General features: G+C 72.1%; 25 protein-coding genes. 15 read left to right on the plus strand and 10 right to left on the minus strand.

Features of this window, described 5'->3' with window-relative positions:
• On the minus strand, window positions 1-4,536 hold a 4,536-nt coding region (locus ACFCZ1_RS15350; RefSeq protein ID WP_376678770.1), incomplete at its 3' end, for an amino acid adenylation domain-containing protein.
• Window positions 4,537-4,711: 175 nt separating this feature from the next.
• A complete protein-coding gene (locus ACFCZ1_RS15355) occupies window positions 4,712-6,106 on the minus strand; it encodes a serine hydrolase domain-containing protein (RefSeq protein ID WP_376678771.1) in 1,395 nt (464 codons plus the stop codon).
• Window positions 6,107-6,339: 233 nt separating this feature from the next.
• Between ACFCZ1_RS15355 and ACFCZ1_RS15360 the strand changes: the two genes are divergently transcribed.
• Together ACFCZ1_RS15360 and ACFCZ1_RS15365 are read left to right on the plus strand one after the other, a co-directional pair.
• On the plus strand, window positions 6,340-7,119 hold the full coding sequence (locus tag ACFCZ1_RS15360) for an ABC transporter ATP-binding protein (protein WP_376678772.1): 780 nt from the start codon (window positions 6,340-6,342) through the stop codon (window positions 7,117-7,119).
• Between the two features lie 11 nt (window positions 7,120-7,130).
• Window positions 7,131-9,689 (plus strand): FtsX-like permease family protein, encoded by a 2,559-nt coding sequence (locus ACFCZ1_RS15365; RefSeq protein ID WP_376678773.1) that lies wholly within the window; start codon window positions 7,131-7,133, stop codon window positions 9,687-9,689.
• 139 nt (window positions 9,690-9,828) lie between these two features.
• On the opposite strand, the gene ACFCZ1_RS15370 is transcribed toward ACFCZ1_RS15365, so the two are convergent.
• Entirely contained in the window at window positions 9,829-10,056 is a 228-nt protein-coding gene (locus ACFCZ1_RS15370; RefSeq protein WP_376678774.1) for an MbtH family protein, read from the minus strand.
• A gap of 153 nt (window positions 10,057-10,209) precedes the next feature.
• Here ACFCZ1_RS15370 and ACFCZ1_RS15375 point away from each other — a divergent pair, with 153 nt between their 5' ends.
• The 6 genes from ACFCZ1_RS15375 (at window position 10,210) to ACFCZ1_RS15400 (ending at window position 16,288) form a co-directional block, all read left to right on the plus strand.
• The gene (locus ACFCZ1_RS15375; protein ID WP_376678775.1) at window positions 10,210-11,016 is read left to right on the plus strand and encodes an alpha/beta fold hydrolase; all 807 of its coding nucleotides are present in this window, start codon (window positions 10,210-10,212) and stop codon (window positions 11,014-11,016) included.
• A gap of 13 nt (window positions 11,017-11,029) precedes the next feature.
• A complete protein-coding gene (locus ACFCZ1_RS15380) occupies window positions 11,030-11,701 on the plus strand; it encodes a hypothetical protein (RefSeq protein ID WP_376678776.1) in 672 nt (223 codons plus the stop codon).
• A 127-nt stretch (window positions 11,702-11,828) separates the two neighbouring features.
• On the plus strand, window positions 11,829-12,023 hold the full coding sequence (locus tag ACFCZ1_RS15385; RefSeq protein WP_328928124.1) for a hypothetical protein: 195 nt from the start codon (window positions 11,829-11,831) through the stop codon (window positions 12,021-12,023).
• A 27-nt stretch (window positions 12,024-12,050) separates the two neighbouring features.
• On the plus strand, window positions 12,051-14,342 hold the full coding sequence (locus ACFCZ1_RS15390; protein WP_376678777.1) for a TOMM precursor leader peptide-binding protein: 2,292 nt from the start codon (window positions 12,051-12,053) through the stop codon (window positions 14,340-14,342).
• A 70-nt stretch (window positions 14,343-14,412) separates the two neighbouring features.
• On the plus strand, window positions 14,413-15,657 hold the full coding sequence (locus tag ACFCZ1_RS15395) for a sensor histidine kinase (RefSeq protein WP_376678778.1): 1,245 nt from the start codon (window positions 14,413-14,415) through the stop codon (window positions 15,655-15,657).
• 19 nt (window positions 15,658-15,676) lie between these two features.
• Complete coding sequence (locus ACFCZ1_RS15400; protein WP_376678779.1) at window positions 15,677-16,288, plus strand: DNA-binding response regulator; 612 nt, start codon at window positions 15,677-15,679, stop codon at window positions 16,286-16,288.
• Between the two features lie 80 nt (window positions 16,289-16,368).
• On the opposite strand, the gene ACFCZ1_RS15405 is transcribed toward ACFCZ1_RS15400, so the two are convergent.
• On the minus strand, window positions 16,369-17,022 hold the full coding sequence (locus ACFCZ1_RS15405) for a response regulator (protein WP_376678780.1): 654 nt from the start codon (window positions 17,020-17,022) through the stop codon (window positions 16,369-16,371).
• Window positions 17,010-18,176, minus strand: coding sequence for a sensor histidine kinase (locus tag ACFCZ1_RS15410; protein WP_376678781.1), 1,167 nt, complete (start codon window positions 18,174-18,176; stop codon window positions 17,010-17,012). Before ACFCZ1_RS15410 ends, ACFCZ1_RS15405 begins: the two co-directional genes overlap by 13 nt.
• A 178-nt stretch (window positions 18,177-18,354) precedes the next feature.
• Between ACFCZ1_RS15410 and ACFCZ1_RS15415 the strand changes: the two genes are divergently transcribed.
• Window positions 18,355-18,528 (plus strand): hypothetical protein, encoded by a 174-nt coding sequence (locus ACFCZ1_RS15415; protein ID WP_376678782.1) that lies wholly within the window; start codon window positions 18,355-18,357, stop codon window positions 18,526-18,528.
• 90 nt (window positions 18,529-18,618) lie between these two features.
• Here ACFCZ1_RS15415 and ACFCZ1_RS15420 read toward each other — a convergent pair whose 3' ends face one another.
• Together ACFCZ1_RS15420 and ACFCZ1_RS15425 are read right to left on the minus strand one after the other, a co-directional pair.
• Window positions 18,619-18,807, minus strand: a complete 189-nt coding sequence (locus ACFCZ1_RS15420) for a DUF397 domain-containing protein (RefSeq protein WP_376678783.1) — start codon at window positions 18,805-18,807, stop codon at window positions 18,619-18,621.
• The gene (locus ACFCZ1_RS15425; protein WP_376678784.1) at window positions 18,804-19,211 is read right to left on the minus strand and encodes a Scr1 family TA system antitoxin-like transcriptional regulator; all 408 of its coding nucleotides are present in this window, start codon (window positions 19,209-19,211) and stop codon (window positions 18,804-18,806) included. Before ACFCZ1_RS15425 ends, ACFCZ1_RS15420 begins: the two co-directional genes overlap by 4 nt.
• Between ACFCZ1_RS15425 and ACFCZ1_RS15430 the strand changes: the two genes are divergently transcribed.
• The gene (locus ACFCZ1_RS15430; protein ID WP_376678785.1) at window positions 19,135-19,422 is read left to right on the plus strand and encodes an ATP-binding protein; all 288 of its coding nucleotides are present in this window, start codon (window positions 19,135-19,137) and stop codon (window positions 19,420-19,422) included. The two genes, ACFCZ1_RS15425 and ACFCZ1_RS15430, sit on opposite strands and share 77 nt — an antisense overlap.
• Before the next feature lie 196 nt (window positions 19,423-19,618).
• Here the strand turns inward: ACFCZ1_RS15430 and ACFCZ1_RS15435 are convergent, their stop codons facing one another.
• A complete protein-coding gene (locus tag ACFCZ1_RS15435) occupies window positions 19,619-20,104 on the minus strand; it encodes an ATP-binding protein (RefSeq protein WP_376678786.1) in 486 nt (161 codons plus the stop codon).
• Between the two features lie 162 nt (window positions 20,105-20,266).
• Here ACFCZ1_RS15435 and ACFCZ1_RS15440 point away from each other — a divergent pair, with 162 nt between their 5' ends.
• The gene (locus tag ACFCZ1_RS15440) at window positions 20,267-22,951 is read left to right on the plus strand and encodes a LuxR C-terminal-related transcriptional regulator (protein WP_376678787.1); all 2,685 of its coding nucleotides are present in this window, start codon (window positions 20,267-20,269) and stop codon (window positions 22,949-22,951) included.
• 752 nt (window positions 22,952-23,703) lie between these two features.
• Here the strand turns inward: ACFCZ1_RS15440 and ACFCZ1_RS15445 are convergent.
• Entirely contained in the window at window positions 23,704-25,500 is a 1,797-nt protein-coding gene (locus ACFCZ1_RS15445) for a S8 family serine peptidase (RefSeq protein ID WP_376678788.1), read from the minus strand.
• A 583-nt stretch (window positions 25,501-26,083) separates the two neighbouring features.
• On the opposite strand from ACFCZ1_RS15445, the gene ACFCZ1_RS15450 reads away from it, so the two are divergent.
• Window positions 26,084-26,452, plus strand: coding sequence for a hypothetical protein (locus ACFCZ1_RS15450; protein WP_376678789.1), 369 nt, complete (start codon window positions 26,084-26,086; stop codon window positions 26,450-26,452).
• On the opposite strand, the gene ACFCZ1_RS15455 is transcribed toward ACFCZ1_RS15450, so the two are convergent.
• Window positions 26,439-28,574, minus strand: a complete 2,136-nt coding sequence (locus ACFCZ1_RS15455) for a CHAT domain-containing protein (protein ID WP_376678790.1) — start codon at window positions 28,572-28,574, stop codon at window positions 26,439-26,441. The two genes, ACFCZ1_RS15450 and ACFCZ1_RS15455, sit on opposite strands and share 14 nt — an antisense overlap.
• Before the next feature lie 90 nt (window positions 28,575-28,664).
• Here ACFCZ1_RS15455 and ACFCZ1_RS15460 point away from each other — a divergent pair, with 90 nt between their 5' ends.
• The 3 genes from ACFCZ1_RS15460 to ACFCZ1_RS15470 all read left to right on the plus strand — a co-directional run bounded on the left by ACFCZ1_RS15460 (window position 28,665) and on the right by ACFCZ1_RS15470 (window position 48,286).
• Complete coding sequence (locus ACFCZ1_RS15460) at window positions 28,665-31,190, plus strand: CHAT domain-containing protein (RefSeq protein ID WP_376678791.1); 2,526 nt, start codon at window positions 28,665-28,667, stop codon at window positions 31,188-31,190.
• A 214-nt stretch (window positions 31,191-31,404) separates the two neighbouring features.
• Window positions 31,405-40,941 carry a hypothetical protein gene (locus ACFCZ1_RS15465; protein WP_376678792.1) on the plus strand — a complete coding sequence of 3,179 codons (9,537 nt, stop codon included), beginning with the start codon at window positions 31,405-31,407 and terminating at the stop codon, window positions 40,939-40,941.
• A 1,240-nt stretch (window positions 40,942-42,181) separates the two neighbouring features.
• Window positions 42,182-48,286, plus strand: coding sequence for a DNRLRE domain-containing protein (locus ACFCZ1_RS15470; protein ID WP_376678793.1), 6,105 nt, complete (start codon window positions 42,182-42,184; stop codon window positions 48,284-48,286).
• Window positions 48,287-48,425 lie beyond the last annotated feature (139 nt).

Here is a 48,425-nt window from a genome sequence, read left to right on the forward strand (position 1 = left end):
CACCTTCCCGTTCGCCGTCAGCGGGAACGTACCCACGACCACGAACGCCGTCGGAACCATGTAGTCCGGCAGCGACTTGGCCACGAACTCACGCAGCCCCGCGTGATCGACCCGGTCGCCCACCACGTAGCCGACCAGTCGCTTCACTCCCGGCCGGGCCTCGCGCACCGCGACCACGGCCTGCGTGACGTCCGGGTGCGCGGCCAGCGCCGACTCGATCTCACCGATCTCGATCCGGAAACCACGCACCTTGACCTGATGGTCGGTGCGGCCCACGAACTCCAGCTGCCCGTCGGCCAGCCACCGCACCACGTCACCGGTCCGGTACATCCGCTCCCCGGAGCCGCCGAACGGCGACGCGACGAACCGCTCCGCCGTCAGCCCGAAGCGTCGTACGTAGCCGCGTGCCACCCCCGGCCCGGCGATGTAGAGCTCACCGGCGACCCCGGCCGGCACCGGCCGCAGCCACGCGTCCAGTACGTACAGTCGGGCGCCCGCGACCGGCCGGCCGATGGGGACGCCGTCAGCGCCGTATTCGTCCACGGGGTCGCCGGCGGTGACCGTGACCGTGGTCTCGGTCGGGCCGTAGACATTGCGCAGCACCCGGCCCGGCGCCCAGCGGGAGATGAACTCCGCCGACATGGCCTCGCCGCCGACCAGCAGGCCGCGCAACTCGGGCAGGTCCGTGTCCGGCACGCTCTGCAGGGCCGCGGGCGGGATCTCCAGGTGGGTGATCCGCTGATCGCGCAGCACCCGACCGAGCGCCTCGCCCGCCAGCGGGCCGGGCTCGGGCAGGACCAGGGTGGCGCCCGCGTACCAGGCGGCCAGCACATCGGCCATCGCGACATCGAAGTTGGGCGAGACCGCCTGGAGCAGCCGGGACCCGGTGGTCAGGCCCAGCGCCCGCTGGTGGGCGACGGCCATGCCGGCCACGTTGCGGTGCGGGACCAGCACGCCCTTGGGGCGGCCGGTGGAGCCGGAGGTGTAGATCATGTAGGCACCGGCGTCGAGCGAAGCCGCGGCGGGCAGCTCCGCCGCGTCCACGAGCCGGATCCCGCGCTCACCGTCCCCGTCCCCGTCCCCGTCCAGGGCCGCGTCCAGGGCCGCGTCCACGCGCAGGACCGGAACCGCGACGTCCGGTACGAGGTCCAGCGTCTCCGTGTCGCTGAGGACCAGCGCCATCCCCGCGTCGGCGGTCATGAAGGCGAGCCGGTCGGCCGGGTACTGCGGGTCGAGCGGCACGTAGACGCCGCCCGCCTTGGCGACGGCGAGCAGCGCGGTCAGCCAGCGCACCCCGCGCGGCAGGCAGACGCCGACCGCCACGTCGGTGTGCACCCCGTGGGCGCGCAGGGTGCGGGCGAGCCGGTCGGCGCGGTCCCCCAGCTCGGCGTAGGTGAGGGTGAGTTCGCCGTCGACGACCGCGGTCCGCTGCGGGTCGCGGGCCGCCCGTGCCTCGAACAGACCCGCGATCGTGAGCGCGGGCGCCTGCTCGTCCGAGGCGTTCCACTCGTCGAGGATCTGCGTACGCTCGTCGGCGGTCAGCGTCGGCACGGCCGCCGCCAGGGGCAGCTGCGCCGCGGCCGGCGCGCCGAGCTCGGTGAGTGCCGTGACCACGTGGTCCGCGATGCGGTCGACGGTGGCCCCGTCGAAGAGGTCGGTGTTGTAGTTGATCAGGCCGCCGAACCCGCCGCCGTTCTCCTCGAAGGCGACCAGCAGGTCGAACTGGGCGGACTCGATGTCCAGGGGGTGTTCGCTCCACCGCAGGCCCCCGGAGTCGCCGAGCCCGCCGGGCATGCTCTGGAGCAGCACCATGGCCTGGACGAGGGGGGTGCGGGAGGGGTCCCGTTCGGTGACGACGGCGTCGACCACGCGGTCGAAGGGGACGGCCGCGTGCGCGAAGGCGTCGAGGACGGTCTCCCGTACAGACGCCAGCAGCGCGGCGCCGGTGGCGTCCTCGTCCACGCGGGTGCGCAGGGCGAGGGTGTTGACGAAGAAGCCGACCTGGTCCTCCAGTTCCCAGTGCCCGCGCCCGGAGTCGGCGGTGCCGACCACGACGTCCCGCTGACCGCTGTGGCGGGACAGCACCAGCTGGACCGCCGCGACCAGGCCCATGAACAGGGTGACGCCCTGCTGCTCGCACATGCGGGTGAAGCGGGCCAGCCGGTCGGCCGGTATGCCGAAGCGGCGGGTGGCACCTGCCGACGTGCGGACGGCGGGGCGGGGGCGGTCGGTGGGGAGGTCGAGGACGGGCGCGCCGGCGAGCTGCTCGCGCCAGTAGGCCAGGCCCTCGTCGAGGACCGGACGGGTGAGCGTCCTGCGCTGCCAGACGGCGTAGTCGGCGTACTGGAGGGGGAGTTCGGCGAGCGGTCGGCCGGCGTACAGCTCGCCGAGCTCGCGCAGCAGGACACCCATCGACCAGCCGTCGGTGACGATGTGGTGCATCGACAACACCAGGAGGTGGTCGTCGGCTGCCACCCGGAGGAGCAGCGGACGCAGCAGCGGTCCCGTGCTCAGGTCGAAGGGGACTGTGTGGTGGGCGCGGACGACGCGGTCGATGTCCTCGGGCGCACACTCGGCGGCGCTCAGCCGCACGGGCGCGGCGGGGCGGACGATCTGGACGCCCTGGCCGTCGACGGTGGCGAAGGTGGTGCGCAGGGACTCGTGGCGGGCGACGAGCTCGCCGAGGGCGGCTTCGAGGGCGGGGACGTCGAGGTCACCGCGCAGGCGCACCGCGCCGCCGGTGTTGTACTCGGTGCCCTCCGGGTCGATCTCGGCGGCAAGCCACACGCGGGCCTGCGCGAAGGACAGCGGGAAGGACACGGGCAGGTCGGTGCCGCGCACGGCGGGGGTCAGCGGCGGGGCGGCAACGGTGGTGATCCCGGCGGCGAGAGCGGCCGCGGTGGGACGGTCGAACAGGTCCCGGACCGGGGCCTCCAGGCCCGCGCGGCGCAGTCGTGAGGCGGCCTGGACGGCGCGGATGGAGTCACCGCCCAGCCGGAAGAAATGATCGTGGACACCCACCCGCTCCAGCCCCAGAACCTCCGCGAAGACCCCGGCCACGACCTCCTCACGCGCATCACGCGGAGCGACATACACCTCCGCGAGATCAGACAGATCCGGCTCCGGCAACGCCTTGCGATCCACCTTCCCGTTCGCCGTCAACGGCAGCACGTCCACCACCACACACACCGCCGGAACCATGAACTCCGGCAACGAGGACGCCAGGAACTCCCGCAGCTCCCCCGCCCCCACACCCTCACCGACCGCATACGCGACCAGCCGCTTCACACCCCGCGCATCCGCCCGCACCACCGCAACCGCCCGCGACACCGAAGGATGCGCCGCCAGCGCCTCCTCCACCTCACCCAACTCCACCCGGAAACCACGCACCTTGACCTGGTCATCCGCCCGGCCCACGAACTCCAGCACACCCTCGGACACCCACCGCACCACATCACCCGTGCGGTACATGCGCTCACCCGAACCACCCGGCGCAGCCACGAACCGGCCCGCCGTCAGACCGGCCCGCCCCCCATACCCGTGCGCCAGACCAATACCCGACACATACAACTCACCCTCGACACCCACACCCACCGGCCGCAGCCCACCATCCAGCACCCGAAGCCGCGTATCCGGCGCCGGACCACCCAACAGCACCGGACCGTCAATGACATGCGAAGACGCCGTGACCGACACCTCCGTCGGCCCGTACGCATTCACCAGCCGCACACCCGGAACCCCGTCCAGCACCCTGCGGCAATGCCCCGGCGACAACGCGTCACCACCCGACATCACCACCCGCACACCCGAGAACACCGACACATCCGCATCCACGACCTCGTGGAACAACCCCGCCGTCAGCCACAGCACACTCACCCCGTGCGCCCGCACAAACGCACCCAGCTCATCCACCGACAGCATCCGCTCAACGGAAACAGCCAGCACCGCACCATTCAGCAGCGCATTCCACATCTCCAACGCACCCGCATCAAAAGACAACGTGCTCAACTGCGAAACCACATCATCCGGACCCAACCCGAAATTCGGATCACGCACCACCCGCACAAAACCCTCATGCGGCAGCACCACACCCTTCGGACGCCCCGTCGAACCCGACGTGTAGAACACATACGCCGCACTCTGCGGAAACACCCCCACCACCGGCGCCGTCCCCGGCCGGGTGTCCAGGTCCAGGTCCTCCCAGAGCACCACCCGGCCGCCCGCGGCGGCGGCCACCCGGCCCGTCCCGGCCGCGGCCAGCACCACCGCCGCTTCCGAGTCGTCCACCATGAACTGCAGTCGTTCCACGGGGTATTCGGGGTCCAGCGGCACGGCCGCCGCGCCGGCCTTCAGGACGGCGAGCACCGCCACGACCGGCTCCACACCACGCGGCAGGCAGACACCCACCCGGGATCCGGGCACGACGCCCCGCCCGAGCAACGCGTGCGCGAGCCGGTTCGCCCGGGCGTCGAGCTCCGCATAGGACACCCGCTCGCCGGCACACACCACGGCGGGCGCCTCAGGCGTCCGCGCCACCCACTCGCCGAACACCTCGGGAAGCACCGCATTCCCGAAGCCGCCACCCTGCGAAGCCCACGACCCCAGCACCCGAACCACTCCCCCATGCATCGAAACAACAACCATCCAGACGAACGAAAGACAACCCGCGCACGCGCACATGACATACGCGCCGGAACCCGGAGGGGAGAAATCAGCCGATCAGGCCGATTCCCTCGCGCATTTGGAGCCGTCCACCGCTCATGTACATGCCGCCGACCTGCCCGGTACGGGAGTCCCGCACGAATCGGTACAGGTCATTTGATTCGTCACTGCCGTGCCCGCCGTCGGCGGTACCGCTTTTCAAACGGAATTCCAGGCCCGGGTGGATTTCCAGCCGGACCGGCACGAGTCCGCCCCGCTCCAGGAGCAGTTCTCCGTTTCCGGAGCGGCGCACGGTGTGAAGGTCCGCGCCCGCCCGGTAGTCCCCGCACACTTCGTCGGCGACCGCGTTCAGCGCCTCACCGGAAAGCGGGTCGCCGAGTTCGGGCCGACGATGGCGGCCGATGTCCCAGCCCTTTGCCGCCAGCGCCTCGAAGAAGGCATTTCCCATCTGCCGGCCGGAGGTGGCGTTCGCCATCAGGGCGACGGCGATCCGCCGCTCGGGGTCCATGCGCAGCGCGCAGCTCGCCCCTCCGGTGTTGCCGTCGTGGCCCAGCCAGCGCCGCCCCCCGCCGTCGGTGTGGACGGCGAGTCCCAGGCCCCAGCCGTCGGCCAGCCCGAAGGCCGCCGAGCCGGGCACCGGGGTGCGCAGTTCCGCGAGCATGTCCGGTTCCAGCACGGCGGTGTCCGCCGCGAGGTGCACCGCGGCGTAGCGCAGCAGGCCGGCGGCGCTGGAGGTCAGCGCCCCGGCCGGCACGAGGGCCTTGGGCAGTCCCGGTTCGTCGACCACGTGCACCGATCCGGTCGGCAGGTGCACGGCGTGCTGGCCCGCGACGGGCCCCGGGGCGGTGGCGCCGAGGAACCCGGCCGCCACGCCGAGCGGGGTCAGTGCGAAGTCCCGTACCGCCTCCCACCAGGTCACTCCGGTGACGGACTCGAGGATCCGGCCGGCCAGGACGTAGCCGAGATTGGAGTACGAGAACAGCAGCCCGGGCTCGCACAGCGCGGCCGCTCCGGCCGACGCGGCCACACAGTCGCGCAGGGACAGGTCGTCCTCGACGGGCGGCATGTCCGGCAGCCCGGCGGTGTGGCTGAGCAGCCCGCGCAGCGTGGCCGTGTACAGGGGGCCGGCGGGTGTCCGCGCGAGTTCCGGCAGCAGCGGCCCGACCGGCTCGTCCAGCTCCACGTCGCCGTCGCTGACGAGCTGGGCGAGCAGCAGCGCGGTCGCGGACTTCGTCACCGATCCCCACGGGAAGACGGTGTCGGCCGTCACCGGCCGGCCCGAACCGTGGGTCTCTTCTCCGTACGTGAAGGTCGTGATCTCACCGCGGTCGTAGACGGCGAATTGCACACCGGGTACGAGGTATTCACGGGCGAGTGTTTCCAGCAGATCGGCCACTTCGCCGTGCGCGGGCAGCCCATTGGAAGAGTCAGCGGATTCCGTCATCAAGTCCACCCAGGTCAATGAATAACGGCCAGCGTAGTGATGCCCCTATGCCAGGGCCAAAGAGCTAAAGCCTGGAGTTAAACGGCCAGGTGGAAAGGGGGCCGCGCGCAGTGGACCGAACGGAACCGGCCATGGTGTAGCTGGCTCCACCTTCATTACGGGATTCTGGGGGTTCGTCGCCCATCATCTCTTCCCATAGTCTGATGCGGCTGACGAACGGGAGGGCGAGAAATATGACATCGGTTTGGCGCCGGTCGACGACGGCCACGGAGCAGATCCAGGGAACGGCCGCCGCCATGCGGCTGGACTCGGTGAGCAAGATCTACGGCGAGGGGACGGGCGCCGTCACCGCCCTGGACGACGTCTCGTTCGACGTGCCACGCGGTTCCTTCACCGCCGTCATGGGCCCGTCCGGCTCGGGCAAGAGCACGTTCCTGCACTGCCTGGCCGGTCTCGACCGCCCGTCCTCCGGCCATGTCTACCTCGGCGAAACCGAGTTGGGCGGCCTGAAGGAATCCGCGCTGACGGCCGTGCGCCGTGAGCGGATCGGCTACGTGTTCCAGGCGTACAACCTGATGTCGGCGCTGACGGTGCGGCAGAACGTGACGCTGGTACCGCGGCTGTCCAACACGGCGGTGGACGAGGCCTGGCTGCGCGAGATCCTGGAGCGCGTCGGCATGCTCCAGTACGCCGACCGGCGGCCCAACCAGCTCTCCGGCGGCCAGCAGCAGCGGGTGGCCATCGCCCGCGCGCTGGTGACCCGGCCCGACGCGGTGCTCGCTGACGAGCCGACGGGCGCCCTGGACACCCGGAGCGGCCAGGAGGTCCTGCGCCTGTTCCGGCAGATCGTCGACGAGACGGGGCAGACCGTGGTGATGGTGACCCACGACCCGGTGGCGGCGTCGTTCGCCGACTCGGTGGTCTTCCTGGCGGACGGCCGGCTGGCGGGGCAGTTGCAGCGGCCGACCCCCGACCAGGTGGCCGACCGCATGACACACCTCGGCAACTGGTAGGGCGGCCGTACATGTTCGACATCGCGTGGAGCACCATCAAGAACCGCAAGGGCGGTTTCATCGCGGCGTTCATCGCCGTCTTCTGCGGCTCGGCGGTCGTGACCGCCTGTGGCGTCCTGCTCATGTCCGGGCTGCTGTCCGGGGTTTCACCGGAACGCTACGCCGGCGCCGCGGTGATGGTCGGCGGCAACCAGACCAAGGCCGTCAAGGAGAACTTCGACCCGCACTTCGCCGAGCGCGTCACGCTGCCCGCCGGCCTGGCCGACGAGATCGCGAAGGTCCCCGGCGTCCGTTCGGTGGTCGGCGACCGCACCGTGGAGATGAGCGTCACCGGTCCGCAGGGCGACACGGTGGCCCTCGGCCACCCGCTGTTCGGGCACGGCTGGGCCTCGGCGGCCCTCGGACCGTTCCCGCTGGCCGAGGGGCACGAGCCGCGCGCCGCCGAGGACGTCGTCCTGGACTCCGCCGTCGCCCGGCGGGCCGGGGTGAAGACCGGCGACACGGTGCGGCTGTCGGTGGGCACCACGCCCGCCTCGTACCGGATCTCCGGCCTCGCCGCGCAGCCCCCGGGCGGCCTGGACAGGCAGTCGGCGGCCTTCTTCACCGACGACCGGGCGGCTCAGCTGTCGCAGCGCCCGGACCGGCTCACGGCGATCGGGGTGCTCGCCGAGCCGGGCACGGACGCGGACGCGCTGGCCGCCCGGATCGGGAAGGCGCTCGCCGGCTCCCCCGAGGCGGTTGCCGTGTACACGGGCAAGCAGGTCGGCGACCTGGAGTTCCTGGACATGGGGCAGTCGCGCGGCTTCCTGGTGGCGCTCTCCGCGTCCTTCGGCGGCACCGCGCTCGCCGTCGTCATCTTCGTGGTCTCCTCGACCCTCGGCCTGACCGTCCACCAGCGCCGCCGCGAACTGGCCATGCTGCGCGCGATCGCCGCCTCGCCCCGCCAGATCCACTCACTGATCGGCAGCGAGATCCTGATGGTCGCCACGGCCGGCGCCCTGCTGGGCGCCGCGCCCGGCTTCCTGATCGCCGGGGCGCTGCGCGACGCGTTCGCCGCGGTCGGGGTGCTGCCGGGTGACTTCGAGCTGTCCTACAACCCGGCGCCGGCGGGCGCGGCCGTCGTGCTGTGCGTACTGGGCGCACGGCTGGCGGGCTACGTGGCGGCCTTCCGCACCGCGCGGATCCAGCCGGTGGAGGCGCTGCGCGAATCGCAGGCGGAGCCCCCGCAGCTGGGCCGGCCGCGGCTGATCGCGGGCCGGGTGCTGATCGTGCTCGGACTCGTGGCGGCGGTCGTCCTGCCGATGGTCATCCCCGGGCAGCTGGCCATCGCGGGCGCCGCCGGTTCGCTGCTGATCCTCATGTTCGGCTGCGCGCTGATCGGTCCGCAGCTGGTGAAGCTCACCACGCGGGTGATGGCTCCGCTGCTGCGCTGCTTCCGGGTCAGCGGCTACCTCGCCGCCGCCAACAGCAGCGCGAACTCGCGCCGGCTCAGCAGCGCCGTCGTCCCGCTCGCGCTCGGCGCCGCACTGGCCCTGATGCAGCTGTCGACCCTCTCGACCGTCGAGGCGACGGCCAAGCAGCAGGCGGCGACGGGAGTCGTCGCGGACTACGTCCTGACCAGCGACGCCACCGGGCTGTCCCGGGACCTCACCGGGACCGTCCGCGCCGCGCCCGGTGTCGCGACCGCCACCCCGGTGGCCCGCTCCCAGGTGATGCTCACGTACGTGGAGATCGACAAGGAGACCTCCCGGCCCTTCAGCGCCCAGGGCGTCGACCCGCGCGGGCTCGCCCGTACCCTCGACCTGGACGTGCGCGAGGGCAGTCTGGACGAGCTGGCCGGGGACACCGTGGCGCTCAGCTGGATGGCCGCGGGCACGGCGGGGCTGGGCGTGGGCGACACGGCCGACGTGAACCTCGGCGACGGGACCGGGCAGAAGCTCAAGGTCGTGGCCGTGTACGGCAACGGTCTCGGCTTCGGCGACGTCACGCTCCCCCATGACCTGCTGGCCGCGCACACCACCCAGGGCCTCGACTCGGCCCTGCTCGTGACGGCGTCGGGCCCCGGGGAGCGCGACCGGGTGGGGGCGGCGCTGACCGAGCTCGCCCAGCGCACCCCCACGCTGGAGGTGCAGGAGGCGGACCGGTTCGCGGCGGTGCAGCAGGGGCAGTTCGCCCAGCAGTCCTGGACCAACCTGATCGCCAACGCGCTGCTCCTGCTCTACGTGCTGATCGCCGTGGTCAACACCCTGGTGATGGCGACCATGGCGCGCAGCCGCGAGTTCGCCATGCTGCGCCTGATCGGCACCAGCAGGCGCCAGACCCGCCGGATGATGTTCATGGAGTCCTGGGTCGTGGTGGTCTCGGCGATCGCCGTCGGCGTCTTCATCGCCATCCCGCCCACCGTGGGCAGCAGTCTGGCGATGACCGGGCAGGCCGTTCCGCACCTGGAGCCGGCCGTCTGGCTCGGCATCGCGGGGTTCATCGCGGTGCTGGGCTGGCTGTCCATCGCCCTGTCCACCCGCTCGGCGCTGCGCACCAGGCCGATCGACGCGGTGTACACGGGCGAGTAGCCGGCCCCGGCCGGGGCCGGTGTCCGGTCCCGGCCGGGGCCGGTGTCCGGTCCCGGCCGGACAACACGTCAGGGCGGGTGCCCCGGATCTCTCCGGTGCACCCGCCCTGACGCTGTGGGGGGTGGGGGGTTCCCGACGGTCAGGCGGCTGCCCGGGCCGTCTGCTCCATCGCCTTGATGAGGCTGGCAGGCCTCATGTCGGTCCAGTTCTTCTCCACGTAGTCCAGGCAGGCCTGGCGGCTTTCCTGGCCGAACACGACGGTCCAGCCCTCCGGGACCTCGGCGAACACGGGCCACAGCGAATGCTGGTTCTCGTCGTTCACCAGAACGTAGAAAGTGCCGTTGTCGTCGTCGAACGGATTGTCCATGCGTCTCCCCTTCGGTCGTGCCGATCGTGACCCGCCCCCACGCCCCGGCGCAACGATTTAAGGCAGGGCCGAAACTCCTGGTCCGCAGGTATCCGGCCGACTAATTTCCGACCCGGAGCCAGCCGGTTCCACGGTGCAGAGGAGGACAGGGCCGTGCCGGTCAGCACAATCAACGGAATCAGCCTCGGCTATGACGTCACCGGCCGCGGGAAACCCGTGGTGATGGTCATGGGGACCGGAGCGAGCGGCCGTGCCTGGCATCTGCACCAGGTCCCCGCGCTCGTCGCGGCGGGGTACCAGGTCGTCACCTTCAACAACCGCGGGATCCCGCCGACCGACACCTGCGCGGACGGATTCACCATCGACGACCTGGTCGCGGACACCGCCGCCCTGGTCGACCACCTGGGCCTGGGTCCGTGCCGCTTCGTCGGCACCTCGCTCGGCGCGCACATCACCCAGGAGCTGTGCCTGGCCCGCCCCGATCTGGTGACCGAGGCGGCGCTGATCGCGACCCGCGGCCGCAAGGACGTCATGCGGCGCTTCCGCGACCTCGCGGAGCGGGAACTGCACGACAGCGGGGTCCGCCTGCCTCCGCGCTACGCCGCGACCGTGCGGGCGATGGAGTTCCTTTCCCCGGCCACGCTGAACGAGGACAAGGAGATACAGGACTGGCTGGAACTGTTCGAAGTGTCGCCGGCGAGCGCGGCACCGGGATACCGGGCGCAGCTCGGAGTCGAAATGGCGGCGGACCGGCTCACCGCCTACCGGGAGATCCGGGCGCGTTGTCTGGTGATCGGCTTCTCCGACGACCTCGTCCTTCCGCCGCATTTGAGCCGGGAAATAGCCGACGTCATTCCGGACTCCCGTTACGTGGAGATCGAGAATGCCGGGCACTACGGCTACATGGAACGCCCGGACCGTGTGAATGCCGAACTCCTGAATTTCTTCGGGCAGAACTGACTGCGGAGGATCCGTGATTGTCCGAACGACCGGTGAGGCCCGTTCCCTCGGGCTGCGCCACCCTCGCGTCTGGCGGCTGAACGCCGGGCGGCCACTGCTGTCGGCCGAGGGGCTGACGGCCGAGGAGGCACACTCCCGGTACGCCGATCAGCAGCCGATTCCGGACGGATACCGAAAAGTTCTGGCCGAATTGGGATACCCCTCGGTGATCCCGGCGGGTGAACGTCTGCGTGAACTCGTGGCCACGCGCGGCTGGAAGTCGCATGGCGCGGTCGTGGACGCCGTGACCGTCGCGACACTGGTGCACGGTGGGGGAATCGGCCTCCACCAGGCCCCACCGTCCGATGCGGGCCTGGACCTGGTCGTCACCCGGGCCGCCGGCGGCGAGCGGATCGTGCCGGCCTTCTCCACCAAGTCCCGGCCGATTCCGGCCGGCGACCTCGTGTACGGCCTCGCGCGGCCGGGCGAGCCCCTGGAACCCCTCGCCTGGCTGGGGAAACGCGACTGCGACGCGGCCGGCCACCAGCTCGCACCGGACAGCCACGAGGCCCTGCTCGTGGTCCTCGGCTGCCCCGGCGAGGACGCCCGCCACAGCGAGGAGATCGGGGCGACGGTCGCCCGGATACTGACGGAGGCGCGTTTCGAAGTGGTCATGGCACCTGTTCCGCTCGAACCGGCACCGTGAATCACGTTGCTCGGTTCATGAGAAGTTCACGTCTCCACGGTGATTGCGGCACTGCCTGTAGGGTGCTGGCGCCGTGCAGAATTACCAGAGAATCAATCGAGTTCAATCCTTGGGGGAATGAAGCACCATGACGAACACCGTTGCCTCGCACAGCCGATTCGGTGAGCAGTCCGCCGCGGACACGATGCGCTCCGCCGCCCGCGCCCTGGTGATCGAGGACCTCGACGCGTCCGGGGACGGCGGCGCCGCGCTGCTGTCCGTGTGCGTCGTCGCCGTCCCCGCGGGCACCGCCGTCGCGGCGGCTCCCATACGGTTCGAGTAGCAGGCGAAACGGGGGGAACGCATGTCCATGGGGGACACAGACCACAGAGCACCGTCCGACGGCGAGGACGAGGCGCGGCTCGGCTTCAAGAGCCACCTGCGCGCCACGCTCGTCCCCGGGGAAGCCGCCTACCTCGTCTCGCACCGCGGCGTCACGGCCTTGCACGGCCCGCCCGCCGACGTACTGGTCCCGCTCCTGGACGGCAGTCGCACTCCGGCTGCCGTCGTGCGGGACGCGGCCCCGTCGCTGACCCCGGCGGAGGTGGACGCCTCCCTGCGCGCCCTCGACGCCTCGGGCCTGCTCCGGCTGCGCGCGCCCGACGGCCCGCGCCCCGACCTGGCGGCCGAGGCCTACTGGGACCTGGCCGGCCTCGACGGCGGCCGGGTCCACGGCGCGCTGGCGCGGCGCACCCTGCGGGTGGTCACCCCGGGCGGCGTGGACCCGGCCGAGGTCCGCGCAGCCTGCCGGGCCTCGGGTCTCGTCCTCGCGGAGCCGGGCGCGGACGCCGACCTCACCCTCGTCCTGTGCGAGGACTACCTCTCCCCGCTGCTGCGGGAGATCGACGCCGAGCACCGCGAGTCCAAGCGGCCGTGGCTGCTCGCCGGTCTCGGCTCCACCGCCTCCTGGGTGGGGCCGGTCTTCCAGCCGTACGAGGGCCCCTGCTGGCACTGCCTGGCGACCCGGCTGCGCGGTCACCGGCACTCGGAGGAACCGCTGCGGCGGGCGCTGGGACTGGCCGGTCCGCCGCCCCGGCCGCAGGCCACCCTCCCCGCGGGCCGTTCGCTGACCGTGCAGCTGGCCGTCCTGGAGGCCGCCAAGTGGCTGGCCGGCGTACGCAATGACGCGCAGCACTCCGTACACGTCCTGGACACCCTCGGGTGGCAGAGCGCCGCGCACCCGGTCGCGCGGCTGCCGCAGTGCGCGGCGTGCGGGGACCCCGGACTGGTGGCCCGGCGGGTCGCCGAGCCCTTCGTACCGTGCTCGCGCCCCAAGGCCGTACTGGACCTGGGCGGCCACCGGGCGCTCGCCCCGGCCGAGATGCTGCGGCGGTACGCCCCGCTGGTCGACCCCGTCACCGGGATCGTCCGCGAGCTCCGCCGGGCCCCGGGCAGCCCCGGCTTCGTCGACGCGTTCGTCGCGGGCGAGAACCTCGCCATGCGCAGCCCCACCCTGGCGGGGCTGCGCGCCGGTCTGCGCTCGCTCAGCGGCGGCAAGGGGCTGAGCGAGGAAGAGGCCCGGACCAGTGCGCTGGGCGAAGCGGTGGAGCGCTACAGCGCGACCCGGCAGGGCGACGAGCCCGTGGTCCGCGGCACCTACCGCGCCCTGGGGTCCGCGGCGCTGCACCCCAACGCCGTCCAGCTGTACGCGGAGCGGCAGTTCGCCGACCGCGAGCGGATCAACGCGCGCGGCGACCGGCTGCAGTACGTACCGCCGCGCTTCGACGAGGAGCGGCCCACCGACTGGACGCCGGTCTGGTCGCTCACCGAGGGCGTCCAGCGGCTGGTGCCCACCGCCCTGCTGTATTTCAGCGAAGAGCCGTCACCGGACGGCCTGTTCGCCGACTCCAACGGAAACGCGGCCGGCAGCAGCCCTGAAGACGCCTTGGTGCAGGGCTTCCTGGAGCTGGTCGAGCGGGACGCGGTGGCTCTGTGGTGGTACAACCGCACCCGCCGGTCCGCCATCGACCTCGACGCCTTCGGGGAGCCGTACATCGACCGGCTTCGCGATGGCTACCTTTCGGTGGGGCGCGAAGTGTGGGCGCTCGACCTCACCTCGGACTTCGGGATCCCGGTGGTCGCGGCGCTGTCCCGGCGCACCGACAAGCCTGCCGAGGACATCGTCTTCGGCTTCGGCGCGCACTTCGACCCGCGCCTGGCGCTGCGCCGCGCGCTGACCGAAATGGGCCAGTTGCTGCCCCTGGTGGCCGGGGCCACGGCGCAGGGCACCGGCTACCGGGTGACCGATCCCGAACCGCTCGACTGGTGGCTGCGCGCCACCGTCGCCAACCAGCCCTACCTACGCCCGGACGCCGGGCGCCCGCTCGGGCCCGGGGACTGGGCGTACACCCCGACGGCCGACCTGCTCGACGACGTGGCCCTGATCACCGAGACCGTCCGGTCGCGCGGCATGGAGCTGCTGGTGCTGGACCAGACCCGGCCCGACCTGAAGCTGCCGGTGGTCAAGGTGCTGGTGCCGGGGCTTCGGCACTTCTGGCCGCGGTTCGCGCCGGGCCGCCTCTTCGACGTTCCCGTGGCTTCGGGGGACCGCCTCACCCCGACTCCGTACGAACACCTGAACCCCGTCCCTCTGTTCGTCTAGCCCGTATGATCTTTACGAACGCACCGGGGTTCGACGGACCAGACAGACAAGGCTGCAGACCCAGACGACCATGCCACGCCATGACGAGAACGATCCCTTGCATTCGTCGGCCGAGCCGGGCGGCGGCCACGGCCAGCCGCCCGACGTGCCGGACCTGCCCGCACCCCGGCTGGCCCGCATCATCCTCACGGTCGCGCTGATCAGCTACCTGGGCATCACGGTCCTCAACCTGCTGGGCACGAAGCTGACCACGCCGTCATTGCTGACCTCGCTCGGCTGCCTGGTCCTCATCTTCGTTCTGCAGCTGCGGCATTCGGGCGTCGCCGTACGACGGGCCCCGGTCTGGCAGCGCAGTGCGACGCTGGGCGCGCAGGCACTGCTGACGTACCTGCCGATCGCCGTCTTCCATTCGCAGTGGGGCGCGATGGCCGGGTTCCTGGCCGGGTCGCTGCTGCTCCTGCTGCCGGGCCGCTGGGCCTGGCCGGCGTACGGCCTGGTGGGCCTGAGCATGCTGATCCCGCCGACCCTGGACAACCTCTCCATCCAGGAGACCGTCTACCTGTGCCAGTCGACGCTGCTGACCGGCCTGGTGGTCTACGGACTGTCCCGGCTGGCCTCGCTCGTACAGGCCCTGCACGACACCCGCAGCCAGCTCGCGGGCCTGGCCGTCACCAGGGAGCGGCTGCGCTTCGCGAGAGACCTGCACGACCTGCTGGGCTACAGCCTGTCGGCGATCACCCTCAAGGGCGAGCTGATCCACCGGCTCATTCCCTCCCATCCGGGGCGCGCCCTGGAGGAGGTCAGCGAGGTGCTCGCCATATCCCGGCAGTCGCTCGCCGATGTGCGCGTGGTCTCCAGCGGGCTGCGCAGCATGTCCCTGGAACAGGAGATGCGCTCGGCCCAGTCCCTGCTGGAGGCCGCGGACGTCGAAGTGCGGGTGGAGATCCGGCTGGGCGGGAGCGTCGACCGGCAGGTCGACTCCGTCCTGGCCGCCGTCCTGCGCGAGGCGGTCACCAACCTGCTTCGGCATTCCCGCGCCACCACCTGCACGATGACGGCGACCCAGGACGACCACTGGGTGCGGCTGTCCGTTTCCAACGACGGTGTGGACCCCTCCTACCGTGACGTGTCGCCCCACAGTGGCAGCGGCCTGGGCAATCTGCGGGAACGGCTGCTGTCGGCCTCCGGCGTGCTCAGCGTCACCCGCGGCTCCGGCGACACCTTCGAGCTGATCGCCCAGGCCCCGGCCCGGCCGCTGCGCAGACTCGCCGATCCCGACGACACCGAGCTCGGCGTCCGGGACCCCGCCGCCTGAACCCGGAGGACCCTTCCCCATGACGATCCGCATCCTGCTGGCCGAAGACATGAACATGGTGCGCGGCGCCCTGGTGGCCCTGCTCAACCTGGAGGACGACCTGGAGGTCGTCTGCGAGGTGGAGCGCGGCGACCAGATCCTCGACGCCGCCGTCCTGCACGAGCCGGACGTCGCCATCATCGACATCGACCTGCCCGGCATCGACGGGCTGACCGCCGCCGAGCGGCTGCGCAAGCGGCTCCCGCAGTGCCGTGCGCTCATCCTCACGAGCCTCGGGCGGCCCGGCGCCCTGCGCCGCGCGCTCGCCGCGCAGGTCTCCGGCTTCCTGCTCAAGGACGCCCCTCCCCGCGAACTCGCCGCCGCTGTAAGGAACGTCGCCGCCGGGAAGCGGGTGATCGACTCCCAGCTCGCCCTCTCCGCGTGGAACAGTACGGAGAGCCCGCTGACCAGCCGCGAGACCGAAGTACTGCGACTGGCGGCGGACGGACTGGAGCCGGTCGAGATAGCCAGACACCTCCAGCTCTCCCTCGGCACCGTTCGCAACTACCTGACCACCACGGTGACCAAGCTGCAGGCCCGGAACCGGGTGGACGCCATCAAGATCGCGCGCGACGCCGACTGGTTGCTGTAACGCGCAATCATCAAGAACGAGTATGCGGGCGGGACTTCATCGGGCGGTAGCGCCATACTCACGTTTCCGGCATGAATATTTCACGTACGGAACCTCTTGTTCAGGTAGGCGAGGACCGCCAGGACCCGGCGGTGGCCGCTGTCGGTCGGCGGGAGCCCGAGCTTGAGGAACACGTTCCCGATGTGCTTGCTCACCGCCCGCTCGGTGACCACCAGGTGCGCGGCGATCGTGGCGTTGTCCCGCCCCTCCGCCATCAGCTGCAGGACCTCGCGCTCACGCGGGGTCAGGGTGTCGATCGGGTCGTCCTTGCGCTTCGCGAGGAGCTCCGCCACCACCTCCGGGTCCAGGGCGGTACCGCCCGCGGAGACCCGGTCCAGGGCGTCGAGGAACTCGTCGACCCGGCCGATCCGGTCCTTGAGCAGATAGCCGACGCCGCTCGCGCCGCCGCCCAGCAGTTCGGCCGCGTAGGTCTCCTCGACGTACTGCGACAGCACGAGGACGGGGAGTCCGGGGATCTCCGCCCGCGCCGCGAGCGCCGCGCGCAGCCCCTCGTCCCGGAAGCCGGGCGGCATCCGCACGTCGAGCACGGCGACGTCCGGCCGGTGTTCGAGCAGGGCGGGGAGCACCTCGGGGCCGCTGGCCGCCACGGCGACCACCTCGTGCCCCGCGGAGGTGAGCAGCAGGACGAGTCCTTCCCGCAGCAGGGCGTTGTCCTCGGCGATCACCACACGCACGGAAGCTCCACTTCGATCACGGTCGGCCCCCCGACGGGGCTCGACACCTGGACGATGCCGTCGAGCGCCGCGATCCGCCGACGCATGCCGAGCAGCCCGCTGCCGCCCGCCTCGTCGGCGCCGCCGTGCCCTTCGTCCCGCACCAGGATCTTCAACGCGCGAGGTGCCCGGGACAGTTCCACCCGGGCCCGCTGGGATCCGCTGTGCTTGGCGGCGTTGGTCAGCGCCTCCGCGACCGCGAAGTACGCCGCCGCCTCGACCGCGGCCGGCGGGCGCGAGCCGTTCTCCAGGCCCTCCTCGGCCACTTCGACCTCCAGTGCGCTGCCCGCGGCCAGCGCCCGTACGGCGCCGGTCAGGCCCCGGTCGGTGAGGATCGGCGGATGGATGCCGCGGACCACGTGGCGCAGTTCGGTCAGCGCTTCCTGGACCTGGTCCTGCGCGTCGTCGAGCAGCTTGCGGGCGGCGTCCGGGTTGTTGTCGTACGCCCTCCTGGCCAGCCCCACCCGCATCGACAGCGCCACCAGGCGGGCCTGGGTCCCGTCGTGCAGGTCGCGCTCGATGCGCCGCAGTTCGGCGCCGTGGGCGGCGACCGCCCCGGCCCGGGTCGCGGTGAGCTCCTCGACGCGCTCGGCGAGTTCCGCACTGCGCCGGGCGTCCGGGGAGGGTTCCAGCAGGGAGCGGGACCAGTCCGCGTCGAGGGCGGCCAGGCGTCCGATGACGGGCAGCAGTACGGCCCGGTGGCCCAGCACCCCGCACCAGATTCCGTCGACCATCAGGCCGAGGATCCAGACGATCAGGGCGGCGTAGGCCAGCAGCCAGCCGTAGAGGAAGTGCGCGGCCAGCCACCGCAGGTCCCGGTAGGTCCCCGGGTCGGCGATCGCCGTCCGTACGCGTACGGAGAGCCCGCCGACGATCGGTACGTACGCCTCCGGGACCGGCTCACCCGTCCAGTTCTCCACCTCGCGCCGTTTGAGCCCGGCGGTCGTGCGGAGCAGCAGGACCATTTCGGGCAGTACGCCCGCGCCGATCACCAGCAGGGTGGCGACCGCGGTGAACACCGCGACGGGCAGGAACAGGAGCGAGGCCAGGGCGAGGCCGGCCGATCGCAGGAGTTGCCTCGTCGCCCGCCATTCGAGCCACAGCCTCTCTTTCATGGCCTCAGGTTAGGCGAACGCCCTGGCCGGCGAAGGTGTGTGCACCACCCGCCCCGTGGTGTAGCGGGCTACACCACGGGTCCGGTAGAACGCCCCCTCGCTCCCCCGCCCGGCGAGCGGGCATCGTGGTGTCCACAAGGGGCCGCACCGGCTCCGATCCCCGATGAAAGGAACGGCCATGAAGGCCCTGCTCTGGATCCTTCTCGTGGCGGCCGTCGCCGTGAACGTCTCCACCAGCTTCGCCTTCGACGGCGGCAAGCAGATCGCCATCAGCGTCAGCACGGGCACGGTGGCCCTCGCCTCGGCCGCGACCCTCTTCCTCCTGCGCTCCAAGCGCCGCACGAACGCCTGACGGCGCCGCGGCGTGCGGGCCGCCTCGCTCCCGCCTGCGGTGTGCGGCCCGTAGCGCCCCCGGCGGGCGCGGCGGGCCGGAGCCGTGGCGTCAGCGCGCCGCCGCGTACCTCACGAACCTGCCCCAGCCTTCGCGGCCGACCGCGAGGGCCGGGCGGGTCACGTCCTTGGAGTCGTGTACGTGGACGGCCGTGTCAGCCACGGCAACCTCGACACAGCTGTCCCCCTGCGCGCTGCTGTAGCTGGACTTGAACCAGTCGGGGCCAGTCACGGTGCTCATAGCGCTCCTCGTAGCTGCTCAAGCAGGCCGACGGAAGCCATCGGGGAGAGGGCCTGCGAACGCAGTCTCGCATAGCGCATGTACAGCCTGCTGACCTCTTTCCGGTCGGCGATCAGGCGCCCGCTCTCCTGGCCTTCCGCGTACCCGCGCCACTGACCGTCGGGGGTCTCGAGCAACTGGATCGGCCCAGCCAGGCAAGCATGTTGCTCGCTCTTCGCCGGCATGATCTGAAGGACGACGTTGCGTGGCGCGATGGCTTCGATGACGTGGTCGAGCAGGTCTCGCGTCACGTCCACGCCTCCGAGGCGCCGAGCTGACGCGAACGCCGTGCTCCACGGCCAGGTGCAGGGCCGGGACTTCCGGCTCGGGCTGTCGCTCTCGCCCGCCCCCCGGACGCTGCGCATCGAGGTCACCGACGCCCGCCGCGAGATGCCCGTACTCGCCCGGCCCGCCGACGGCGAGACCGGCCGCGGCCTGCTCCTCGTCGCCTCGCTCGCCGACCGCTGGGGCGTCACGCCGTACCCTCCGGGCGGCAGGACGGTGTGGGCGGAGGCCGAGCTTCCGTCGCAACTCGACCGAAGGGCGTCCAGCCGCGTGGCCGACGAACGCCTTTGACCAAGGCGAGTGGGCCGTTCTGCGCTGCCCCGCGGCGGGCCGCACCGCCCGCCGGATCCGGCTCGGCGTCCGGCGTCGGACACCGCTCGGACGTGAGGGGTGCCGTTGCGGTTCGGCGGTCGTGCGGGGGGTCTTCGCGTGGTCCTGGGCTCCGCCGCGGATCACACCGGCCGGTCCGTGAGGCGGGCGGGCCGTCTCACAGGGCGATCACGGCCCGCACCAGCGTGCCGCGGGCGTCGCACAGCACGGACCTATCCACCGCATACGCGTCCACCAAGGCCAGCCCCCGACCGAAATCGGCGTCCATGTCGGCTGCCTCGCAGCGCGGGGCGGGGCGGTCCCGCCACCGTCCGTGGTCGCGCACCCCGACGGTCAGCGAGTGCTCGTCGGCCTCCAACGCCACCACCAGGTCCGGACTGCCGCTGTGCAGGACGGCGTTGGTCGCCAGTTCGCTGACGATCACTCCGAGCGCCTCACCCGCGGCCGCGGACAGCCGTCGGGTGCGGGCCACCGCCACCATCAGCCGGCGCAGGCGGGGTACCGCGCGCGGGCACGCGGGGAGGACGGCCACGGCCAGGACGCCCCGGGCGGCGGGTGCTACCTTCTCGAAGCGCTCGGGCCCCAGCGGCTCGTGCACGCTCGGGAGGGCCCCACCGCGCGTCGAATACGTCAGGTTTCTCACCTGGGACTCCTGCCTGGCAGCCGACTGCGCCGGCGGCGGGCCCCGCCGGTCGTGCGGACGGCGAGGCCTTACGTACTCCACGGTGCCCGCCACCCGGAGCGCGTGGCAATCAGGGCACACTGAGTACGCATACGCAATCAACGGTGAGGCGCGTGAGGACCCGTGACAGCCATCCCGCACACCCCCAAAACGGCGGGCGAAGCCGAGGCGGCGCTTCGGAGACGGCTCGCTTCGGCTCTCGCCCCGGACGCGCCCGGCCGGCCCTTGCTGCTGCTCATCGAGGGGGCCGCGGGGACCGGCAAGAGCCGCCTGCTGCGCCGGCTGACGGCGGACCTGCCCGCGACCGTGCACCGTACGACTCCCGACGGTCCGTTCCCCGACACCGGGGCCGTCCTGCTCATCGCCGAGGACGTGCACCGCGCGCACGCAGCCGGCATCGCGAACCTGAGCCGGCTGCTCGCCGACCCGCCCGCTCACCTCGCCTGCGTCCTCAGCTACCGCCCCGAGGAGCTCACCGCACCGGGGCTCGTCCTGGGACCCGGCACCGAGTTCCCGGCTTGCCTCACCGTGCTGCGGCACCTCCTCGGGCCGCTCGACGTGACCGCCGTCCGCACCATGGCCCAGGACGCGCTCGGAGCGGACCGCTGCACGGCCGACCTGGTCAACCGCCTCCACCGCGCTTCCGGCGGTATCGCACAGACCCTCACCGACCTGCTCGACGAACTGGTCGCGTGCTCGCCGCCCGGCGCGGGTCAGCCGGTCTCCGCCGACCTCGTCCGGCCGGACGCGCCTCCCCGGCTGGAGGCCCTGATGCTGCGGCGCACCGCCGCCGTGCCCGAGGAGCACCGCCCGATCGTCTTCGCCGCCGCCGTCCTCGACGAGCCCGCTACCGGCCGCGACCTCGCCGCCGTGGCCGGCCTCACGGGGCGGACGGGCCACGACGCCCTGATCGCAGCCCTCCGGGCCGCCGTCATCGAGGAGCGCGGTCACGGCCGGTACGGCTTCACCTCACCGCTCGCCGCCGCCGCCGTCCGCCGCGCGGCGGCGGGGCCCGCCCGCGAGGTGCTGCACCGGCGGACCGGACGGCTGCTCGCCGGACGCCAGCCCGTCGACTGGGAACGCGTCGCCGGCCACCGCATCGCCTGCGGCGACGAGCGGGGCTGGCTGCACGCCGTCGAGCGCGCCGCCCAGACGTTCGAGGAGGCCGGTGAGCAGCAGCGGGCGGTGAGTCTGCTGGAGTCGGCGCTGGCCACGGGCCTGGTCCCGGGGCAGGCCCGCTCCCGGCTCGCCACGCTGCTGGCCCGCTGCGCCGTGGTGGGCCTGCGCTCCGACCAGACCCTGAGGGTGCTGCGGCACATCGTGGCCGACTCCACGCTTCCCCCCGGCGTGCGCGGCGAGATCCGCCTGGACCTCGGTCTGCTCCAGTGCAACCAGATGGGTGAGGTCATCGAGGGGCGGGTCGAGCTCACCCGCGCGGTGGGCGAGCTGGAGGGCAGACCGGTGCCGCTGGCCCGGGCGATGTCCGCCCTCGCGATGCCCTACGGACCCGGCCCCTCCCTTACCGAGAACATCGCCTGGATCGAGCGTGCTGTGGCGGTCGCGGAAGAGTCGGGCGACCCGGTGGTCCGGGCCGCCGTCGCCGCGAACCGGGTCAGCGTCCTGCTCAACATCGGCGATCCGGCCGCCTGGGCGCTCATCGACCGGTTGCCCCGTGAGAGCGACCTCGTCGGCTGCCGTCAGCAGACCGCCCGCGGCCTGTGCAACGCCGCGGACGCGGCGGTCTGGCTCGGACACTACGACAAGTCGCGGGAGCTGCTGGCCGAAGGCGTCGCCCTGGCCGCGCGCAGCGGTGCCGCCTACGCCGAACAGACCGGGCGCGGCTGCACCCTCGTCCTCGACTGGGCGATCGGACAGTGGGCCGGTCTCACCGACCGGGCCCGCGCCTTCGTCGACGAGGCGGGCACCATGCCCTACCTCGCCTCCGACGCCCGGATGGTCCTCGGCCTGCTCGCCCTCTCCCGCGGCGAATGGGCCGACACGCTCGCCCACCTGACCGGTCCCCGGGCATCCGCCCTCGACACCGGTCCCGTACCCATCTCCGCGACCGTCTCCGGGGCACTGATCAGACTGGCCCTCGCGCACGAGGACATCGCGGGCGCCGCCACCGAGGCGACCGCCGCGTGGAACCGGCTGCGCGCCAAAGGGATATGGTCCTGGGCCGCGGAACTCGCTCCCTGGGCGGTGGAAGCGACCCTGCGGTCCGGGGCCACCGCCACCGCCCACGCGATGACCGACGAGTTCGCCGCCGGGCTGGTCGATCGCGACGCGCCGTCGGCGGAAGCCGCCCTCGAATGGACCCGGGCCGTCCTGGCCGAGCACACGGGAAACACGGCCGAGGCCGCCGCCTGCTACGAGAGGAGCGCGGCCGCCTACCGGGCACTGCCCCGGCCCTACCACGAGGCCCTCACCGCAGCAGGCGCCGCCCGCTGCGCCCTCGCGCTGGGGGACGGCGGCGGTACTGCCGTCACGGCGCTCGCCGACCGCGCCGCGGTCTTCGACGCACTGGGCGCCACCTGGGACGCCGCCCGCATCCGCGCCGACCTGCGCCATCACCAGCCTGCCGGGGAACGCCGGCCGCCGGGCCGCCCCCGGTACGGCGACCTGCTCTCGCCGAGGGAGGCGGAGGTCGCGGAGCTGGCCGCCGCCGGAATGTCCAACCGTGAGATCGCCACCACGCTGCACCTGTCCCCGCGCACCGTCGAGCAGCACGTGGCCCGGGCCCTCCAGAAGTCCGGGGTGCACTCCCGCCAGCAGCTGGCCCAGGCCCTCGAAGCGGCTTCGAGTTGATTACGTATCCGTGAAGCGCCCCCTCCGGATGGTCCGGGAGCCGCTTTCACGCCACGATCACATCGGGCAGCGCCGCATCCACACCCCGTGCGGCGCTGCAACGGGGCCCTCCGGGTGAGGCCCGCGCGGACGCGCAGCTCGAATCGGCCGACATCGCCACTGCCGCACGGAGCACTGCTGCCGAGGCCCGCCCCCTCCCCATGGTCCTGCCGGAGCCGCCGTCGCGGCCGCCCCGCATCCCGTCCAGGGTGCTGCGCACCGGCGAGCCGCCGGGGCCGGCCGGGCAGACCGAGATCCGCGGGTCGGCGGGTCGCCGCGCCCACGAGGGCGTGTCGCCGGAGGCCGTCTTCGGCACGTACCGCCTCGGCGCCCGCCCGGGACTGCCCGCCACCCTGCACGCCTTCCCCGCCCGTGGACCCGACCGGGTCCGGCCGCTGCCCGGCGCCGGGTCCCGGTCCAGCCGGCCGCGGTGGACCACCGCCTGCGCAAGGCGACGGACCTCACCGGACCGCACGCGTCCCGGGCGCCGGCCCGCTCACGTCGCACACCCGCCGGCCGCCCATGACGCCGTGAGGCGGGGCGGGCCCGGCTGCACGGCCGCGGTGCCCTCACCCCTCACTCCTTCGCCGCGGCGCGTCCGCGGAGCGGAGGGCCGCGCGCGGGAACGGCGCAGGGCCCGCCGATGCGTGTGGCATCGGCGGGCCCTGCAGTGGGGGGTGGCGCTGGGGGGTGGCGGTGGAGGTGGAGGTGGATCAGAAGGTGAGGTTCCAGGAGTCGATGTAGCCCGTGTCGCCCGAGTAGGCGTCCGTGACGCGGAGCCTCCAGGTGCCGTTCGCGACCAGGCCGGAGGCATCGACCGTGTACGTGGTGAGGACGTTGTCGGCACTGTCGCTGGTGCTGATGTCCTTCAGCACGGCGGAGGCACCGCTCGGGGCGACGATCTCGATCTTCAGGTCACCGCGGAACGTGTGCTTGATGTCGACGCCGACCTTGAGGCCGGCCGGGGCGTTGCCGCTGATGCCGGTCACCGAGATGGACGAGCTGACCGTCGTGTTGTCCAGGATGTTCACGTTGGCGGAGTTGGTGAACACGGTGCCGCCGGGGGCCGGGGTCGTACCGGCGCCGAGGGTCGCCGCCGCGTCGGCCAGACCGGCACCGCATCCGCCGGAGCAGTATCCGGGCAGGGCGCGGGCCTTGCTCTTGATCGTGGATTCCACCTGGGCCGGGGTGATGGAGGGGTTCGCCTGGTACATCAGCGCGGCGAGGCCGGCGATGTGGGGAGCGGCCATGCTGGTGCCCTGGTAGGCCTCGTAGTTCTCGCCCGCCGGACCCTGGCTGCCGCTGTTCAGCGTGGACCAGATGCCGTTCGCGGAGCTGACCGCCGTCTCGCCGCCCGGCGCGGTGATGTCGACGATGCTGCCGTAGTTGGAGTAGGAGGCGCGGTTGCCCTCACGGTCGGAGGCCGCGACGGTGATGACGTTGGCACAGTTGGCCGGGTTGAAGTTGGCCGCGTTGGTGTTGCTGTTGCCGGCCGCGACGACGACGGTCGTACCGCGGCTCACGGCCGCGTTGATGGCGCTCTGGGTGCCCGAGTCGCAGGCGCCACTGCCGCCGAGGCTCATGTTGATGACGTCTGCGGGGTTCGGGTTGGACGGAACGCCCGGGACGTAGCCGCCCGAGGCCCAGGTGATGCCGTCCATGATGTCCGCCGTCGTACCGCCGCACTTGCCGAGCACGCGGACGGGCTGGACGGTCGCGTTGTACGCGATGCCGGCGATGCCCTTGCTGTTGCCGGTCGCGGCCGCGATGGTGCCGGCGACGTGGGTGCCGTGCCAGGAGCTCGACAGGTCCTGCTCGGGGTAGTTGTTGCCGCACTCTCCGCGAAGCATCCAGTCGCCCGGGTCGGCGGCGTTGCTGTCGCGGCCGCCGCCGTCGTTGGCCATGAACGGGTCGGAGATGAAGTCGTATCCGGCGATCACCTTGGAGGCGAGGTCGGAGTGGGCGACGTAGCCGGTGTCGATGACGGCGACCTTGACGCCTGTGCCCGTGGCCTTGTCCCAGGCGGCGGGGACGTTCATTCCCGCCGTGGCCTCGAAGAGGTCCCACTGACGGCTGTACTCGGTGTCGTTCGGGCTCACGGCCGCGGCGTACATCCGGCGGTCGGGGATGACGTACGCGACGTCCGGGTCGGCGGAGAAGGCGGCCACCGCCTCGGCGGCGGCCGCCTTGTCGAGCTTCGCGCCGAGGTCCACCAATGCCGCCCCGGTGCCCAGGCGGCGGTCGAAGTCGAGGGGCGCGCCGGTCTTCCTGGCCTTGGCCCTGGCGTCGTCGTCGGCGGCGGAGTCGGACTTCGCCTCGGCGGCCTGGGGCTTGTAGCCGACGATGAGGCGCTCGACCTTCTGCTCTGCGGACGCGGCGAGCGGAGCGGGCTGCGTCGCGGCGGCCTCGGCGGGCGGTACGGGCGCCGCGAAGGTCGTGGCGGTGCCGGTTCCGAGGAGGGCCGCGGTGGTCACGGCGAGCAGGGATATGCGAAGTGTTCTCTGCTTCACGGGGTGGTTCCTCTCGTGGTCGCACGGCTCGCCCGCCCGACCCCTCTCCGGGGTCGGGTGGGCATGCCGTTCCCTGGGGCCGCGTCAGGGACATGGGGGGATGGGCCCGTCCGCACGGTGCTGGGCTGGGTCTCCACCCGTGCGGACACCAGCCGGTCGGACAGGGGGGATGGCGGTTCGCGTCGCGGACCGCACATGTCTCCGGCAGGTGACAGGAACCTACGAGTCCGCTGAGCGCCCGCCTATGCGGGAACGCGCGTTACGGATACTCAAATAACCCCGCCCGGAGCATCCTTGGACCGGGCCGGTGCGGCTTGACCTGTTTCCATCGGGATTGCGCGGCCACGTCCCCCGTTCACCATGCCGGGGAGGGATCGGGACGCGCCCCAGCCCTGCACGCCGACCGGGCCCCGCGCGAGGCGGCCCCGTAATCGATCGGAGCGCCGCCCCGCCGCCTCGCCGCGCCGTCGCCTCCCTGCCCGCTCGCTGCCTCCAAGTGCCCGCCCGCGGCAGGGCTTTTGCGCTAGCCTTGCGGAGCCGTCCAGGGCGCACATTCCGTGCGATAGCAGCCTGAAGGAGTAGCGTGCAGTATTCCGTCCTCAGTCTGGTGGGCTCGGGCTGCTTCGGCCTGGTCGTCGGGTGGATCGCGTATCGGACCTTGCGGCGCTCCCAGGGGTCGCGCATCTCCGACCTGGTCACCGTGGTCGCCGCACTGGGCGGCGGTGTAGTGATCAACGCGCGGTTCCCCGACCCGGACCTGTTCGCCTGTTACGCGTTCGGGCTGGCGGTCGGCTTCTTCGGCTACCTGATCGTCGCCGGGTTGCTGAACCGCGCGGAGCGCAAGCGGCTGGCCGCCCAGCCGGCACCGCTCCCGCAGGGGGCTGCGGGAGAGCCCCCCTCGCTGCCGCAGCAGTCCGGGGTGCCCGGCGTAGGTTCCTTCATGGGCGACTGAGCCTGAGATCGGCGCAACAGTAGGCCGTGTAGGCGAGTCCCAGCAGATTGCCCTTGCCCAGTAGTTCCGCTCGCACCCGGTGCAGTGACTCGCCGACCGTCAGCCCCTCCAGGAAATGGCGCCAGAACGACTGAGCCACCTCGCTCGCGAAGTTCTGGCCGACCGAGATCTCCGTGCCGATGACCCCGGAGGCACCCAGGCTGCTGAACACGTCGACGAAGGTGAGCCAGGTGCCCGGGGTGTCGTCGGCCGTATGGCAGCCGTTGAGGAAGACGAGGGGGGCGTTCTCCTCCCAGTCCTGCCACCCCTTCGTCGCGGTCACGTCGGCCGTCCCGGTCATCCGGGCCGAGATGTCGGCAGGCCTGACGAGTTGACCGTGACCGATCTCCAGTGCCGTCGCACCCGTACGGTCGGCGGCGTCCTTCTGACTGCGGCCGTGGCAGTAGAAGTACACGCAGTCCTGACCGGCGCGGAAGAGTTCGTCGAGCAGGGTCGTGCGGGAGTCGCAGTCCCGCACGTTGCCCACGCCGAACTGCTGCCGCAGACGGTTCATGTGCTGCTCCGTCAGATCGGGTCGCGGCAGGGTGAGGGCGCGCCCCACGGTCACCCGCGGCTCACCCAGGCCGCGTCCGGCCCGTAGCGGCAACGTGCCCCGGTCCATCCGCGAGGTGGGCTGCTCGATCGCGTGCCGGAAACCCCAGAAGCCGTACGGACACACGGTGTTGCGGGTGTGCCGGGCCGAGTCCCGGCACGCCCGTCCGGCGCCGTCGCCGTGCCGCGCCTGCTCCAGGCCCGCTTCGCAGAACACGGGGCTGTCGCCGGTGTCGACGGGGATGTCGTAGACGAGCGCCCAGGGAAACATCAGCGGCTGCCCCTGCTGCCGGCAGATCTGGATGGTCGCGGGCTCCCGCAACCGGTCGCGCAGTGCCGCCCGCTGCGCAGGCACCGGCGCGAGCAGATGGAGCAGGTCCCAGCCCACCGCGGCCAGCCGCCACAGATCGTGCCGGAACTCCTCAGGGCCCTTGCCGTTGTCCGGGCCGAGCCTGTCCCTGGGCGGGATCCCCTCGTCACCGGGTTTCTCCGGGGGAACCGCACGGGTGGCGTGCACATCGGTGAGGACGGCACGGGCACGGGAGAGGGCACCCTCGATCTGCGCCTCGGTCAGCCAGAAGGTGCTGACCGGCCGGTCCCCGCCTTCGACATCCACGAGGAGGGCCCCGTCGGACCCGCGGGAGATCCTGATGGCCGCGTCACGGCTCGGCAGCTCGTCCAGGCCGAGGAAGCCGGCGGTCAGCGTGAAGTCGACCTCGCCCCGCAGCGCGCCGCCCGTGGGAACTTCCCGTTCCGCCACGGGGGCGAGGACGGTCGCGGACTGGAGCAGGTTGCCCCGGTAGGAGACGGTGACCCGCACACTCGCCTCGAACCGCGGCCCGTCCGGGGCCGTGACCGGGATCCACACGTACTTCCCGCGGTGCTCGGGCCGGCACACGTGCCGGCTGCCGGGCGGGCAGGGGCAGACGTAGGCGTGCCCGTCCAGAGGCAGGAACATCGCGTGGCGCCGGTCCGGCACCAGGAAGTCCTCGCTGAGCACGTTGATCTGCAGCCAGTCGCCCTGCCCGCCGCCGTCCACGTGCGGCAGCGCGTCGCCCGGAAGCGGCCGCGCGCTCCCCTGCAGCAGACTCTCCTGGTTGAACTCTCCGATGTCCAGGCGGAGTTGATAGTGAGCTCCCGCCCCGAGCAGCCAGTCCCTGGCCACCACCCGCTGGGAGATCGGCCATGTCAGGCACAGGTTGAGGTAGCGGTCGGCAAGTGGCGCGGCGGCCGCCGGGCCCTCAGGGGCGGCCGGCTCGGCGGTGCCCTGCTCCGGCTGCGCCTGCGCCTGCACCGGCACGCCGCGCTCGTTCGTCCCGCGCCCGGCCTGGTACTTCCGCAACAGCCTTCTCACACTGGCGTGTTGGTGCCGGACGTGCTGCAGCTCGTTCAGGAAGGCCTGCTCGTCGTCGGTCTCCATCGCCAGCAGGGCCAGCACGGCCTGCCGGGCGGGTTCGTCCAGCTCGTCCCACAGAGGCGAGGTGCGGATCCGTCGCAGCTCCTCCTTCCCGATCGGCGCGGTGTCGACCATGACGGGCCTTTCGACTGGACTGAAGGAACCGGAGGGATAATTGTGCCCGCTGGGCAGTGACGGGCGGGGACCCGGAGGACGGAGGACCGGATGGCGGTGACCCCACGCGACGTACTGGTCGAACTGTCGTGGGGGGCCGGGACGGAGCTGCGCGTGGCACTCCTGACTCCCGAAGGCCGCCCCCGCGGCGAACCCGAGACCTCCTTCGAGTTCGAGGACGACGACGTCCGGGCGCTCCTGACCCTGGAGGACGACTACGCACTCGCGGACCTGTCGGACGCGGTACTGCCCAAAGCCGTGCGGCAGCACATCAGCGACGAGGCGGCCCGCCTGACGGACGGCCGGATGCTACGGCTGCGGTTGCGTCTGTGCGCCGGACCGGAGGACCCGGTTCGATTGGCCGCTCTTCCGCTGGACCGGGTCCGCGTACCCGAGGCGCACCGCGCCGATGCGAACGGGGTGTGGCAGGACTGGGTCGAGCACGGCTACCTGGCCGCGGGCGTCCCGAAGACCTCACTGCGTGAGCACCCGCGCATCTCCCTCGTCCGCGAGGTCCTCCCGCGGCACGCCATGCCCCCGGCCGTCGTGGACGGCCAGAGCGACGTCGTCGTCGTCGCCAACGCGGTTGACGTCCAAGGGGAGATCACCACCAGGCCGGGCACGACGCGAAACGTAGCGGGTCCGGGGCCGCTGACGTACGGGACCGGGGACCGCGACCGGATCGTGGCCGCCCTGGCCGGCAGCCGGTTCAGGACCCGGCCGGTGGACCCCCCACCGGCGGACACCGCGGCGATCCACCGGGACCTGGCCGGTGGACCGCTCGCCTTCCACTTCGGCGGACACCATGTCGACGGCGGGCTCGTCGTCGCGCGGGAGCCGGGCTCCCGCACCGCGCACTGGCTCGACGGCGACACGCTCGCGGCGTGGTTGGTCGACGAGCGGGTCCCGCTGGCCGTGCTGATGGCGTGCGGCTCGGCGTCCCCGGCCCCTGACGACGAGGGGCGCCATGAGGCATCGCTGGCCGAGCGGCTCGCGCGGGCCGGGGTGCCGTACGTGGTGGCGGTGGACGGCACGGTCCGCGACGGCCAGGCGGGCGACTTCGCCGGCCGGTTCTTCGAGGCCCTGGTCAAAGGCGTCGACGTGGACCTGGCCGTGCTGGCGGGCGCCAGGGCCTTCGCGGGGACCGACGTCCACCCGGTGCTGTTCACCTCCCGGGCCGGAGCCCCGCTCCGACTGGGCACACCGGCGCCCCGGGAGGCGTCGTCGATGTCCTCGGTGGCGCACCGCGTGCCCACGGACGTCACCGACCGGCTCGACGAGCGCTTCCGGGTCTGTCTCACGGCAGAGTTCTGCCTGCGGGAGGGCGCCTTCACCTCGGTGCTCGCCGATCCCTCGGGCAACAACCTCGCGGACCTGCTCACCCGTACGGAACAAGACCTGTGGCGGGTGAGAGCCGAACGCAACGAGCCCTTGGACGGCGAGCGGCTCCACTGGTACACGTACGAGTCACCGCGGAATCTGCCCGACCTCAATGCGGAGTCACTGAAGCTGACCCTCGCTCCGGCCTTCGATCACGGGCGGCCCCTGGGGCTGGTGATCCGCCGGCCGGCCTCCTATCCCGCCGGTCTGGACTGGACGGGCCATGTCCGGGAACTGCGGCGTCTGCTGCCCGGGCTGCGCGGCGTCGTCCTCCAGGTCCACGACGGACCCCTCCCGGCCACCCGGCGTACGGCACGGCGCATCGCCGAGGAACTGGGGTCGGACGAATACCTGGTCCGGGCCCCGGAACACCCCGACGCCTGCGATCAGGACCTGTCCGGCGCCGCGCTGGCCGAGGCCCTGGAAGCCACCGGGGTGACGGTGCCCACCGGGCTGCCCGACGCCTCCGCCGTCGTCAGCCGTCTGAACGACGCCGGCTCGCCCTGGGGCGACGTCACCGCCGAGGCCCGGGCGCTGCGGGCCGTCCGAGCCGGGCGGCCGGACCTCGGGGACGAACTGCTGCGCGCCCACGCCGCCGGCCGGTCCGACCCGGCACGCTGGGCCTCCTTGTGGGCGACCGAAGGCGACGACGCGGCCACCCGGGCGTGGCTGCGGGCGGCCCACCGGGCCGGCCGCCTGCCGCAGCCCGAGGCGTTCCGGGGCGTCGCCCTCACACCGACGATGGTCGACACGGTGGTCCTGGGCCTCCTGCACACCGGGCTGCACACCGGCGACGCGTTCCGCGCGTGGATCGAGGAGCAGCACCCGTCCGACGCGGTCACCGCCGCGGTGGGCGTGGCCGCGCGTGAAGGGGGTGCGGTGCGCGCGCAGGACCTGGCGAGCCCCGAGTACGCCGTGGCACTCGACAGGGCCGGGCTGCTGTCCGGCTCGGACTTCACGGAGCTGGATCCCCGGGGGCAGCGGCTCGGCAGCTGGACCCTGTTGACGCGCCTTCCGCTGACCGCCTCCCGCATGACCTGGGTGCTCGACCGCTCACCGGCCCGCCGCTCGCTCGTCGGCCTGGGCGGCGAACTCCCGGGCCGTGTACCGGACTACGACCTCCAGGACGAACTGCACGATCTGCGGCGGGCAATGCGGCAGTCGCTGTTCATCCCCCCAGAAGGGGCGTGGACTTGACCGTGCGGAGGCCCGTGCGTTCTCGGGGAAGCAGGCGGTCCGCCCCGACGGGGACAACGGGTGGCCCGGGAATGTCCGTTGGAGCCCGTGGTGAACCTGATGAACCGATAGACTGTGTGATCCGCGACACACCTTGATCACTGTGTTGCGTGTGGGTGCGCGCGGCATCGCCGGGGACAGCGGGCAGTGCGCCGATCAGCAGGGAAGGACCGCTGTGCTCGAGAACTGGTACTTCTGTTCGGCTTTGGGCCTGCCGCCCCGCGTGGTCTCGGACTACCTCGACGTCGTCACCGCCCTGCGGGAACCCGTCGAACAGCCGGGCTCCGGCGAACTGGTCTGTGCCGCCCTCGAGTGGCTGGCCGGAGCGGACACTCCGCTCACGGTGTACGCACTGCCCCATGTGCTCAGGGCGCACCAGGCGTTCCTGATCGAACACGAGCGCTACGAGGCGGAGGACGCCCCGGCGGAGCACCGGCGCTGCGTCTGCGTCCGTGAGCTGACCGGCCGGACGCGAGTCCTCTACCGGAGTGTCGCGGAGGTACTGCCGCAGGGCCTGCGGCCGCTGGTCGCCGCAATGCTCCAGGCCGCCGGAACGGGAGACCCGGAGGCGGTACGGCTGTTGGGCAAGGTGCTGGAGGGGCCCGCCGCGGTCGCCGCCGCCGCCGACGAGCCCTCGCCTCCCTACCACGACCTCCTGGACCATCTGCTGCCCTCCGTCCTGCTGACGGCCGCCCGCGCGCTGACGGACGTGTGCCCGGACGCCCTGGGCGAGCTCCTGGACGAGTTCCCGGTGCTCCTCGACGGCGCCCTGCGCGGCAGGCACGGCAGGCTGGCGCTGCTGCAGGCGACGGAACTGGCCGCCGCGTTACGACCGGAGGACACCACGGCCCGCCTCGACCGGCTGGCGCGCGCCGTGGGCGGCTCCTTCGACATGGAACCCGACGTCCTGGCCACGGCAGCCCGGGTGGTCTTCCGCTCCACCGGAGAGGCCGACGACGGCGTATGGGCCCGGCTGGAGGCGGAGGCGACGACGGGAGCCGAGCTGGGCCGCTGGACGGCCCGAAGGCGACCGGCGGGCATTGCGGATGACGACACCCCGGACGGGAGCCGCCGTGTGCTGGCCTACGCCCGGCTGGGCGGCACCGGGAACCACCGCTACTCGCCGATGCCGGGGGTGCTCTGGCAGACGGCCCTGTACGAGTGTGCCGCCGAGCTCGACCCCGGCCGGGCCGTGCGCTGGCTCGAACCGTACTGGCAGGCACCGGGCGGCGTGCCGACCCAGCGGCAGATGCGGGTGACCGTCCCCCACGGCGAGGACTACGCGCACGCGCAGCTCCACGTCGGGCGACTGCTGCGGCTGCGCGGCCCCGCCCCCGACTGGCGCCTGCCGGTCCTCTACCTGGCCGACGGATCCCCCGGGGCCATCGATCCGGCGACGGCCGCGCAGGTGTGGTCGCCGTGGATCCTCTCGCCGCCCGGTGAGCCGAAGCAGTTCCGCGCCACTGCCGAACAAATGGTCCGCCTGCTCGCCGCCAGTTCCCTGGCCGTGCGCCTGCTCTCCGCCGCGCCTGCGCCCGAAGGGCAGGAAGCCGGGCGGGTCCCGGACTTCCTGCTGCTTCTCCTGACGCACGTCCGTGACGTCGTCGGCACCCGTCACCGTGCCCTCATGAAGGAGCTGACCGACGGCCACGGGGACGCGACCAGCGGCCAGGGGCAGGGGCAGGGGGAGGCCGGGGTGTCCCGGAGCTCCGTGGTGTCGTCGGCGCCCGTACGCCGTCTCGGGGCGTTCATGCTCCACCAGATCCAGCAGGTCGACGCCGTCGGCACCGGCAAGCGGCCCGCCGTGCACCCCGGCGAGTTGGTGCGGCTGATGACCCGGGTGCACGCCTGGGACGCGGACGGGCCGAAGCCCCCCGCGCCCGTCCGCTCGCTGGTCAGGTCCCGCTCCGCTCTCGGGGTCGGGCTCAGCTGGCTCCAGGAGGCCGCGGCGGGAGGCACCCGGCCGCACCGGACCGAGGGCAGCGGCCGGTGGTTCACCACCCCGGACGACACGGTGGCCCCGGCGCGTGCGCTGCTCGAGTTCGCCTCGGGCCTCGGGGACCAGCCGCACCGGGGCACCTCCGTCCAAGCGGCACTGCTGTGGCGTGAGATCTACCCCGGAGACTCCACCTACGCGCTGCGCTGGGACTGGGTGGGAGGCAGGCCGGACTACGCCGACCCGAGCGCGGCAGCCGGACTGCACTACCGCAGACTGCTGCTGAGCGCGCCCAAGGACCCGGGCCGGGAGGCCTTCTCGGTCGCCGACTGGACCGACATGGGCGAGGAACTGGAGAGGGACGTCTCCGACGAGTACGGCATCATTCCGGTGACCGTGCGGACCCTCAAACTGGCGGCGCTGCTCCGCGAGCCGGACCTGGGCGACGCGCAGGAGTACGAGGACTGGGTGACGTCCTGGTCGCTGCGGGTCCGGTCGCTCAACCTGCCCCAGCACCTGCCCCGCTGGGTGCGCGGCCGCATGTTCGACATGTTCGCGGCCCCGGTCTCGGGGCAGGCGTCGCACGACCGTGTGATGCGCGTCCTGGAACAGGTCGTGGACACGGTGATCGACCTGAGCGCCAAGGCCCCGTTCTACTACGACCGGCTGTTCGAAGTGCTGGGCAGCGGCATGCACCTGGCGCCCACGAGCGCCAACCACCTCCGGCAGCGCGCACTGCGGTCGCTGTACGTCCGCTGGGGGCCATGGGGCCTGACCACCTCGGCCGACAGCCCCTTCGACACCTGCGGCAACCGCCTCTCGCTGCGCGGCACCGAGGCCGCCCTGGTCGGATTCCTGCGCAATACGTCCCACCGCATGCTGGAGGCCCATGAACTGCCGCTGGCCACCGGCATGGACAAGCTGTGGCGGGACTCCCACGCACCGGCCCTCGCTCCGGCCAGGCGGGTGGAGTCCGGCTCCTGCGACGGCGAGTCGTGGCTGGTCCGGGCCGGCACCGTCGACCGTCGGGCCGGGGAGACGGTCCTGTACCAGCCCGGTGTCGTGATCGACGCGCGGATGGAGGGACGCAACCACGCGCCGGTGCACAACCTCTTCCTGCCCGACGCGCCCCGCCCGGAAGCGGGCATGTACGCTCTCGGGCTCGTCACCGCCAAGGACGGGAACCTGACGGGCTCACAGCAGCGGCTGTGGATCAACCTGGGGCAGCGGTTCCCCGTACCCGCGCTGGTGCCCGAGCAGCTGGCCCGGCGTCGACGCGTGGGCGATGCCGTGGCCGTCCTGCTCGCCAAGGACGGAGCCCGGCTGCGAGGCGACCGGGTCGTCGCGCTGGCCCGCCGGCCCGCCGAGGACGGGGAGATCCGAACGGCACGGCTGAGCCCGGTCGACCGCTTCCCCGGACTGGAACTGTCCGTCCACGGCATGGACGAGGACGGCTTTGCCCGAGGGACGTATCCGGGCGACATCGCGGCGCGGCGCCGCTGGGACCCCGACCTGTCCCGGTCCCACTCGCCCTCTGCCCGCACCGGTCTGCCCTGCGACACTCTGGCCCGGTGGGACGCGGCGCTCGGCCACTGGGTGCCGGTGGACGCCGGGCCCCCCGAACTCGCCGTGGCGCCCGGCCTCGACGAGGCCGACACCGGGCAGCGTTCCGAGCGGACCACGCTGCGGCTGGTCCTCGAGGGGCCGGCGACCGACCGCACGGGATTCGGGCCCGCCTGGCGGTTCGTCACCACGCCCGGTCGCTCCTACGTCCTGGGTCCCTCCGCCTGGGATGCGGCGGACTGGCAGCAGCTGGACGAGGCCTGTTCCGCCGGGCGTGCCGGGCTGATCGTGCACGCCTCCTACGAACCCGGGCGCGGACGGCTCACCCTGTGCGAACCGGCCCCCGGCCAGAGCCCGTTCGACGACCGCAACGCCCGCTGGCTGGAGCTCTTCGACGCCTCCCCCGCCCAGGCGGGGTCCAGCGGGCCCACCGAGGACGAGCACGACGAGGACCAGGCCGACCTCCCCGTCCAGGAGCTCTACCACAAGGCCCAATGGCACGACGCCGACGGTGACGGCTTCTGGACCATCGACGTCCCGGCCGTCCCCGGCTTCCCCACCCGGATCAAGGTCAACCTCGCCGGCCGGGTGCAGGGCAAGCGTGCGCTGTGCAGCATCGACCACTGGGGAGAGCCGCAGGCCCGTGGCCGGCTGGCCGTCGCCCGGGCGATGGACGAGTCGGGGATCAAGGAGAAGGAGCTCTCCCCCGAGACCTACGACCGGCTGGCCCGACTGCGCGAGGGCACGGTGGTCGAACTGGTCCGGCAGTTGACCAGGAAGCCGGGGGACACGGACTGCCTGGTGATGCTGTCGTCCGGCCTGACCGGTTGGGCGGCCACCGAATCGCTCACGCTGAGCGGCAAGTTCCCCGCCGTGTCGGAGACCACGCGCCGGCGCGCGGTCGTCGTCCAGGACGGTCACGCCCCGCGCCCGCAGCCACAGCGGGACCCGGAGGGCCACACCGGCCTCGGCCAGGCGTGCACGGGCCTCACCGACCCGGCCCGGCTGGAGCGGGCAGACGTACTGCCGGGGCTGGTCCTCGGCCGCATGTACAACGCCGACAACACCCTGACCATGCTGCGCGTCTGGCTCCGCCTCGACGACGAAGTCGCCGAGGCCGTCGTCCCCGCGCTGTGCTTCGACCAGGCATCGCCCTCGGTGGGCGACCACCTGACGGCAACCCGGACCCCGGACGGCTGGGTCTTCTCCATTCTCCGGCGCCGGCTCCGGCTGCGCGCCCTGTGGGAATGGACCGACGCCCTCCCCGACGACGGATGGCACACCGTCGGCGTGGTCTCCGACCGCGGCGAGCACTACGGCAACACCGTCTCCCAGCACCCCTCGCTCGCCCGGCTCGCGCTGAGCCGCGCCCCGGAGTCCGGTCGGCAGCAGTCCGAGCAGGCCAGAGCGAGGCGCCTGCACCGCGGCAGGGTCCTGGTGGAACAGGACGGACGCTCGCTGGTGGGCACCACGGGCGGCTTCTCCCTCGACGCCAATCCGCAGCCCGTCCACGTCGACCAGGTCCTGGTGCACACCCTGTGCGTCGATGTGACTCCCGCGTCGCGCCGAGAGGGCGGCCGGCCGCGCTACACCGACGTACAGCGCAGGTTCGTGCTGTCGCCGGCCGCCCTGCGCTCCCGGCCGGACCGGAACCGGCGTGCCGCCGCGGACCCCGCCGCCGAGTGGGCCCGTTTCCTGGCGCGCCGCGACGGGACCCTGGAGGGCCCGAGGGTACGGGGACGGCTCCACCTCGACGTTCTGGCACCCGACGGCGACGGCACCTACCGGGCATGGCTGGAACCGGACGACGGCCCGCAGACCTTCGTCGGCGGACGCGGCTACTCCGAACACCTGGCCCGGGCCGTGCCGGTGCCGTACGGGCGGGGATACCGGTATTCGCACCTGCGTGCCGCTGCGCTGACGGTGGCCGAGTTCATCGAGAAGGTGGCCCCCCACGCCCGTACGGACGGAAGCCGCTGTCCGATCGAACGCGAGCGCCGCCCCTACTACGTCGGGTTCGAGGAGACCGACGCCGGCCCGGTGCACCGCTTCGAGTGGGGGTACGGATGGTTCGCCGATGTGCCGCACGCCGCCCTCACCGTCGGGGGCGGGCCGGTGGACCCCGCGGCGCTGACGCTCTTCCACGGTGACCGTGTCGACGCCGTCTCGTTGACCGCCGCGGCCGAGGAAGAGGTACCGGGCGGGATCCGGGTGTCGATCGCGCTGCGGGACATCCGCAAGAGCGTCGAGCACCAGATCCACCAGGAGGCCGCGCACGCCGTGGTCCACCTGCTGGACCTGGAAATCGACCACGCCACGGGGCGGGTGGCGGTGCTCCGCGTGTACACCCGCAGCCGGGGGGTCGACCGCGACGGCGCCGACGACCACGTGGAAGGGCGCTCGGTCCGGGCCCTCCTCCATCCGGATGACATCGCCCGGCTGCTCGCCACCGTCCCCCGGGACAGGGCCCGGCAGCGCGTCCTCGGCCGTGCCGCGGTGGAGGAAGGACCCCTGCGCGGTCGCGTCCACCACTTCCGCCTGGTGCCCCCGACGGCCGCGCCGGACGAACAGACCCCCGGCCTGCGAACGGGCGACAAGCTCTACATGGAGGCCGGCCGGATCCAGCCGACGCCCAACGACTACCTGCTCCGCTTCGACCTGCCGCCGGGGGTGACCGCACTGGGCGACCCGGACGCGGCCGCCGACCGGGCCCCGTTCCACGTCATCGTCACCCGCCGGGACTTCTCCCACCGGGAGGGCGTCCTGCGACGGGCGGTGGAGGCCCACGGGCTGGGCGCCTACGCGGACCAGGCCAAGATGCTGGTGGAACTCCTGCGCCTGTCGCCCGACAAGGAGAACCGCTGGCAGGGGTCCACCAAGTCTCCGTTGCCCCGCCCGGCGGACGAGCTGCGGAGCTACCTGAAGAACCGGTCGGGCGGCTGCTTCGGCGTCGTCGACCCCGCGGGCCAGTGCGTCGAGGTGCGGCCCGGCGTCGTCTTCCCCATGGCCGACCTGCACAGGGGACCCGGCATCACGCCACGGTCGGTGGTCCGGCTGGACCTGGCCGACACCGGGCGGGTGACCGTCGTCCTGGCCATCCCGGCCGACGACGCCTACCTCACCGACCAGCCCCGCCCGGTGGTCGTCTTCCCCAAGGACAACCTGAAGACGAAGGACGACCTGCGCCGCGCCGACGAGCCGGGGCGGTTCACCGTCGCCGGGCTCCCGGGGATCAGCGCCACCGCCCGCAAGGGCTTCGGCAGGGTTCTGCTGCAGACCGGCCATCCCCGGATCGCCGCCGTCCGGCGGGAGGAGCAGCCCAGGGGCGGACCGGTGGACCGGGTGGTGCCGCTGGACCTCTCGGAGGCGGGAACCCTCGCCTTCGATGCCGACGACGTCGTGAGCGGTGTGCGCCGCGGGCGGCTGGCTCCGGCCGGTACGCAACTGGCCACCTCCGAGGCGCCGATGGCGTGGGCCCAGCTGTCGTTCATGGACGCCAGTGCGCGGCGCATCGCGGAGGCCTGCACCGAGCACGGATGGAGCTACCACGACACCCGCACCCGGCAGTGGGTGCCCGGCGAGGACAAGCCCCGGACGCGCAGGCTTCCGGCGCGGGCCGTTTCGATCAGCGAGCCCGTCTTCTTCTCCCGCAACACCGCCGGCTGGACGCTGCGGCACGAGAGCGAGGCGCTGCAGCGGTTCGGTTTTCCGGCCACCGAGCTCCTGGAGGAGCCGGCCGACGACATCGCCGAGGGACGGCGCCGCTCCTGGGCCGTCGCCCATGCCGACCGGCAGAGCGTCTGGCTGGAGCTTGCCCCGGGCCGCGTCTCCGAAGTGCGCCGGGAACTGGTGCGGTTCGCCGACGGCCACTCGCTGGCCGACCTCGACTGGTCGCTGTTCAGCCCGGGCGACCTGGTCTACGGCCGGGTCGAGGGAGGGGTGAACGAGTGCGGCCACCTGGTGCTGGACGACTGGCGTCCAGGGCTGCGGGGGGCGACGGCGGCACCGTTCGCACGTCGCATGCTGCTGCCGGTCGCCCTGCGGGACGAGGAGGCCGGCGCCCTCTATCTGGGTGAGGGGCGCGGCACCGTGCCCTACCCGGCCGACCAGACCGTGCTGGACGCCCACCCGGTCGGGAGCGCCGTGTGGCTGGACCGGGCCAACCGGCTGAGCGCCGCCGAGCCCGGCAGCGTCGCGAAGAACGACGTGGTCTTCCTGGCCGTGGACCGGGAGCACGGCCTGCGGATCTGCGGACTGCCGGGGGCGCGGGTCGAGCTGGCCGCGGAGGGCGACGCCGATGCCTGGTTCGGCTGCGGCTGGTTGCGCTCCGAACTGATGCGCGCGCGGCGGGGCGGGGCGAGCCTGCTGAACCAGCTGGACGTCCTGCCCGTCACCGTCGAGCAGGTCGTCGCCGGGCAGCAGGAGACCGTGGTGACGGTGTCCCGTCGGGCGCAGCCCCGCAGCATCTGGCCCCAGGGGACGGTGCTGGCCCAACCGGTGGCCGACCTCGGCCGCGGCCATGTGGCGGTGCGCTCGGGAAGCGCGCTGTTCCGGGTGCACGTCCGGCAGCTCGTACCCGGCCTGCCGGAGTACGGAGCGCAGATCCAGGCGGCTGCCCGGGCGCTGGCCGGCACGCGGGAGTACGTGAGGCTGCACTGGGACAAGGCCGGGAAACTGCTGTCGTGCGGGATCCCGGGCGGCCGCGAGGCCGACGGGGTCGACGGGGTCGAGGGCGGCGTGGCCGAGGGCGGCGAGGAGATCGCCGTCCGGGCCTGGCTGCGCGTCAACGACGAGGAGGACCGTGCCCTGGGCGTGGTCTGCCGCGACGTCCGTGCCCAGCGTCCCTACTGGCTGCCCGTCGGGGAAGCGGCATGGACCAGCGGTCTGCGCGGCTCGACGCTCTTCGACCATCTGCGGGGCATCCGTCGGCTCACCGTGCTCCGGGACGGCCCCGGAACGGTGAGCCTGAGCCGGCTTCCGCTGGTGGAACGTGAGTTCCACAACCTCGCACCGGGACGCCGGCTGCCGGTGCACGTCGTCACCAAGTCCCTGGAGGAGTCGTCTGCCGGGGAGCCCGCCTCCTGCCTCGTGTCCGTGGAACCGCTTGGCGTACTCGCCGCCTACGCGCCGGTGGACGTACCTGCGGAACTGGCCGAGGAGTCCTTCGTGGCCGAGGTGGCCAGGGTGCGGCAGGACCGGAGGGGCGGGCGGTTCGTGACCTTGGTCAAGCCGGGCAGCCGGCGCACCGTCGTGGACCTCCCGCGATGGATGTCCAAGGCTCTGGCCGAGCTGCGGCTGCCGGACTTCCGTCAGGAACCGCAGCCCGTGGCCGGCCTGGTCCCCGCCCACTTCGCGGCGCACTGGCAGAGCCACGAAGCGGGGCGGTCCGGCAAGCTGACGGCCGAGGCGACGGAGTCCGAGGCATGCCGGGTCATGCGGGCCCGGGGGCTGCTCCAGTCGGCCGACGGCCCCGACCGGGCCGAGGTCCAGAGCTTCGCCGTACGGGCGGTGACGGACTGGCTGGGCAGCACCGAGGGCCAAGCGGTGCTGCACCACGACAGGACGGGCGTCGACCTGGCCCCCGCTCTCGCGGTGTGCGCGATCGGCTCACTGGCGGCCAAGGAGTCCTGGCCGGTCCGTCCGTCGCTGCCCGACGACTGGCCCGTCTTCCTGATCCAGAAGATCGGGCTGCGGGCCCTCGGCTCACTGCACACCGAGGCCCTGGTCAAGCGGTGGCTGACACGGCAGGACCGCCAGAACGAGTCCGGCGGACTGTGGCGGCGGCTGCGGTCCGTCGAGCTCGGTCCTGAACTGACCGACGCCCAGATGGAATCGCTGGAGAGGTTCGCGCAGGCGCTGACGGCGCTGACCGCTGCGCGCGGTCACGAGCACCCGGCCGCCGCGGTGGCCCGGAGCCTGGTCGCAGCGTCCGGCGGCCTGCCGGACGCCGACGACCTCCTCAACGATGCCGTCATCCTGCGGCCCCTGGCCGACCTCGGCCGGAGCCTGCGCCCCGCCGCCGATGCGGCCGTGTCCCAGCGCTTCCTGCTGGACAGGCAGATCTCCATCCTGAACACCGCGCTGACGAAGGTCGTCAGCGACAAGGTGCCGCTGACACTGCTCCCTCCCCTGACCCCGCCCACCGCAAGGAGCCGGAAGTACGCCCTGGCACTGCGATCAGCCCTGCGGACCGAGACGGGCCGTGCGGACTGAGGTGCCCGCCGCAAGACGTGCCCGGCCCCTGCACACCCCGAGCGCTCGGGCCCGGGCGAACTCCGCCCGACAGCCCATGTGTCACGCGCCGTCGGACGTGCGTTGCGTGCATCAGACATCGCACGCAACACACTGCCCGAGTCCCCAGGTCAGGCGCCCTTCGCCACCGACTCCAGGATCGCGACGCACTCCACGTGGTGGGTTATCGAAATAAGAACCATCAAAAACATGTGAAAGGAAACCGCAGGTCAGCGGCCTGCATGGCTCATATCGGGCGCGTTGCCGGTGTGCGTTACATACAGAGTGAGCGGTACGCGCAACGCGCTGACGCTTACCTGGTCGCTCCCGGCCTGGTTGCCGTGGGCGAGGTGGGCTCGCACGGTCAGCCGCTGCCGCCCTACCCGCACGCGGGCCCCGTTGACGCCGGGGGCCTGGGTGAGTGTTACCTGGCCCAGGCACGAGGCCGAGCGCCGACTGATGACCGCCCGAACATCCGTGGCGACATCCACGACAACCATCCACAGGCCCGCCACGGCCAGTACGGCCACAGCCCAGGGCGGGTTGGTCGCGGGGCCGTTCGCCGTCGAGGCTGCCACCGAGTGGACCGGCCTCGCGCACGTAATCGCGGACTTCATCAACCAGGCGGGCGCTCACAACCGCGATCGCTGCCGGGAGCCCAGCGGTCGACGGCCTCCGTCACCAACACGACCTGTGCGGCCCGAAGTCGACCGGCATCACCTCAAGGTCCGCATCCTGCATCAACTTCGTTCTCGCGGATACAGAGCCCGGCCCGAACGTTCCCTGGTCGACAACGGCGCTTTCAACGTCTCCGACAGTGCCACCGCACCCATTGAAACCGACCGCGTCCGCCCCACCCCGACCGGCACGCCGACGAACTCACAGCCTGGGCAGGACCGTTTCCGGGAAAGCAGCGCCCTGCTGTGGTGGCGTAGATCACATGGCCGAATGGTTCCGGAATGCCTGATTCCGATCATGGGATACGCGATACGGGCAGATTTGTCTCCAGCCTCTTTGGGTTAAGTTCCACTTCGCGCACGCAAAACGCGAAGTCAGGTTCCACTTCTGGTTCCTCACGTCTTGACCTGTCACACGGGCCCTGCGGGCCCTTGCAAGGAGACATGTGAACACCCCCTTCCCGGGCTTGGCCCGTGACCGCGGCCGGCTGTGGCCGCGCGCAAGGAGAGGCATCCCGTCCATAGCGGCGGGTCTTGCCGTCGTTATGTCGGCGTCCGTCCTGTACGGGTCACAGAGTGCCCTCGCCGCGGGGAACCAGTCCCAGGGCGCGGTAGGCCAGGGCTCCACGCCCACCACCGCGGCAGACATTCCCTCCGCCCGTATCGCCGCACGCCTGTCGGGCAAGCGCGTCGAGGCATTGTCCGCGCGTACGGAGACGTCCACCACGTGGGTGAACAAGGACGGTTCGCTCACCTCCGACATCACCGCCGGTCCGGTCCGCTTCAAGGACCCGCTCACCGGTCAGTGGCGTGACGTCGATCTGGAGCTGATCGCCGGTTCCACCGGCACGGTGCAGCCGAAGTCCCACCCCCACGGCCTGAAGCTCGCGGGCAAGTCCGCCGGGCCCACCGACTCGCTGAAGGCCGCGCAGGCAGCCCCGGCCACCGACCTGGTCACCCTCGGCACGGGGGACGAGCAGATCACCCTCCAGTGGAAGGGCGGCCTGCCCGCGCCGAAGCTCGAGGGCACCCGGGCCGAGTACACCGAGGCCGTGCCGGGCGCGGACGTGGTCATCGAGGCCACCCGTACCGGCTTCGAGCAGTTCGTCGAGATCAAGAAGAAGCCCGCCGCGGACGGCTTCTCCTATACGCTGCCACTGAAGGCCAAGGGCCTGGAGGCCAAGCAGCAGGCCGACGGCAGCGTTCTCTTCACCGACAAGAAGAACAAGAAAACCGCGGTGATGCCGGCCCCCATGATGTGGGACGCCACCGTGGATCCGGTCTCGGGTGAGCACACCCGCCGGGTCAAGGTCGACCTGAAGGTGTTCCAGAAGGGCTCCTCGCTCGACCTGGTGGTCACGCCGGACGCGAAGTTCCTGGCCGACCCCGCGACGAAGTACCCGGTGACGGTGGACCCTTCCACCTCGGCGCTCTCCAGCGTCCTCGACACCTACGTCCAGCAGGGCGAGACGGTCGACTGGTCCGCCGACACGGAGCTGGACCTGGGTAACCCGGGTACGAAGAACGGCGACGGCACCTTCCGTACCGCGCGTTCCTTCATCTCCTGGAACACCGCGCCGATCTCCGACGCGCTGGTGATGGACGCGGACCTGAGCCTGTGGAACTTCCACTCCGGCAACACCACCTGTGCCGCACAGTCGTGGGAGGTGTGGTCCGCCGGGGCTGCCTCCACGTCCTCGCGCTGGACGGCGCAGCCGGCCTGGACGGCGAAGAAGGCGACCTCCACGGAGACCAAGGGCAACCCCGCGTGCACCTCGGCGCCCGACGGCTGGATCAACGCCGACGTCACTACGCTGGTGCAGGAGTGGGCCTCGGCCAAGGCGGCCACGGGCAACATGGGTCTGCGGGCCACCGACGAGTCGGTGTCCGCCCCGTGGAAGCGCGTGAACTCCGCGAACGCGGCGTCGAACGTGCCGAAGCTGACCGTCACGTACAACTACCGGCCTCGCACGGGTACCAAGCAGGAGGCTGGCGCGCCGTTCTTCTCCTACGGCGGTGACTACGTCGTCAGCTCGCTCACTCCGGTGTTGCGGGACACGTTCGTCGACGCCAACGGCGACAAGGTCAACGGCACCTTCCAGATCTTCGACTCGGCCACCAACACCCAGGTCGGCAACGTTCTGGTCTCCCCGTACGTGCCCTCCGGCCAGGTCGCCTCGGTGACCGTGCCCTCCGGCGTGCTGACCAACGGCAAGACTTACAAGTTCCGCACCAACCCGTACGACGGCGCCCACTACAACCTGGGCTGGTCGGCCTGGAAGACCTTCACGGTCGACACCTCCGCCCCCTCCGCGCCCACCGGCATCTCCTCGACGGACTACCCCTCGACCTCCTGGGTCAGGGGCGCCGGCCAGCCGGGTGTCTTCAACGTCACCCCGCCGGCGGCCGACCACAACTGGCTCGAGTGGTCGCTGGACGGCGTGACCTGGACGAAGGTCGCCACCGACGGCGCCGCGGGCGCGAAGGCCATCACGGTCACCCCGCCCAAGAACGGCAACCACACCCTCCAGGTCCGCGCGGTCGACAAGGCGGACAACAAGTCCGAACCGATCGAGTACGCCTTCCACGCCGGTCCGGGCGGCTTCGTCCAGCCCGCCGAAGGCACACGGACCGCGCGGCGCCTCCCGCTCGTTGCGGAGGCCGACGCGGCCAAGTACGACAACGTGTCCTTCTCCTGGCGCCGCTCGGAGGCCGACGCCTGGGTGCAGATCCCGGCCGGGGACGTCACCCTGGGCGGCACCGCGCTGACCGCGTGGCCCGTCGCCCTGACGGGCGGCAAGAATGCCGCGCTGACCTGGAGCGCGACGGACACCGTCAACCCTGACGGCAGCGTCCAGATCAAAGCCGACTTCACCGGCCCGAACAGCGCCACGGGCAGCACCGACCCGCTCACCGTCGTGGTGGACCGCAACGCCGACGCCGCGGCCTCACAGGCCGTCGGCCCCGGCGCGGTCAACCTCCTGACCGGCGACTACTCCCTCACCGAGACCGACGTCTCCAACCAGGGACTGTCGGTGGAGCGCTCCACCTCCTCTCGCACCCCCGGTGCCGTGCAGGAGGGCCAGCTGCCCATCTTCGGCAAGGACTGGGTCGCCGGCACCCCCGCCGAACTGACCAACTCGGACTACACCTTCCTCCAGAAGGTATCCGACACCGCGGTCGACGTGGTGATGTCGGACGGCACCCCCATCCACTTCACCGCCAACACGGCCAAAACCGGATGGATCCCCGAGCCCGGCTCGGAGATGCTCAGCCTGACCGGCAGCACCAGCAGCGCCTTCACCCTGACCGACTCCGCGGGTGTCACCACGGAGTTCACCAAGCCGGCCGGGGCCACCACGTGGCAGGTCAGCAGCACCAAGAACGACGGCCAGAGCGACTCGACCACCAGCATCGAGTCCTCGACCGTCAACGTCGGCGGCAAGATGCTGGCGCGCCCCGACCGCATCTTCGCCCCCACGTCGGCCACCACCGTCGCGGCCTGCAAGGCGAATCCCGCCACCAATGGCTGCCGCGTACTGGAGTACGTGTACGCGACGGCGACCACTGCAACCAGTGGCACCTTCGGTGACTTCGCCAACCAGGTGAAGGAGATCAAGCTCTGGTCGACGGCGCCCGGTGCCGCGAACGCGACGGCCACGACCGTGCAGAGCTACGCCTATGACACCAGCGGTCGCCTGCGCGAGACCTGGGACACCCAGATCTCCCCGGCCGTGAAGACCGCGTACGAGTACGACAGCGCGGGCCGCGTCATCAAGTACACGCCGCCGGGCGAGCTGGCGTGGAACTTTGGCTACGGCAAGGCGGGGTCCAGCAGCGCTGCCGGTGACGGCATGCTCCTCAACGTCTCCCGCCCCGGCCTGAAGCAGGGCACCGCCGATGTCATCGAGGGCGACGCCGTGACCACCCTGGTCTACGACGTGCCGCTGTCCGGCGCTACCGCGCCGTTCCAGCTGGGCGCCGCCGACGTGAAGCGCTGGGGCCAGACCGACGTACCGGTCGACGCGACGGCGATCTTCCCCGCCGACTCCGTTCCCTCGGCGAACGCGGGCGCCTCGCTCACCTCGGGCGCCTACACCCGAGCCACGCTCCACTACATGAACACCTCGGGCCGCACCGTCGACAAGGCCGAGCCCAGCGGTCACATCACGACCACCGAGTACGACCGGTTCGGCAACACGGTCCGCGAACTGACCCCCGCCAACCGCGACACGGCCATCGGCACCTCGGCGACCGCGGTCGCCACCCGCACCGGCCTCGGCATCGCCGCGCTGCCGGAGGCGGAGCGCGCCGAGCTCCTCTCGACCCGCACGGTCTTCGACGCCCGCGGCACCCGCGAGCTGGAACAGCTCGGACCGCTGCGCCGGGTGGATCTGACGGCCGACCTCAAGTCGGGCGCCACCACCCTGGCGACCGCGGGCACCCCGGTGACCGCGCGCGCCTGGAGAGTCACTTCGTACGACGAGGGCCGCCCCACCGACGGCAGCGCCGTCGTGAAGGACCAGGTCACGCACGTGATCACCGGCGCGCAGGTGCGCGAGCACCCGGGCGTCCAAGGCGAGCAGCGGACCGTCGAGACCGTCTACGACTGGGCCAAGGGCCTGCCGGTGAAGACGATCGAGGATCCGGCGGGCCTGGCCCTCACCACCACCACCGAATACGACGCCCAGGGCCGCGTCACCAAGGTGATCCAGCCCGGGGGCACCGCCACCGACGCCACGACCAAGGTGACCTCCTACTGGACGGCGACCGGTACCGGTGCCTGCGCCGGCCACCCGGAGTGGGCCGACCTGATCTGCTCCACCGGCCCGGCCGGCAATATCACCGGGGGCGGGTCCAACCCGGCTTCCCTGCCGGTGAAGACCTTCGAGTACGACTGGTGGGGCATCTCGTCCAAGGCCACCGAGACGGCGGGCGCGTCGACGCGTACCACCATCACGACCACGGACGCCGCCGGCCGCATCTCGTCGGTGAAGACCACCGGTGGCATCGGGCAGGCCACGCCCGAGACGACCGCGGAGTACGACGCGGTCACCGGTCGTGAGACCAAGTCCGTCTCGCCCACCGGCGGCACGCTGACCACGGTGTACGACAAGCTGGGACGCCCCATCTCGTACACCGACGCCGATGGTGGCGTGACCACCACGGAGTACGACCTGCTCGGCCGGAAGGTCAAGTCGGGCAACAACGTGCCCTCCACGGTGACCTACAGCTACGACCACGCGGTCGAGCCCCGCGGTCTCGTCACCAAGGCCGTCGACTCCGTGGCCGGAACGTTCACGGCGTCGTACGACCCGGACGGCGCGCTCGTCGGGGAGAAGCTGCCCGGCGGCTATTCCCTCAAGCAGGCCTACGACCCGAACGGCACCCCCGTCGAGCGGACGTACACGCGTGACAGCGACAGCGTGATCGTGCAATCCGACATCACCACCCGCTCCATCCACGGACAGGTGACCACGGACGCGCAGAACTCGGGGCAGGCCTACGGCTACGACGCGATCGGCCGGCTCACCTCGGTGGCCGACACCGCCGAGACGGTCTGCACCAAGCGCGACTACGCCTTCGACAAGCGGTCCAACCGCACGTCCCTGGTCACTGCCACCGGCACTCCCGGGCTGGACTGCCCGACCACCGGCGGCACGACCACCACGTCCACCTACGACAGTGCCGACCGCCTGAACGGCGCCGGGTACACCTACGACGCCTTCGGCCGCACCACTGCCAAGCCCGGCAACGTGACCCTCGGCTACTTCACCAACGACCGGATCCAGCAGGAGACGGTGGGCGGCCAGCGCCAGACCTGGAAGATCGACGGCTCCATGCGCATCCGCTCCTGGATCGTCGAGTCCGGCGGCGGCAGCACCTGGACCCAGACCCAGTCGAAGACCAACCACTACGACTGCGGCTGCGACAGGCCGAGCTGGGTCGTGGAGAACTCCGCCACCGGAACGGTCACCCGTAACGTCGACTCCATCGGCGGCGGCCTGGCGGCCACCACCAGCAAGACCGGCAACACGGTGCTCCAGCTCACCGACATCCACGGCGACGTGGCCCTGCAGCTGCCGCTGGACACCTCCGTCGCGCCGACGCTCCTCGACACCGACGAGTACGGCAACACGCGTGCCAGCACACCGTCGGCGCGCTACGACTGGCTGGGCAGCCAGCAGCGTTCCGGCGACACCCTGTCCGGGCTGACCCTGATGGGCGCCCGGGCGTACGACCCGAAGACCGGACGGTTCCTCCAGTCCGACTCGGTCGACAGCGGCGGCGCCAACGCCTACGGCTACCCAGCCGACCCCATCACCATGTACGACCTGGGCGGCAAGTGGTGGTGGTCGGAAAGCACCTGGTGGAAGATCGCCAAGTGCGTCTACGCCATCCTCGAGCTCGCCATGTGGGCGGGCGGTGTCGGCTGGCTGATGAAGGCGGCCAAGATCCGACAGGCGGTTCGCATCATCCGGTCGGTCGGCTTCAACCGCCTGTACAACCTGCTCAAGGCACTGCGGAACACCCCGCGCCGCATCTGGTGGAGGACCGGCATGTACTACGGAGGCGCACTGTTCTCAGCGTTCAGCGTCTTCATGGGCTTCTCCTCCGTACAGGAGGACTGCTGGGACACCTTCAGGTAGCAGGGGCTCGTCGATGAACGATCCCCTGCCACACAGGTAGACCCCGGTCCGGGGGCCCCCCCCCCGCGGGCCCCCGCCCCCCCGCGCCCACCCCCCGCAACCACCCCCCCCCCCCCCACCAGCACCCAAAGGCAGCAAA

The sequence above is a fragment of the Streptomyces sp. NPDC056224 genome (assembly GCF_042267665.1).
Classification (GTDB): domain Bacteria; phylum Actinomycetota; class Actinomycetes; order Streptomycetales; family Streptomycetaceae; genus Streptomyces.

Excerpts from the sequence above, each read along its gene's own strand:
- ACFCZ1_RS15355 (WP_376678771.1), bottom strand. The coding sequence starts at position 6,106 with ATGACGGAATCCGCTGACTCTTCCAATGGGCTGCCCGCGCACGGCGAA.
- ACFCZ1_RS15360 (WP_376678772.1), top strand. The coding sequence starts at position 6,340 with ATGACATCGGTTTGGCGCCGGTCGACGACGGCCACGGAGCAGATCCAG.
- ACFCZ1_RS15365 (WP_376678773.1), top strand. The coding sequence starts at position 7,131 with ATGTTCGACATCGCGTGGAGCACCATCAAGAACCGCAAGGGCGGTTTC.
- ACFCZ1_RS15370 (WP_376678774.1), bottom strand. The coding sequence starts at position 10,056 with ATGGACAATCCGTTCGACGACGACAACGGCACTTTCTACGTTCTGGTG.
- ACFCZ1_RS15385 (WP_328928124.1), top strand. The coding sequence starts at position 11,829 with ATGACGAACACCGTTGCCTCGCACAGCCGATTCGGTGAGCAGTCCGCC.
- ACFCZ1_RS15390 (WP_376678777.1), top strand. The coding sequence starts at position 12,051 with ATGGGGGACACAGACCACAGAGCACCGTCCGACGGCGAGGACGAGGCG.
- ACFCZ1_RS15395 (WP_376678778.1), top strand. The coding sequence starts at position 14,413 with ATGCCACGCCATGACGAGAACGATCCCTTGCATTCGTCGGCCGAGCCG.
- ACFCZ1_RS15400 (WP_376678779.1), top strand. The coding sequence starts at position 15,677 with ATGACGATCCGCATCCTGCTGGCCGAAGACATGAACATGGTGCGCGGC.
- ACFCZ1_RS15410 (WP_376678781.1), bottom strand. The coding sequence starts at position 18,176 with ATGAAAGAGAGGCTGTGGCTCGAATGGCGGGCGACGAGGCAACTCCTG.
- ACFCZ1_RS15415 (WP_376678782.1), top strand. The coding sequence starts at position 18,355 with ATGAAGGCCCTGCTCTGGATCCTTCTCGTGGCGGCCGTCGCCGTGAAC.
- ACFCZ1_RS15420 (WP_376678783.1), bottom strand. The coding sequence starts at position 18,807 with ATGAGCACCGTGACTGGCCCCGACTGGTTCAAGTCCAGCTACAGCAGC.
- ACFCZ1_RS15425 (WP_376678784.1), bottom strand. The coding sequence starts at position 19,211 with ATGCGCAGCGTCCGGGGGGCGGGCGAGAGCGACAGCCCGAGCCGGAAG.
- ACFCZ1_RS15455 (WP_376678790.1), bottom strand. The coding sequence starts at position 28,574 with ATGGTCGACACCGCGCCGATCGGGAAGGAGGAGCTGCGACGGATCCGC.
- ACFCZ1_RS15460 (WP_376678791.1), top strand. The coding sequence starts at position 28,665 with ATGGCGGTGACCCCACGCGACGTACTGGTCGAACTGTCGTGGGGGGCC.
- ACFCZ1_RS15470 (WP_376678793.1), top strand. The coding sequence starts at position 42,182 with ATGTCGGCGTCCGTCCTGTACGGGTCACAGAGTGCCCTCGCCGCGGGG.